At 69.1% G+C, this 56,253-nt stretch carries 50 protein-coding genes, 1 tRNA gene, 1 pseudogene and 2 riboswitches (1 of these 54 only partly in view); of the genes and pseudogenes, 32 read left to right on the top strand and 20 right to left on the bottom strand.

The features are described from left to right. A protein-coding gene (ompR, locus tag SLW56_RS19265) for a two-component system response regulator OmpR (RefSeq protein ID WP_320695324.1) crosses the window boundary here: on the bottom strand, window positions 1–463 show its 5' portion. It extends 266 nt beyond the left edge of the window; 463 of the gene's 729 nt are visible here — the first part of the coding sequence; it begins with the start codon at window positions 461–463; its stop codon lies beyond the left edge, outside the window. A gap of 178 nt (window positions 464–641) precedes the next feature. Between ompR and SLW56_RS19260 the strand changes: the two genes are divergently transcribed. The 5 genes from SLW56_RS19260 (at window position 642) to SLW56_RS19240 (ending at window position 6,392) form a co-directional block, all read left to right on the top strand. Next, window positions 642–1,169 (top strand): hypothetical protein, encoded by a 528-nt coding sequence (locus SLW56_RS19260; protein WP_284467937.1) that lies wholly within the window; start codon window positions 642–644, stop codon window positions 1,167–1,169. Between the two features lie 187 nt (window positions 1,170–1,356). After that, a riboswitch (cobalamin riboswitch) is annotated at window positions 1,357–1,576 on the top strand. Between the two features lie 180 nt (window positions 1,577–1,756). Further along, complete coding sequence (locus SLW56_RS19255) at window positions 1,757–4,171, top strand: ribonucleoside-diphosphate reductase subunit alpha (protein ID WP_284467936.1); 2,415 nt, start codon at window positions 1,757–1,759, stop codon at window positions 4,169–4,171. Window positions 4,172–4,279: 108 nt separating this feature from the next. Continuing rightward, on the top strand, window positions 4,280–5,320 hold the full coding sequence (locus tag SLW56_RS19250) for a ribonucleotide-diphosphate reductase subunit beta (RefSeq protein ID WP_010340146.1): 1,041 nt from the start codon (window positions 4,280–4,282) through the stop codon (window positions 5,318–5,320). Between the two features lie 90 nt (window positions 5,321–5,410). Then, window positions 5,411–5,971 carry a flavodoxin gene (locus SLW56_RS19245; protein ID WP_320695323.1) on the top strand — a complete coding sequence of 187 codons (561 nt, stop codon included), beginning with the start codon at window positions 5,411–5,413 and terminating at the stop codon, window positions 5,969–5,971. Window positions 5,972–6,059: 88 nt separating this feature from the next. Continuing rightward, window positions 6,060–6,392 carry a thioredoxin family protein gene (locus SLW56_RS19240; RefSeq protein WP_148827238.1) on the top strand — a complete coding sequence of 111 codons (333 nt, stop codon included), beginning with the start codon at window positions 6,060–6,062 and terminating at the stop codon, window positions 6,390–6,392. 1,121 nt (window positions 6,393–7,513) lie between these two features. On the opposite strand, the gene SLW56_RS19235 is transcribed toward SLW56_RS19240, so the two are convergent. After that, window positions 7,514–8,419, bottom strand: a complete 906-nt coding sequence (locus tag SLW56_RS19235; RefSeq protein WP_017912252.1) for a LysR family transcriptional regulator — start codon at window positions 8,417–8,419, stop codon at window positions 7,514–7,516. Window positions 8,420–8,518: 99 nt separating this feature from the next. Here SLW56_RS19235 and SLW56_RS19230 point away from each other — a divergent pair, with 99 nt between their 5' ends. After that, on the top strand, window positions 8,519–9,772 hold the full coding sequence (locus SLW56_RS19230) for an MFS transporter (protein ID WP_017908688.1): 1,254 nt from the start codon (window positions 8,519–8,521) through the stop codon (window positions 9,770–9,772). Between the two features lie 33 nt (window positions 9,773–9,805). Further along, a complete protein-coding gene (locus SLW56_RS19225; protein WP_320695322.1) occupies window positions 9,806–10,186 on the top strand; it encodes a VOC family protein in 381 nt (126 codons plus the stop codon). Between the two features lie 37 nt (window positions 10,187–10,223). Here SLW56_RS19225 and SLW56_RS19220 read toward each other — a convergent pair whose 3' ends face one another. After that, a complete protein-coding gene (locus SLW56_RS19220) occupies window positions 10,224–12,179 on the bottom strand; it encodes a S8 family peptidase (RefSeq protein ID WP_152236668.1) in 1,956 nt (651 codons plus the stop codon). A gap of 65 nt (window positions 12,180–12,244) precedes the next feature. Beyond that, entirely contained in the window at window positions 12,245–14,599 is a 2,355-nt protein-coding gene (locus tag SLW56_RS19215) for a YadA-like family protein (protein WP_267083947.1), read from the bottom strand. A 135-nt stretch (window positions 14,600–14,734) separates the two neighbouring features. Between SLW56_RS19215 and SLW56_RS19210 the strand changes: the two genes are divergently transcribed. Beyond that, window positions 14,735–16,135 (top strand): ATP-binding protein, encoded by a 1,401-nt coding sequence (locus SLW56_RS19210; protein ID WP_267117731.1) that lies wholly within the window; start codon window positions 14,735–14,737, stop codon window positions 16,133–16,135. Here SLW56_RS19210 and SLW56_RS19205 read toward each other — a convergent pair. After that, entirely contained in the window at window positions 16,116–16,856 is a 741-nt protein-coding gene (locus SLW56_RS19205) for a response regulator transcription factor (RefSeq protein ID WP_152236666.1), read from the bottom strand. The genes SLW56_RS19210 and SLW56_RS19205 overlap by 20 nt on opposite strands. Before the next feature lie 243 nt (window positions 16,857–17,099). On the opposite strand from SLW56_RS19205, the gene SLW56_RS19200 reads away from it, so the two are divergent. The 5 genes from SLW56_RS19200 (at window position 17,100) to purU (ending at window position 21,987) form a co-directional block, all read left to right on the top strand. Continuing rightward, entirely contained in the window at window positions 17,100–17,981 is an 882-nt protein-coding gene (locus SLW56_RS19200) for an NAD-dependent protein deacetylase (protein WP_267083945.1), read from the top strand. A 27-nt stretch (window positions 17,982–18,008) separates the two neighbouring features. Continuing rightward, on the top strand, window positions 18,009–19,166 hold the full coding sequence (locus SLW56_RS19195) for an NADH:flavin oxidoreductase/NADH oxidase (RefSeq protein WP_267098807.1): 1,158 nt from the start codon (window positions 18,009–18,011) through the stop codon (window positions 19,164–19,166). A gap of 57 nt (window positions 19,167–19,223) precedes the next feature. Next, the gene (locus SLW56_RS19190; protein WP_320695321.1) at window positions 19,224–20,102 is read left to right on the top strand and encodes an NAD(P)-dependent oxidoreductase; all 879 of its coding nucleotides are present in this window, start codon (window positions 19,224–19,226) and stop codon (window positions 20,100–20,102) included. Between the two features lie 121 nt (window positions 20,103–20,223). Next, on the top strand, window positions 20,224–20,664 hold the full coding sequence (locus SLW56_RS19185; RefSeq protein WP_295915121.1) for an XVIPCD domain-containing protein: 441 nt from the start codon (window positions 20,224–20,226) through the stop codon (window positions 20,662–20,664). A 471-nt stretch (window positions 20,665–21,135) separates the two neighbouring features. Continuing rightward, window positions 21,136–21,987: a formyltetrahydrofolate deformylase gene (gene purU, locus SLW56_RS19180; RefSeq protein WP_320695320.1), complete on the top strand. Its 852-nt coding sequence runs from the start codon at window positions 21,136–21,138 to the stop codon at window positions 21,985–21,987. Between the two features lie 254 nt (window positions 21,988–22,241). Here purU and SLW56_RS19175 read toward each other — a convergent pair whose 3' ends face one another. The 5 genes from SLW56_RS19175 to SLW56_RS19155 all read right to left on the bottom strand — a co-directional run bounded on the left by SLW56_RS19175 (window position 22,242) and on the right by SLW56_RS19155 (window position 29,612). After that, window positions 22,242–24,239 (bottom strand): choice-of-anchor X domain-containing protein, encoded by a 1,998-nt coding sequence (locus SLW56_RS19175; RefSeq protein WP_320695319.1) that lies wholly within the window; start codon window positions 24,237–24,239, stop codon window positions 22,242–22,244. Window positions 24,240–24,477: 238 nt separating this feature from the next. After that, window positions 24,478–26,769, bottom strand: coding sequence for a 5-methyltetrahydropteroyltriglutamate--homocysteine S-methyltransferase (gene metE, locus SLW56_RS19170; protein ID WP_267098804.1), 2,292 nt, complete (start codon window positions 26,767–26,769; stop codon window positions 24,478–24,480). A 210-nt stretch (window positions 26,770–26,979) separates the two neighbouring features. After that, window positions 26,980–27,233, bottom strand: a riboswitch (cobalamin riboswitch). A 410-nt stretch (window positions 27,234–27,643) separates the two neighbouring features. Next, window positions 27,644–28,984, bottom strand: a complete 1,341-nt coding sequence (locus SLW56_RS19165) for a hypothetical protein (RefSeq protein WP_320695318.1) — start codon at window positions 28,982–28,984, stop codon at window positions 27,644–27,646. 9 nt (window positions 28,985–28,993) lie between these two features. Then, window positions 28,994–29,281 carry an XRE family transcriptional regulator gene (locus SLW56_RS19160; protein ID WP_148827261.1) on the bottom strand — a complete coding sequence of 96 codons (288 nt, stop codon included), beginning with the start codon at window positions 29,279–29,281 and terminating at the stop codon, window positions 28,994–28,996. A 1-nt stretch (window position 29,282) separates the two neighbouring features. Then, complete coding sequence (locus SLW56_RS19155; protein WP_226978545.1) at window positions 29,283–29,612, bottom strand: type II toxin-antitoxin system RelE/ParE family toxin; 330 nt, start codon at window positions 29,610–29,612, stop codon at window positions 29,283–29,285. Window positions 29,613–29,850: 238 nt separating this feature from the next. Between SLW56_RS19155 and dusA the strand changes: the two genes are divergently transcribed. The 6 genes from dusA (at window position 29,851) to SLW56_RS19125 (ending at window position 36,921) form a co-directional block, all read left to right on the top strand. Beyond that, window positions 29,851–30,894 (top strand): tRNA dihydrouridine(20/20a) synthase DusA, encoded by a 1,044-nt coding sequence (gene dusA, locus SLW56_RS19150; RefSeq protein ID WP_267098803.1) that lies wholly within the window; start codon window positions 29,851–29,853, stop codon window positions 30,892–30,894. A 414-nt stretch (window positions 30,895–31,308) separates the two neighbouring features. Further along, entirely contained in the window at window positions 31,309–31,692 is a 384-nt protein-coding gene (locus tag SLW56_RS19145; RefSeq protein WP_039726258.1) for a hypothetical protein, read from the top strand. Window positions 31,693–31,765: 73 nt separating this feature from the next. Beyond that, window positions 31,766–32,449: a response regulator transcription factor gene (locus tag SLW56_RS19140; protein WP_003469280.1), complete on the top strand. Its 684-nt coding sequence runs from the start codon at window positions 31,766–31,768 to the stop codon at window positions 32,447–32,449. 82 nt (window positions 32,450–32,531) lie between these two features. Further along, window positions 32,532–33,902, top strand: a complete 1,371-nt coding sequence (locus tag SLW56_RS19135) for a sensor histidine kinase (protein ID WP_295915273.1) — start codon at window positions 32,532–32,534, stop codon at window positions 33,900–33,902. 215 nt (window positions 33,903–34,117) lie between these two features. Next, the gene (locus SLW56_RS19130) at window positions 34,118–35,701 is read left to right on the top strand and encodes a DUF1800 domain-containing protein (protein WP_267121541.1); all 1,584 of its coding nucleotides are present in this window, start codon (window positions 34,118–34,120) and stop codon (window positions 35,699–35,701) included. A 29-nt stretch (window positions 35,702–35,730) separates the two neighbouring features. Further along, entirely contained in the window at window positions 35,731–36,921 is a 1,191-nt protein-coding gene (locus SLW56_RS19125; RefSeq protein WP_295964519.1) for a DUF1501 domain-containing protein, read from the top strand. A gap of 181 nt (window positions 36,922–37,102) precedes the next feature. Here the strand turns inward: SLW56_RS19125 and SLW56_RS19120 are convergent, their stop codons facing one another. Both SLW56_RS19120 and SLW56_RS19115 read right to left on the bottom strand, forming a co-directional pair. Next, the gene (locus tag SLW56_RS19120) at window positions 37,103–37,891 is read right to left on the bottom strand and encodes a M90 family metallopeptidase (protein ID WP_320695317.1); all 789 of its coding nucleotides are present in this window, start codon (window positions 37,889–37,891) and stop codon (window positions 37,103–37,105) included. Further along, window positions 37,858–38,142, bottom strand: a complete 285-nt coding sequence (locus SLW56_RS19115; protein WP_017917075.1) for a hypothetical protein — start codon at window positions 38,140–38,142, stop codon at window positions 37,858–37,860. Before SLW56_RS19115 ends, SLW56_RS19120 begins: the two co-directional genes overlap by 34 nt. Window positions 38,143–38,297: 155 nt before the next feature. Here SLW56_RS19115 and birA point away from each other — a divergent pair, with 155 nt between their 5' ends. The 4 genes from birA (at window position 38,298) to SLW56_RS19095 (ending at window position 41,158) form a co-directional block, all read left to right on the top strand. Continuing rightward, a complete protein-coding gene (gene birA / locus SLW56_RS19110; protein WP_267094224.1) occupies window positions 38,298–39,263 on the top strand; it encodes a bifunctional biotin--[acetyl-CoA-carboxylase] ligase/biotin operon repressor BirA in 966 nt (321 codons plus the stop codon). Further along, window positions 39,260–40,009: a type III pantothenate kinase gene (locus tag SLW56_RS19105; protein WP_295964522.1), complete on the top strand. Its 750-nt coding sequence runs from the start codon at window positions 39,260–39,262 to the stop codon at window positions 40,007–40,009. Before birA ends, SLW56_RS19105 begins: the two co-directional genes overlap by 4 nt. Before the next feature lie 122 nt (window positions 40,010–40,131). Further along, a complete protein-coding gene (locus tag SLW56_RS19100) occupies window positions 40,132–40,980 on the top strand; it encodes an SPOR domain-containing protein (protein WP_295964524.1) in 849 nt (282 codons plus the stop codon). Window positions 40,981–41,082: 102 nt separating this feature from the next. Further along, window positions 41,083–41,158: transfer RNA gene (locus SLW56_RS19095), tRNA-Thr, on the top strand. 234 nt (window positions 41,159–41,392) lie between these two features. On the opposite strand, the gene SLW56_RS19090 is transcribed toward SLW56_RS19095, so the two are convergent. Beyond that, on the bottom strand, window positions 41,393–41,842 hold the full coding sequence (locus tag SLW56_RS19090) for a hypothetical protein (RefSeq protein ID WP_267118058.1): 450 nt from the start codon (window positions 41,840–41,842) through the stop codon (window positions 41,393–41,395). 47 nt (window positions 41,843–41,889) lie between these two features. Here SLW56_RS19090 and rocF point away from each other — a divergent pair, with 47 nt between their 5' ends. The 4 genes from rocF (at window position 41,890) to SLW56_RS19070 (ending at window position 43,701) form a co-directional block, all read left to right on the top strand. Further along, window positions 41,890–42,813 (top strand): arginase, encoded by a 924-nt coding sequence (rocF, locus tag SLW56_RS19085; protein ID WP_026144365.1) that lies wholly within the window; start codon window positions 41,890–41,892, stop codon window positions 42,811–42,813. Between the two features lie 142 nt (window positions 42,814–42,955). Further along, entirely contained in the window at window positions 42,956–43,108 is a 153-nt protein-coding gene (locus tag SLW56_RS19080; RefSeq protein WP_017908941.1) for an entericidin A/B family lipoprotein, read from the top strand. Window positions 43,109–43,163: 55 nt separating this feature from the next. Further along, a complete protein-coding gene (locus tag SLW56_RS19075) occupies window positions 43,164–43,298 on the top strand; it encodes an entericidin A/B family lipoprotein (RefSeq protein WP_160966335.1) in 135 nt (44 codons plus the stop codon). Between the two features lie 187 nt (window positions 43,299–43,485). Then, window positions 43,486–43,701 carry a CsbD family protein gene (locus SLW56_RS19070; protein ID WP_043093613.1) on the top strand — a complete coding sequence of 72 codons (216 nt, stop codon included), beginning with the start codon at window positions 43,486–43,488 and terminating at the stop codon, window positions 43,699–43,701. Between the two features lie 70 nt (window positions 43,702–43,771). Here SLW56_RS19070 and SLW56_RS19065 read toward each other — a convergent pair whose 3' ends face one another. Beyond that, on the bottom strand, window positions 43,772–44,668 hold the full coding sequence (locus SLW56_RS19065; protein ID WP_320695316.1) for a hypothetical protein: 897 nt from the start codon (window positions 44,666–44,668) through the stop codon (window positions 43,772–43,774). A gap of 156 nt (window positions 44,669–44,824) precedes the next feature. On the opposite strand from SLW56_RS19065, the gene SLW56_RS19060 reads away from it, so the two are divergent. The 3 genes and pseudogenes from SLW56_RS19060 to SLW56_RS19050 form a co-directional block, all read left to right on the top strand. Then, window positions 44,825–46,117 carry a tryptophan--tRNA ligase gene (locus tag SLW56_RS19060; protein ID WP_320695315.1) on the top strand — a complete coding sequence of 431 codons (1,293 nt, stop codon included), beginning with the start codon at window positions 44,825–44,827 and terminating at the stop codon, window positions 46,115–46,117. 426 nt (window positions 46,118–46,543) lie between these two features. Continuing rightward, complete coding sequence (locus SLW56_RS19055) at window positions 46,544–47,476, top strand: MBL fold metallo-hydrolase (protein ID WP_320695314.1); 933 nt, start codon at window positions 46,544–46,546, stop codon at window positions 47,474–47,476. 107 nt (window positions 47,477–47,583) lie between these two features. Continuing rightward, a pseudogene (locus SLW56_RS19050) lies at window positions 47,584–47,694 on the top strand (peptidase); the annotation flags it as partial. Between the two features lie 381 nt (window positions 47,695–48,075). On the opposite strand, the gene SLW56_RS19045 reads toward SLW56_RS19050, so the two are convergent. Together SLW56_RS19045 and SLW56_RS19040 are read right to left on the bottom strand one after the other, a co-directional pair. Continuing rightward, complete coding sequence (locus SLW56_RS19045) at window positions 48,076–48,657, bottom strand: hypothetical protein (protein WP_267083914.1); 582 nt, start codon at window positions 48,655–48,657, stop codon at window positions 48,076–48,078. Window positions 48,658–49,130: 473 nt separating this feature from the next. Continuing rightward, window positions 49,131–49,544, bottom strand: a complete 414-nt coding sequence (locus SLW56_RS19040; RefSeq protein ID WP_267101014.1) for a Rap1a/Tai family immunity protein — start codon at window positions 49,542–49,544, stop codon at window positions 49,131–49,133. A gap of 122 nt (window positions 49,545–49,666) precedes the next feature. On the opposite strand from SLW56_RS19040, the gene yedA reads away from it, so the two are divergent. Together yedA and rarD are read left to right on the top strand one after the other, a co-directional pair. Further along, complete coding sequence (yedA, locus tag SLW56_RS19035; RefSeq protein ID WP_148829938.1) at window positions 49,667–50,563, top strand: drug/metabolite exporter YedA; 897 nt, start codon at window positions 49,667–49,669, stop codon at window positions 50,561–50,563. Next, window positions 50,560–51,477: an EamA family transporter RarD gene (rarD, locus tag SLW56_RS19030; RefSeq protein WP_152236646.1), complete on the top strand. Its 918-nt coding sequence runs from the start codon at window positions 50,560–50,562 to the stop codon at window positions 51,475–51,477. The genes yedA and rarD overlap by 4 nt, the downstream gene beginning before the upstream one ends. Window positions 51,478–51,552: 75 nt before the next feature. Here the strand turns inward: rarD and SLW56_RS19025 are convergent, their stop codons facing one another. From SLW56_RS19025 to SLW56_RS19010, 4 genes are all read right to left on the bottom strand, one after another. Continuing rightward, the gene (locus SLW56_RS19025; RefSeq protein ID WP_267093061.1) at window positions 51,553–52,695 is read right to left on the bottom strand and encodes an alpha/beta hydrolase; all 1,143 of its coding nucleotides are present in this window, start codon (window positions 52,693–52,695) and stop codon (window positions 51,553–51,555) included. A gap of 150 nt (window positions 52,696–52,845) precedes the next feature. Beyond that, window positions 52,846–54,156 (bottom strand): ABC transporter permease, encoded by a 1,311-nt coding sequence (locus SLW56_RS19020; RefSeq protein ID WP_267082222.1) that lies wholly within the window; start codon window positions 54,154–54,156, stop codon window positions 52,846–52,848. A 64-nt stretch (window positions 54,157–54,220) separates the two neighbouring features. Continuing rightward, window positions 54,221–55,378, bottom strand: a complete 1,158-nt coding sequence (locus tag SLW56_RS19015; protein ID WP_152246529.1) for an FtsX-like permease family protein — start codon at window positions 55,376–55,378, stop codon at window positions 54,221–54,223. Window positions 55,379–55,391: 13 nt separating this feature from the next. After that, window positions 55,392–56,081, bottom strand: a complete 690-nt coding sequence (locus SLW56_RS19010; protein ID WP_017908954.1) for an ABC transporter ATP-binding protein — start codon at window positions 56,079–56,081, stop codon at window positions 55,392–55,394. Window positions 56,082–56,253: the final 172 nt, after the last annotated feature.

Genomic DNA, 56,253 nt, shown 5'->3' with positions numbered 1-56,253 from the left:
GCTCGCGCCGCCCCAGGTGCAGGCGGAAGCGGCCGAAGCCGATCTCCCCGCCGTCCGGCTGCGGCGCGCCGGCCCCGCCCGGGCGGGTACGGCGCAGCACCGCACGGATCCGCGCCAGCAGCTCGCGCGGGTTGACCGGCTTGGGCAGGTAGTCGTCGGCGCCGATCTCCAGGCCGACGATGCGGTCGATCTCGTCGCCCTTGGCGGTCAGCATCACGATCGGGGTGTGGTCGCCCTGGCCGCGCAGGCGCCGGCAGATCTCCAGGCCGTTCTCGCCGGGCAGCATCAGGTCCAGCACCACCAGGTCGTAGTGGCCGCGCGCCAGCGCCTGCTGCAGCTGCATGCCGTCGGCCACCGCCTTGACCGCGAAGCCCTGGCTCTCCAGGTAGCGGCACAGCAGGGCGCGCAGGCGGTCGTCGTCGTCGACCAGCAGCAGGCGGGGAGCAGGCGCGGCATCGTCCATGGACGCCACTATCGGTTGCGCCGCGGCCCCGCGGCAACGGCCGCCGCGACGCAACTGTAAGCGGATGTTTCCGCCGCGGCGTTCGGCAACATTTGCTGGCCGATGCGGCGCCCGCGGCGCCGGCGCCATGGCTACGGTGACGCTCGGCAGCACGCTGCTGCCGTCACCGGAGAACGCCATGTCGCTGTCCCGTCGCATCACTCCCTTGCTGCTGGCGCTGGCCGCCGGCGTCCTGGTCGCGCCCAGTGCACCGGCACGCGAACACACCCGCACGCGCACCACCGGCGGCACCGACGGCGTCCGCCACGCCGCCGTGCAGGCCAGCGCCAGCGACGCGCACGGCAGCGTGCAGCGCGCCCGCCAATGGCAGGCCGACGGCCAGGGCAACGCCAGCGCGCGCAGCGCCGCTACCCGCACGACCGCCGCCGGCGGCAGCGCCACGCGCCAAGGCAGCGCCGAGCGCAACGCCGACGGCAGCGCCAGCCGCCAGGGCAGTGCCAGCGTCCAGCGCGCCGACGGCGCCAGCGCGAGCAGCAGTGGCAGCCTGGCCCGCGCCGCCGACGGCACGCTCAGCGGCAGCCGCCAGAGCAGCGTCGATGGCACGCAGGGCAGCTACCAGGGCAGCACCAGCGTGCAGGACGGCAGTGTCGTCCACACCGGCACCTGCACCGACGCCAGCGGCGCGGTGGTGCCGTGCCGGCCCTAAGCGAGGCGGCGGTGTCCGGGTCGTCCGGGGGCGCCAACGCCCGTGTTTGCGGCCGGCTTCACGACCCCGTCACGGCCGCGAACGGCCGCCGCGGCAGGGCCGGAATCGGCCGTCGACGGCAAACCGTTGCCAGGCTTAGGTTTTCGTAATTTCACCCATATTTAGCGTTGACGTCGCCGACCGACCCCACTATCTTGGGGTGGTCGGTTCCGGCGGCCCCAAGCCGCGGGATCAAAAGGGAAGCCGGTGCGGCGTGCCAACGCCAACTCCGGCGCTGCCCCGCAGCGGTAATTGGGAACGAACCCGTCATCCGCACTGAGGCGCCCGCCTTGGGAAGCGACGGGCTAGGAACCGGCCACGGCCGTTGCCCATCAGCCCGAAGACCTGCCGACAGCCGCGCGAAGCACACCGCGCGGCGCCGATCGCGCGCTCTCCGGGGGGAGAGGGTCGGTGCAGCGTTGACCGCCCGCAGGCCCGGTGCCTGCGCCGTTTGCAGTCTTCGCGACACCGCCTGCCCACCTGCGAACCCGGTCGGACCGCTGCCTGCGAGGGTCGGGCGGCCGCGTGCACCACGCTTGGAGACCTTCATGAGCCAGACCCACAGCCTGCCGGCCACCGCGTCCGTCGACGCCGCCGTCGACCCCACGACCGCTGCCGCCACTGCCCAGCCTGAGCCGACGGCCAGCAGCGAGCCGAGCAACGACCAGCGCGCCGTGACCTGGATCGTCAAGGACGGCGGCAACCGCCGCATGGCCTTCGACCGCTCGCGCCTGCAGCGCACCCTGGACCGGATCCACGCCGAGTTCCCGCAGCTGGATGTGAGCGACTACGAGCGCAAGGCCTTCGCCTTCATCGAGAAGAAGGAAAGCCTGTCGGCCGACGACATGGTCGACTACCTGATCCGCGAGGCCGAGTCGCGCGTGGACATCGCCACGCCGGAGTGGGAGTACTTCGCCGCGCGCCTGTACCTGGACCGCCTGTACAAGCGCGCCAGCAAGAACCGTTTCTACGATGCCGGCGAGAAGTACGGCTCCTACGTCGGCCTGCAGGAAAGCCTGGCCGACCGCGGCGTGTACTCGATCGACATCCTCAAGAACTACTCCAAGGACGAACTGGCCGAAGCCGGCCGCATGATCGATCCGGAGCGCGACAAGCTGTTCGCCTACAACGGCCTGTATCTGCTGGCCACGCGCTACCTGGCCACCGACAACTCGCGCAAGGTCTACGAACTGCCGCAGGAGCGCTGGCTGACCATCGCCCTGTACCTGATGCAGGACGAGAAGCCGCGCGAGCGCCGCATGCAGCTGGTCGGCGAGGCCTACTGGGCCCTGTCCAACCTGTACATGACCGTGGCCACGCCGACCCTGGCCAACGCCGGCAAGATCGGCGGGCAGCTGTCGAGCTGCTTCATCGACACCGTCGACGACAGCCTGCAGGGCATCTACGACTCCAACACCGACGTGGCGCGCGTGTCCAAGCACGGCGGCGGCGTCGGCGCCTACCTGGGCTACGTGCGTTCGTCCGGTTCGGCGATCCGCGGCGTGAAGAACTCCAGCGGCGGCGTGGTGCCGTGGATCAAGCAGCTCAACAACACCGCCGTGTCGGTGGACCAGCTCGGCCAGCGCAAGGGCGCCATCGCCGTGTACCTGGACATCTGGCACCGCGACATCGAGGCGTTCCTGGACCTGCGCCTGAACAACGGCGACCAGCGCCTGCGCGCGCACGACGTGTTCACCGCGGTGTGCGTGCCGGACATCTTCATGGAAGCGGTGGAGCGCCGCGGCGAGTGGTACCTGTTCGACCCGCACGAGGTGAAGGAGGTCAAGGGCTGGTACCTGCAGGACTTCTTCGACGAGAAGCGCGGCGAAGGCAGCTTCCGCGCCAAGTACGAGGAAGTGGTGGCCGACGAGCGCATCGGCCGCAAGGTGGTCAAGGCCATCGACATGTTCAAGCGGATCATGGTCAGCCAGCTGGAGACCGGCAACCCGTTCATGTTCTATCGCGACGAAGTCAATCGCATGAACCCGAACAAGCATCAGGGCATGGTGTATTCCAGCAACCTGTGCACCGAGATCCTGCAGAACATGAGCCCGACGCGAGTCATCCAGGAGATGATCAGCGGCGACCAGATCGTCACCACCAAGCAGGCCGGCGACTTCGTCGTGTGCAACCTGTCCTCGGTGAACCTGGGCCGCGCGGTCACCGCGCAGCCGGACCTGCTGTCGCCGGACATCCTGGAGCGGCTGATCCGCGTCCAGGTGCGCATGCTCGACAACGTCATCGACCTCAACGAGCTGCCGGTGCCGCAGGCCACCATCACCAACCAGAAGTACCGCGCGATCGGCCTGGGCACCTTCGGCTGGCACCACCTGCTGGCGCAGAAGGGCATCGACTGGAATTCGCCGGATGCCGAGGCGTACAGCGATTCGCTGTACGAGCGCATCAACTACCTGACCATCCAGGCGAGCCTGGCGCTGGCCAAGGAGAAGGGCGCGTACAAGGTGTTCAAGGGCAGCGACTGGCAGAACGGCGAGTACTTCACCAAGCGCGGCTACGACAGCGCCGAGTGGCAGGAACTGGCCGCGCAGGTGAGCGTGCACGGCGTGCGCAACGCCTGGATGGTGGCGGTGGCGCCGAACATGAGCACCGCGCAGATCGCCGGCTCCACCGCGTCGATCGACCCGATCTACAGCGCGTTCTACTACGAGGAGAAGAAGGACTTCCGCCGTCCGGTGGTGGCGCCGGGGCTGACCGTGGACACCTATCCGTACTACGAGAAGGGCGCCTACAAGGTCGATCAGTTCGCCAGCGTGCGCCAGAACGCGCGCCGTCAGCGCCACGTCGACCAGTCGATCAGTTTCAACTTCTATGTGCCCAGCGGCATCCGCGCCAGCACCCTGCTGGACCTGCACATGACCGCGTGGAAGGAAGGCCTGAAGACCACGTACTACGTGCGTTCCAACGACATCGACATCAGCGAGTGCGAGTGGTGCTCGAGCTGATCGCCGGCGTCTGACGCCCGCGCCGCGCGGCAGGCCGGTCCTGCCGCGCGCGTCCCGCATTCCCGCGCCGTCCGCCGGCGCCGTTCACCCGACTACCGAAGCACATCCATGGCCATCGCGCTCGACCGCATCAAGATCCTCGAACCGCTGCACCCCAACCGTTCCACCGGCATCATCAACGGCACCACCAGCGGCATCCTCAACTGGAACGACATCCCGTACCCGTCCTTCTACCGGGCGTACAAGGAGCTGTCGACCAACTTCTGGATCCCCGACGAAGTGGACATGAAGGGCGATGCCAAGCAGTACGGGGAGCTGTCGGCGCGCGAGAAGAACGCCTACGACTCGATCATCGGCCTGCTGGCCACGCTGGATTCGCCGCAGACGCGCTTCATCTACAACGTCGCCGAATACATCACCGACCCGGCCGCGCACGCCAACGCCGCGATCATCGGCCAGCAGGAAGTGATCCACAACGAGAGCTACTCGTACGTGCTGGCCTCGATCGCCGGCCTGGCCGACCAGAACCGCGTGTTCGAGATCGCGCGCACGCATCCGACCATCATCGCGCGCAACCAGCCGATCATGCAGGCCTACGACGACTTCATGCGCGAGAAGACCGCCGAGACCCTGCTGCGCTCGCTGATCCAGTCCTCGATCCTGGAAGGCATCAACTTCTATTCCGGCTTCGCGTATTTCTACAACCTGGTCCGGCAGAACCGCATGACCGGTACCGGCAAGATCATCAGCTTCATCAACCGCGACGAGCTGGCCCACACCAAGTTCATCAGCGAGCTGATCCGCGCCATCATCGGCGAGAACGCCGAGCTGCAGACCAACGAGCTGACCGACTACGTGCACCAGGCCTTCGAGCATGCGATCCGCCTGGAGACCGAGTGGTCCTCGGAAGTGCTCGACGGCATCGAGGGCATCGACGTGGACGAGATGATCCAGTACGTGAAGTACCGCGCCAACAAGATGTCCGGCATGCTCGGCATCGAGAAGCTGTACAGCGGCGCCAGCGACAACGTGATGCCGTGGATCAAGGCCTACGCCGACAACTTCACCGAGACCAAGACCGACTTCTTCGAGATGCGCAACGCCAGCTACAAGAAGACCAACTCGGACAACGGCTTCGACGATCTGTGAGGAGCCGGGATTGGGGAATCGGGATTGGGGATTGGCAAAAGCAAACCCGCCCTGACGAATCCCGAATCCCCATTCCCGAATCCCCGCCCCATGCACATCCTGCTCGCCTACGCTTCGCTCAGCGGCAACACCCGCGACGTCGCCCGCCGCGTGCATGCGCAGTGCGAGGCGGCCGGGCACGCGGTCACCTGGATCCACACCGATCTGCAGACGCTGCAGGGCGCGCTCGGCGACGCCGCGCGTGCGGCGGACTTCGACCTGCATCTGCTCGGCAGTTGGAGCGACAACGCCGGGCGCACGCCGGCGGAGATGAAGCGCTATATCGCCGAGTTGGTCGAGGCGGCCGGCAAGACGATCGAAGTGGCGGCGTTCGGCACCGGCGAGACGCAGTGGGGGCTGGAGTACTACTGCGGTGCAGTCAAGCGCATCGCGCGGTTCTTCGACAGCGCTTATCCGTTGCTGGAGATCGAGCAGATGCCGCACGGCGACCGCGACAACGCTGCGATCGACGCGTGGTGCGCGCAGGTGCTGGCGTTGCGCGCGGCGCGCTCATCGTCGACAGGCGACGTGCCGGTGGCCGCTGCCGAGCCGGCTTCCGCGGGCACGGCTGGCTTCGCTGCGAGGGTGTTGCCGTTGCATGGCAGCGGCTGACGCCGTCGTCGTTCATCCGTTTTCCTGGCATCGCCGGCGTCCCCATCGCACGCCGGGCTTCTTCCGACATCAGACAAGGTTTCGTTCCATGCTCACCACCATCACCGTTTCCAGTGCCGAACAGTTCGCCGATGCGCTCGCCGCGCATCCGCGCGTGCTGGCCGATTTCAACAAGGACAACTGCCCTGGTTGCCGCATGCTCGACAAGTCGCTGGAGCGTTTCGCCGAGGGCGAGAGCGCGCAGGGCGTGACCCTGCTCAAGGTGAAGATGGAAGACGTGGGTGAGGACTTCTTCCGTGCCCAGGGCCTGCGCCAGACCCCGACCCTGATGCTGTTCCGCCAGGGCGAGGAAGTGGCGCGGGTGCCCGGCTTCGTGCCGCCGGCCAAGATCGACGAAGCGGTGCGCACGCATCTGGGTTGAGCGCTTGCGTTCCTGGTAGGAGTGGCTTTAGCCGCGACGGGCTTCACCGAGAGAGCTTATCGCTGCCAAAGCTCACTCGAACGGTTGTGCTTGTCCGACGCGTAAATCAAGCAGCAACAGCAACAGCAAAGGCTTGCGCCTTGCGGCGAGTTACTTTGATCAGCCTTCGGCTGCTGAGAAGCGCTTCTTTGCTTGTGCAAAGAAAAGTAACCAAAAGAAGCGCTTTACCACAGCCGAAGGCTGGTCAAGCACACCCTGCCTCGCGCCCTCCGCGCTAACGCGCTCCGGGTCCGCGGATGCACCGGGGATTCGCGGAAGGGGCATCCTGCCCCTGCCGCGAACGGCGTACATCCATGTGCGCCGCCCTTCGGGTTTTTCCCCGGTCCATCCGCCGCTGCGGAAGGGAACCCAGTAAGTCAAAAGCCAACGCAACATCAAAAGCCAACGCAACATCAATAGCCAACGCAACATCAATAGCAAAAGCTATTGCGGATACAGCGCATACATACGGCATTGCAATGGTGATGCGCCTGAGCTGGGTACACGCCGGCACAGCCACCTGTACGCCACGCACAACCGCTCCTGCAGCTTCTTCGAAAACCATCGTCGTTGCGCGTCCACCACAATCAACAGCCGACATGGGCTACCACGCGAAGTGCATTCGCTGGCGGCCGCTGGAATGACGGGGGTGTGCGCTGCAGCGGCAGTCGCTTCGGTCTTTGCTGTTGCTTCGGCTTTTGACTTGCCGGGTTCCCTTCCGAAGCGGCGGCCAGCACGGGGAAAAACCCCGAAGGGGCGGCGCACAAGGACGTGCGCCGTCCGCGGCAGGGGCAGGATGCCCCTTCCGCGGATCCCCGTGCTGGACGCGGACCCGGAGCGCGAAGCGCGGAGGGCGCGTAGGCAGGGCGCGCTTTCTTTTGGTTACTTTTCTTTGCGCGAGCAAAGAAAAGTAACTCGCCGCAAGGCGAAAGCCGTTGCTATTGCTATTGCTGTTGCTGCTTGATTTACGCGTCGGACAAGCACACCCGCACGAGTGAGCTTTGGCGGCGATGAGCTCTATCGGTAAAGCCCTTCGCGGCTAAAGCCGCTCCTACATTGCCGCTAGGGGAGTGCTGCCACCACTACCCACGCCTGCCCGCCGCATGCCCCTGCGCCAACTGCCACAGGTGGCGCACGATCGGCATCGCCTGCGCGGTGGCCGGCAGCGCGGCCAAGGCCAGTCGCGCCATCGGCACGCGGCCTTCGATGTCCAGGTAGCGCACGCCGGGCAACTGCACCTGCGCGGTCGAGGCGGGGACCACCGACACGCCCAGTTCGGCGGCCACCAGGTTGACGATGGACGACATCTGCGGCGCTTCCTGTTCGATCTTCAGTTCGAAGCCGGCCTGGCGGCAGGCATCGAGGATCTCGTCGTACAGGCTGGTGCCGAAGCTGCGCGGGAACAGGATGAAGGGTTCGCCGGCCAGCGCCGACAGCGGTGCGCGGCGGCGCTTGGCCAGACGGTGCGCGGCCGGCACCGCGATCTTCATCGGTTCGTCGGGCAGCTTGAGCAACTGCAGTTCCGAGGGCGTGGCCACGCTGTAGCGGATGAAGGCCGCATCCAGCCGTCCCTGCAGCAGTGCGGCGAGCAGGCCGGCGGTGTTGGTCTCTTCCAGCGCCAGTGTCACCGCCGGCCAGCCGCGGCGGAAGCCGCGCACCAGGGTCGGCACGATCGGGTTGAACGCGGCCGAGGCGGTGAAGCCGAGCCGCAGCACGCCGCTCTCGCCGCGTGCGGCGCGGCGCGCGGCATCGCCGGCGCGCTCCAGGTCGGCGAGCACGCGCCGGGCTTCGGTGCGGAAGGCGCGGCCGGCATCGGTGAGTTCGGCGCCGCGCGGCGTGCGCACGAACAACGGCGTGCCCAGTTCCTCCTCCAGTGCGCGGATCTGCTGGCTCAGCGGCGGTTGCTGGATGCCCAACTGCGCGGCGGCGCGGGTGAAGTGCCCGGCCTCGGCCACGGCCAGGAAGTAGCGCAGGTGGCGCAGTTCCATGTCATATCCAGAACATATGGAGAGTGGGGATATCATATATTGGACGCCGGGTGGCGGCAGGCGAATACTGGCCATCCGTCTCCCGCCGCGACCCACACCGTGAACGCCTCCAGCCAATGCCCGCCGGTGCACGCCGTGGACGATGCGCCGCTGTTGCGCATCCGCCTGGCGCTGTTCCTGGCCGGCTTCGCCACCTTCTCGCTGCTGTACAGCGTGCAGCCGCTGCTGCCCGAGTTCGCCCGCGAGTTCGGGCTCAGCGCGGCGGCCAGCTCGTTGCCGCTGTCGCTGGCCACCGGCGGCCTGGCGATCGCGATCTTCTGCGCCGGCGCAGTGTCGGAGACGCTGGGCCGGCGCGGGCTGATGTTCGTGTCGATCGCACTGGCCGCGCTGCTCAACCTGCTGGCGTCGTGCCTGCCGCACTGGGGATCCCTGGTGGTGGTGCGCGCGCTGTCGGGCATCGCCTTGGGCGGCGTGCCGGCGGTGGCGATGGTGTACCTGGCCGAGGAACTGCCGGCGAGCCGGCTCGGCGCGGCCACCGGGCTGTATGTGGCCGGCAATGCGTTCGGCGGCATGGTCGGCCGCATCGGCATGAGCATGCTCACCGACCACTTCGACTGGCGCGTTGCGCTGGCCACGCTGAGCACGGTGGATCTGCTGGCCGCGGTCGGCTTCGTGTGGCTGCTGCCGCCGTCGCGGCACTTCGTGCGCCGCCAGGGAGTGAATCTGCGCTTCCACCTGCGCGCCTGGGGCGGGCATCTGCGCGATCGCCACCTGCCGTGGCTGTTCGCGATCCCGTTCCTGGCGATGGGCGTGTTCGTCAGCGTCTACAACTACGCCGGCTTCCGCCTGGGCGGGCCGGAGTTCGGGCTGAGCCAGAGCCAGCTCGGCATGATCTTCAGCGCCTACGTGTTCGGCATCGTGTCGTCCTCGGTGGCCGGCGCGGCGTCGGACCGGTTCGGCCGCGGCCCGGTGGTGCTGGCCGGCATCGCCACCGCGGCGCTCGGCGTGGCGCTGACCCTGGCGCATGCGCTGGTGCCGGTCATCGCCGGCATCGTGCTGCTGACCATCGGCTTCTTCGTCGCGCATTCGGCGGCCAGCGCCTGGGTCGGGCGCCTGGGCGGGCAGTTCAAGGGCCATGCCGCCTCGCTGTACCTGCTGGCGTACTACGCCGGCGCCAGCGTGATCGGCTCGCTCAGCGGTGCGGCGTGGCAGCACGGCGGCTGGAGCGCACTGGTCGCGTGTTGCCTGGTGTTGCTGGGCATCGGCCTGGTCGCCGCGCAGGTGCTGCGCCGCGGCGCCGACGACAGCCGCCCCTACGGCCGCTTCGGGCCGCATCCGCCGCGCGGCGAGTGAACCGCGCTGCCGTCATCCAACGATGGTTCCGCAATGCAGATCGACCATCTCGACCATCTGGTCCTCACCGTCGCCGACATCGACGCCACCTGCGCGTTCTATGCGCGGGTGTTGGGCATGCGCGTGGTGACCTTCGGCGAAGGCCGCAAGGCGCTGGCGTTCGGCGCGCAGAAGATCAACCTGCATCGGCATGGCCGCGCGTTCGACCCGAAGGCGGGGGTGCCGACGCCGGGCTCGGCCGATCTGTGCTTTCTCACCGCCACGCCGCTGGCGCAGGTGGCCGAGGAACTGCGCGCTGCCGCCGTGCCGATCGAGGACGGGCCGGTGCAACGCACCGGCGCCCGCGGACCGATCCTGTCGCTGTACTTCCGCGATCCGGACGGCAACCTGATCGAGGTCGCCAACCCGTCGTGAACAGGGGCGCCGCCGCGGCAGCGCCCGTGGCGTTCGGTCACTCCGTGTAGCTCACCGACAGGGTCACGTTGGCGTAGCCGCCGCTGCCGCCGACCAGGCGGAAGAAGTAGCTGCCGGTCGCCGGCAGCGCCATCTGCACGTTCTGCGTGGTGCCGTTGCGCACCGAGCTGTAGTCGGCATCGCTGCCGTCGGCGCTGGGTGCGCGCACCGCACGTACGTACAGCCGGAGCTGGCCGCTACCGCCCAAGGTGCGCAGTTGCAGGTTGCGTGCGTTGGCCGGGACATCCAGGCGGTACAGCGGCCCCTGGCCCGTAGCGGCGGACAGCCGGCTCTGCGTGCCGCGCGCGATGGTCGTGGCGGTGGCTTCCTCGCCGCCGCCGCTGGCGCCTGCAGCGCGCGCGACCGCCTTGCCGGCATTGAGGATGCCGGCGCCGATGCGCAGCGTCGGCTTCACCGGGAACACGTTGGAGGTCTGGGTCAGGATGTCGCGCATCTGCGCGGTCGTCGGCACCGGCCGGCCGGCGTTGATCGCCGCGCTGATCGCCAGGGCGACCACGCCGGCCACGTGCGGAGAGGCCATGGACGTGCCCGCGTAGCCGGCGTAGGCCGGCTGGTCCGGACCATGGGTGCCGTTGTTGAGGGTGGACCAGACCAGGCCGGTGCGCACCGATCCCGCACCGCTGGATGCATCGTTGGCGTACACGCCGCCGCCGGGCGCGGACAGGGTGATGGTATTGCCGAAGTTGGAATAGTAGGCGCGACCGCCGGTGATGCCGGTGGCGGCGACGTTGATGACGCCCGGGCAACTGGCCGGCGAATAGCCCCCGGCGTCGGCGTTGTCGTTGCCTGCGGCCACCACCACCACGCTGCCGCGCGCGATGGCGCTGGCGATGGCATTGGCGGTGACCGAATCCTGCGCGCAGGCGCCGCCGCCGCCCAGGCTCATGTTGATCACCTCGGCGGGGTTGGCATTGTCGGGCACGCCGTCGACGTGGCCGCCCGAGGCCCACACGATGGCATCGGCGATATCGGCGGTGGTGCCGCCGCAATGGCCGAGCGCGCGGATCGGCAGGATCTTCGCGTCCGGCGCGATCCCGGCCATGCCGATGCCGTTGTTGGTGCGCATGGCGATGGTGCCGGCGACGTGGGTGCCGTGCCAGGAACTGTCGGTCTGTTCCTGCGGTTGCGCACAGCCGCCGTTGGCGACCAGGTACTTGTCGTCGGTGGTCCAGTCGCCGGTGTCCCAGCCGCCCGCGACGCGTCCGTTGCTGGCGCGGCCGGACATCAGCGCATCGCTGATGAAGTCGTAGCCGGCGCTGGCCAGCGAGGTGTCAAGGTCCGGATGCGCGGTGATGCCGGTATCGATCACCGCCACCACCACGCCCTGGCCGGTGCCGTACTGCCAGGCCGGCAACAGATCGATGCCGCCACGGTTGGGATAGCCGGTGGTCTCCGGCGCCAACGTTTCCAGGTGGCCATCGGGCGTGCGCAGGTGCCACTGCACGGCGTAGCCGGGATCGTTCGGTGCGCTTGCCGCGCTGGCCGTGGCCTGCGCGGCGCTGCGTACCGGCTTGAGCACCAGGTTGGGCTCCACGTGCGCGATTGCGGGGTCGGCCTTCAGGCTGGCGATCAGCGTCTGCAACTGCGATGGCGTCAGCGCGCGGCTGGGCCGCACCAGGTCGGCGCCGATGGCGAGGCGACGCACCCGGTTCAAGGCCGGGGCGGTCTGCCGGTAGGTGCTGGTCCAGGTGCTGGCGGTGCTGCGCGCGGCCATGATCTGGTTCAGCGTGGCGCTGGCGGCGCGCGTGTCGCGGACGGCGCTGCTGCCGTCGCGATAGGTCACGATCAGGCCGTCGTAGACGGTGGATTGCCCGGGCGCGGCCTGGGCCAGGACCGAGAAGCGCGGGGCGGTCTGCGCCTGCGCGGTGCCGGCGAGGGCCAGGCCCAGCGACAGGGCGAGCAGGTTGCGGGAAAGCGGGATGGCATGGGTCATGGCGGTGTCTCTGCGAAGATCGACGAAGGCGTGGAAATCAAGGAAGGGCGGCACCTACGGTCGTGTCACCAGCTGAAGCCGGCACCGGCGGACACGCTCTTCTCGCTGCCGGAGAAGGCGCCGCCGAGCGAGACGCTGGCGCGGTTGCCGATCGCGCGCTGGTAGCCCACCGCCAGCGCGCTTTCGCCGCCCTGCGAGCCGACGCCGACGCCGATGCGGTTGGCCCCGGCCAGGCCGGAGGTGTTCACCGCCATGCCGGCATAGGCGGCGCTGACCGCGCCCATCCGGTCGATGCGCCGGTCCAGGTGCTGGAAGCGCTGGTCGGTGTCGGTGCGCAGCTTGGTCAGGTTGTCGTCCCAGCCGGCCATGCGGCTGTCGGTGTAGGCGTTGGCGCTGCTAAGCGTGGCGCTGTCGCCGGCCTGCATCTGCGCGACGTTGACCGCATCGGTGGCCGCGCTGCCGGCGGCGACGTTGCTGATCTGGCGTTCGTTGCCGGCGCTGCCGACCGAGACGGTATTGGCGCGCGTGGCGGAGGAGCCGCGGCCGATCGCCACGGCATTGTTCGCCGAGACCGACGCGCCCTGGCCGACGGAGGTGCCGGAGGCGGCCGTGACCGTGGCGCTTTCGCCGACCGCCACCGCGTTGGTGGCATTGGCGCTGATGCTGGCGTTGGCGCCGACCGCGGTACTGCCGTCGGCGTTGACCTGCGCGTTGCCGCCCAGCGCCGTGTCGTTGGGGCCGTAGGCCAGCGCGTTGGAGCCGATTGCCGTGCCGTTCTGGCCGTTGGCGGTGGCCTGCGCGCCCACTGCCACGGCATTGGTGCCGGCGCCGACGCTGGGGCCGCCAGTGCCGCCGCCGCCCACCGCCACGCCGCCGGCGCCACTGCCGACCCGGGTGTCCAGCGCCGACAGTGCGCCATCCAGCGCCGACAGCGCCGAGCCGACCGTGCCGTAGCTGCGGCCCTGGATCAGGTAGCTGCCGCCGCTGAAGCTGCCATCGCCGCCGACCGCGCTGCCGGCGCCGAGCGCGCTGGCGATGCTGCGCAACTGCAGCACGTTGACCGCGTCGGTGTCGGCGGTGCCCGCGGCGATGTAGGTGAGCTGGCGCAGCGCACCGTCGTTGCCGAAGGCGACCGCATTGTCGCGGTCGGCCATCGAACCGGCGCCGATGGCCACGCTGTTGGCGCCGGTGGCGGCGCTGTTGTAGCCCAGCGCGACGCTGCCCGCGGTCAGTGCGGAGGCGCCGCTGCCGAGCGCGGTGGCGCCGGCGGCATTGGCGCTGGCGATGGCGCCGAAGGCGCTGGCGTCCTGCCCGTCGGCGAAGGAGCTGGCGCCCACCGCCAGCGCATTGGTGCTGGTCGCCAGCGCGGAGGCGCCCAGCGCCATGCTGTAGTCCGCGTCGGCATGGCTGTCGAAGCCCAGCGCGGTGCCGTAGTCGGACAGCGCCCAGGCGCCGGCGCCGATGGTGACCGCGCCCAGTCCGTTGGATTGCGCCGGCACGCCCGCATTGCTGGCGCCGATCGCCACGCTTTGCTGGCCGGCCGCCGAGGCGCTGTCGCCGATCGCGATGCCGCCGTCGCCGCTGGCGGTGGCGGTGTAGCCCATCGCCACGCCGAAGAAGCCGGAGGCGACGCTGTAGCCGCCGTTGGCGACGGCGCCGGTGCCGCTGGCATTGGCGGCATAGCCGAACGCGCTGGCCTGCTCGGCGCTGGCGCTGGACGAGGAGCCGCTGGCGGTGGCGTACTTGGCGCTGGCCGATGCGGTGGCACCCACTGCGGTGGCGCCGGAGCCACTGGCGCTGGTGTTCCAGCCCAGCGCGCTGGCACTGTCAGCGGTTGCGGTGGCGGCCGTGCCCAGGGCCAGGGAACCGAAGCCGGTACTCTGCGCGCCGGCCGAGTCGCCGTAGGTGCTGCCGAAGAAGCTGCCGCCGATCGCGATCGCCGAGGTGCCGCTGGCGACCGCGCCGTCGCCCATGGCGATGGCGGCGCTGTCGGAGGCGACGGTGTGGTGGCCGATCGCGATGGCGAAGGCGCCGGAGGCGTCTGCGCGTGCGCCCATCGCCACCGCGCGCAGGCCGGCGGCGCTGGCGTAGTCGCTGCCGTCGTTCAAGCCTTCGGCCAGGAAGTAGTGGGTGGTGTTCTGGGTGCCGGGCTGCACGTCCTGGGTGGTGGCGTCCTGCGGCGCCGCGTCGGCGTCGGCGCTGTCCGTCTCGGTGGGGGTGGCGTCGCCCTGCGGCGCCTGCGAGGGCGGCTGGGTCGCCGCGGTCGGTGCCGTGGCAGTGACCGCGAAAGCGCTCGAGGGCAGGCTCAGCGCGAGCAGCAACGCGGCGGTCAACAGACCGTCAGAGGCCTGCGGCAGGATGGACGAGGACGACGACAGCGGGCGCATGGCGGCGCGCAGGGCATTGGGCAGAAGAGGCATGGTCGATTCCGGGCTGGGGCCGGGAGCGTCGTCCCGACAACGAGTCAGGCCCGATTAAGGCCGCAAGCCCAGCCCCCTTCAATGCACGCAAATTCACGTCTCCCTCACGGTAGACTCACCGTCATGGGAGCCTGGGTGAGATGGGGTGCGCACTCTGCGCCGGTCGCGCTTGCCGCGCGGCTGTGGCGGCGCCTCTCGCTGTGGCTGCGCCGGGTGCCGATCGCCGATCCGCTCGACCGGCGCAACGCGCCCGCGCTGCAGGTGCTGTTCGTGTTCCTGGGCAGCGAGATCCCGCTCAACAAGCTCTACCACCTGCTGACCGCACCGCGCATCGAGATGAGCACGATGCAGCTGGCGGTCGATGTGGGCACCGATGCGGCGATCGCCGCCGCGGCCTGGGCCGCGGTCTGGATGATCCGCCGCGGCTTGCTGAAACAGGCCACGGCCATGTTCATCGCGGTGGTGCTGTGCTCGGCGGTCGCCGCCAACCTGGCGTTCGGCTACCAGCTGCAGGCCTTCGATCCGTATCCGATGATGATGCTGACCCTGGCCGCGCTGGTGATCGGACGTCGTGCGCTGTGGCTGGTGTACCTGTGCATTCCGCTGATCTTCTGGCTGGGCATGGAAAGCCCCTGGGGCCAGGACCCGCGCGGCACCCGCAGCCCGTTCCAGAACCTGCCCTCGCTGGCGCTGAGCTACCTGATGATCACCCTGGTGCTGGATCGCACCGTCGCCGCGCTGCGCGAGAGCCTGTGGCGCGCGCGGCGCAGCGCCGCGCGCCTGCGCGTGGAGATGCGCGAGCGCACCCTGGCGCAGCAACGCCTGCTGCACCTGCAGAAGATCGAGCTGGTGGAACAGTTGGCCAGCGGCGTATCGCACGACTTCAACAACATCCTCAGCGCGATCCTCGGCTACACCGAGCAACGCCATTGCGTGCACGAACTGGACTATCACCCGCCGCGCGATGCGCTGGTGCTGGCCGATGCACTGGAAGGCGTGGCCCTGGCCGCGCATCGCGGCGTGGCGGTCAGCCGCAAGCTGCTCAGCTTCAGTCGCCGCGAGGCGAGCGTGCCCGAGCGCTTCGATGCCGGCGAAGCGCTGCGCAGCCTGCAGCCGATGCTGCGACAACTGTTCGGTGCCGCGGTACAGGTGCGTCTGGATCTGGCCACCGAAGCGGCGCCGGTGTTCCTGGATCGCAGCCGCTTCGATCTGGCGCTGCTCAACTTCGCCGCCAACGCGCGCGATGCGATGCCCGGCGGCGGCTGCTTTTCGCTGCAACTGCGCCGCGATGGCGAGGCCGTCGCCATCGCCATCGCCGATACCGGCGTGGGCATGAGCGAGGCCGTGCAACGGCAGATCTTCGAGCCGTTCTTCACCACCAAGCCGGCCGGGCAGGGCACCGGGCTGGGCCTGGCGGTGGCGTTCGAGATGGCGCAACAGGCGCATGGCAGCCTGCAGGTGCGCAGCGCGCCCGGCGCCGGCACCTGCTTCGTGCTGCGCCTGCCGCTGGCCGGGCTCAGCGCTCCTGCGGCATGAGCAGATAGCCTTCGCCGCGCACCGCGCGCAATGGCAGCGCGCTGCCGGTGCGCTCCTGCACTTTCTGCCGCAGCCGATGCAACAACGCGTCCAGCCGGTGCGGATCGATCTCCAGCCCGGCATTGCCGCCGAGCATGCCGACCAACGCATCGCGGCTGACCAGGCGCCCGCGCGCCTGCCACAGGCTCTGCAGCACCTTGCGTTCGGACGCGGTCAACGGCACCGCCTGCCCGTCCGGCGCGAACAGGCACCAGCCGTCGTCCTGCAGTTGCCATTCCTCGCTGGCCGGCGCGCTCGGCCGCAGCATGCGCCGGGCCACGCTGAACAAGGTGGCGGCGAGGATCTCGATCTGCACCGGCTTGATCAGGTACGCATCCGCACCCTGGACCAGCCCGCGCACCAGATCCGGCTGCTCGCCGCGGCCGCTGAGGATGACGATGCCCATGCCGGGGCGGCGTTCCTGCAGTTGCTGGGTCAGGGTGAAGCCATCGCTGTCGGGCAAGCCGATGTCGAGCACGATCAGATCGAAACGCTGCGCCTCCAGCGCCGCCCACAGCGCCTGCGCGGTGCGCAGCGGCGTGACCTCGAAGCCGTGCCGCTGCAGGCCCGGCAGCAACACGCGGTCGCGCAGCACATCGTCGTCCTCCAGCAACGCCACCCGCAGTGGGGCGTTGGCGGCAGCGGCGAGCGGGGACGGGGTGGGATCGGAAACGCGGCTCACGAGACGGAATCGGCGAAGGGATGGCATTCCTCACGGAGGCGGCGTGCGGCCAGCAGGGTGCAGTGAACGCCGAGCATCCTGCCGCGCCCTGGACAGTAGCCAGTTTCCAGCGGGCTTTCAATGCGCGCGGCAACGCTTCAGCGGCCGTGGCGGCCAGGGCTTGCGTTGCTGCCGCCCACCCCCTAGATAGGAAGCCGACACGCCATCGTCGCGTGCGCCTCCACCACCTCCGGGACCTTCACGATGTCGCAGTTGCTGCAGGATCACGCCGCGTCCGCACCGCCGGCGGCGTCCGCGCTGGAAGCGTTCGTCGACCGCCATCGGCGCCTGTTCGTGCTGACCGGTGCCGGCTGCAGTACCGATTCGGGCATTCCCGACTACCGTGATGCCGCCGGCGACTGGAAGCGTGCGCAGCCGGTGACCTACCAGGCCTTCATGGGCGAACTGGCGACGCGGCAGCGCTACTGGGCGCGCAGCCTGCTCGGCTGGCCGCGCTTCGGCCATGCGCGGCCCAATGCCACCCATGCCGCGCTGACGCAGCTGGAAGCGCGCGGCCAGGTCGAACTGCTGCTGACCCAGAACGTGGACGGCCTGCACCAGGCCGCCGGCAGCCGCGCCACCATCGACCTGCACGGGCGTCTGGACGTGGTGCGCTGCATGGGCTGCGAGCGGCGCATGCCGCGCGAGGCGTTCCAGCAGCACCTGCTGCAGCACAATCCGCAGTGGGCGACGTTGCAGGCAGCGCCGGCGCCCGACGGCGATGCCGACCTGGAGGGCGAGGATTTCGCCAGTTTCGTGGTGCCGGCCTGCACGCACTGCGGCGGCGTGCTGAAGCCGGATGTGGTGTTCTTCGGCGAGAACGTGCCGCGCGAGCGCGTTGCCAGTGCCTTCGCGCATCTGCAGCGCGCCGACGCGGTGCTGGTGGTGGGCTCGTCGCTGATGGTCTATTCCGGCTTTCGCTTCGTGCAGGCCGCGGCCAAGGCCGGGCTGCCGATCGCCGCGGTCAACCTGGGCCGCACCCGCGGCGACGATCTGCTGAGCATGAAAGTGGAGCAGTCGTGCGCGCAGGCGCTGTCCTTCCTGCTGCCGGCGGCGGCGCGCGTTCCGAATCCCGGCACGAACTGATCCATCGGCAGTGGTTGATCGCGCTGCATGGTAGGAGTGCAATGGTCGCTTGCCGCGCCGCGCGCGGCGTCTCCATGGATCCGCATCGTGAGTCACTTGTTCTCGCCCCTCGCGCTGGGGCCGCTGTCGTTGTCCAACCGCATCGTGATCGCGCCGATGTGCCAGTACTCGGCCGAGGACGGTCGTGCCAGCGACTGGCATGTGCAGCATCTGGGCCAACTGGCGCAGTCCGGCGCCGGGCTGCTGATCCTGGAGGCGACCGCGGTGGAGCCGCGTGGGCGCATCAGCTACGCCGATCTGGGCCTGTGGGACGACGCCACCGAGGCGGCGCTGGACACGGTGTTGCGTTCGGTGCGGCGTTGGTCGCCGATGCCGCTGGGCATCCAGCTCGCGCATGCCGGGCGCAAGGCGTCCACGCACAAGCCCTGGGACGGCGGCGGCGCGATCGCGCCCGAGCAGCCGAACGGCTGGCAGACGGTGGCGCCGTCGGCGCAGGCATTCGCCGACGACGGCCCGTCGCCGCAGGCGCTGGACCTGGCCGGCATCGACGCCATCGCCGAGGCGTTCGTGGCGTCGGCGCGGCGCGCCGAGCGACTCGGCTTCGAGCTGATCGAATTGCATGCCGCACACGGCTACCTGCTGCACCAGTTCCTGTCGCCGCTGAGCAACCAGCGCACCGATGCCTACGGTGGCAGCCTGGAGAACCGCATGCGCCTGCTGCTGCGCGTGCATGCAGCGGTACGCGCCGCGGTGGCGCCGAGCATCGCGGTGGGCGTGCGCATCTCCGCCACCGACTGGGTGGACGGCGGCTGGGATCTGGCGCAGAGCGAGGCGCTGGCGCAGGCATTGCAGGCGCAGGGCTGCGATTATCTGCACGTATCCAGCGGCGGGCTGGACCGGCGTCAGCGCATTCCGGTGGCGCCCGGCTACCAGGTGCCGCTGGCCGAGGCGCTGCACCGCGCGGTGCGCATGCCGGTGATCGCAGTGGGCCTGATCACCGAGCCGCAGCAGGCCGAGGCCATCCTCGCCGAGGACCGTGCCGATGCCATCGCGCTGGCCCGCGGCATCCTCTACGATCCGCGCTGGCCGTGGCACGCGGCCGCCGCGCTGGGCGCGCGGGTACGCCCTTCGCCGCAATACCTGCGTTGCGAGCCGCATGCGGCGCGCGGCGTGTTCGACGCCTGACCGGCGCGCCGCGCGCCTGGTGGCGTCCTCCATTTCGATTCCTTCAGGGAGCCTGCAATGACGACGATTGGATTTCTCGGCCTGGGCACGATGGGCCAGCCGATCGCGCTCAACCTGCTGCGCGCCGGCCATGCGTTGACGGTCTGGAACCGCAGCGCCGCGGCGGCGCAGCCCCTGCTCAAGGCCGGCGCGCAGCAGGCCGCGCAACCGGCCGATGCGGTGCGCGGGCCGGTGCTGTTCTCGATGCTGGCCGACGACACCGCGGTGCGCGAAACCCTGCTCGATCGCGGCGCGCTGGACGCGCTCACCGCCGGCAGCGTGCACGTCAACATGGCCACGATCTCGGTGACGCTGGCGCGCGAACTGCACGCGTTGCATGCCGAGCGCGGCGTCGCCTACTTGGCGATGCCGGTGCTGGGGCGGGCGGAGGTGGCCGCGGCCGGCCAGCTCAACCTGCTCGCCGCCGGCGACGCCGCGGCGCTGGCACGGGTGCAGCCCTTGCTCGACGTCATCGGACGCAAGACCTGGTACTTCGGCACCGCACCGGAACAGGCCAACGCGGTCAAGCTCGCCGCCAACCTGTGCCTGGCCAGCGCCATCGGCACCATGGCCGAGGCGTCGGCGCTGGTGCGCGGGCACGGCGTGGAAGCGGCCGATTTCCTCGACATGCTCACCAGCACCGTGTTCGCCGCACCGGCCTACCAGACCTACGGCGGCATGATCGCCGAACAGCGCTACAGCCCGGCCGGCTTCAAGGCCACGCTGGGCCTGAAGGACGTGCGCCTGGCCCTGAACGCCGGCGAGACCCGGCACGTGCCGATGCCGCTGGCGGCGGTGCTGCGCGATGCCTTCATCGAGGCGATCGCGCACGGCGACGGCGACCTCGACTGGGCGGCGCTGGCCAAGGTCGCCGCGCGCCGCGCCGGCCAGGCCTGAAGCGCCGACGGCTCTTCAGCGGACCTTGGCGGCGCATGCCGCACACTGCGCACCCGCTTGAGCCTGGCGCGCGCTTGCCGCTAAGGTGCGGCGATTTGCTGGCGCATCACAGGAGGATGCCATGAATCCGAATTCGTCCGATCCCGGCGACAGAGCCCCGATCCAGCCGCCGCGCGCGGTCGTGCGCGAGCCCGTGCCCGGGCCCGATCACCCGGAGCATCCGGACCATCTCCTGTACGCGCAGATCCGCGAGGGCGTGCACGCGCTGGACGCCGCCTGTGGGCGCGCGCCGGACGCGATCAGCGAGCGCATGGTGGCGCGGCTGCTGCCGCTGGCCAAGGAATACGGTTTCGACCAGGTCGACCACGTGGTGCTCAGCCGCGAGATCGGCGACGTGGAGGATGGCGAGAACGTGTTCCTGGTGCGCGGCGACCTGGACGATCCGGCGCACCTGCGCGCGCACATCACCACCCACGAAGCGGTCGGCATGTCGGTGGAGGACTCGCTGGCGCGTCTGGAAAAGGTCAACCGCCGCCTGGCGCTGCGCCTGCGCCCGGAGTGAGCGCAGGCGAGTGAGCAGCGTCATGGGTGCGACGTCAGCTGCGACCGGATTTCAGGATAAGGATGCCTAAGCCCCTCTCCCCCCGGGAGAGGGGTCGGGGTGAGGGTACGGGGCGCGCAGCGCACGCGGAGTTCAAGTTGCACGAAGCTTCGCCCGTACCCTCATCCGCCCCTTCGGGGCACCTTCTCCCGGAGGGAGAAGGAAAAGCCGGCTGCGGCTGGATGGCGTGGCCTCTTCTCACCGTCCTGGTTGAGGCCGCGCCCACACTGCAGCACTGGCACGGTCAGGGACTGCACTGTGGGAGGGACTTCAGTCCCGACGTCGTGCAAGATCGGATGCACAGCGGACTTCGTCCGCCGTCGCTGCATGACAGTTGCCTCACCACGTTCCAGAGGCGGACTGTCCCGATTCCCGATTCCCGATTCCCGAATCCCGAATCCCGAATCCCCGCCTTTCCCCTATCATCGACAGATGCGCCACGACTACATCCTGACCCTGTCCTGCCCGGACCGTACCGGCATCGTCTTCCGCGTCAGCGGCCTGCTGTTCGAGCACGGCTGCAACATCCTCGATGCGCAGCAGTTCGGCGACGAGGAAAGCGGCCGCTTCTTCCTGCGCGTGCACTTCGACGTGCCTGCCGACGGCGTCGTCGCCGCGGTGAAGCTGCAATTGGAGCCGCTGGCCGCCGACTACGCGATGGACTGGCAACTGCACGACGCGCGCCGCCGCGCGCGCCTGTTGGTGCTGGTCAGCAAGCAGGGCCACTGCCTCAACGATCTGCTGTTCCGCGCGCACAGCCGGCAGTTGCGGGTGGACATCGCCGCGGTGGCCTCCAACCATCCCGACTTCGCCGCGCTGGCCGGGTCCTACGGCGTGCCGTTCCACCACCTGCCGGTGAGTGCCGCCAACCGCGCCGAACAGGAGGCGCAGCTGCTGGCGCTGGTCGAACGCGAACGCATCGATCTGGTGGTGCTGGCCCGCTACATGCAGATCCTGTCGCCGACGCTGTGCGCGGCGCTTGCCGGACGCGCGATCAACATCCACCACAGCTTCCTGCCCAGCTTCAAGGGGGCGCAGCCGTACCACCAGGCGCACGCACGCGGGGTCAAGATCATCGGTGCCACCGCGCACTACGTCACCGGCGATCTGGACGAAGGCCCGATCATCGAGCAGGACGTGGCCCGCGTGGACCACGCCATGACCCCGCGCGAACTGGTGCGCCTGGGCAGCGACACCGAGTCGCAGGTGCTGGCCCGCGCCGTGCGCCGCCACGTCGAGCATCGCATCCTGCTCAACGGGCATCGCACGGTGGTATTTCGCTGAGGCGGGGAGTGGAGATTCGGGAATCGGGAATGGGGAGCAGCAACAGCAACAGCGGCTAAGCACCCGCTTGCCCTAATCCATGGTCGCGGCGCCGACCGTCTGCATCGACGATCATCGCCGCTCTCCAGTCACTGCACCGTGGCATTTCCGATGAAGCGGGGAATGGGGCCGGGAATAGGGAAGGGCACCATCAGCAGCCGCAGCGCGGCGTTCGCTCTGCCGATTCCCCATTCCCGATTCCCCATTCCCAGCCCTCAACGCGCCGCGTTGGCGTTCATCGTCGCGTTGCGGCTGGCGTCCAGGTACTGCGCCGGATCGCGCATGCCGGTGGTGTGGCACTGGCCGGTGGTGTGGCCGCGGTTGACGCCGCCGGGCAGCTGGCCGTTGACCTGCTCCACGGTGCCGTCCTCCGGGTCGCTCAGCACCAGGTCCGAGGCCGCGTTGCAGTAGTCGTTGGTGTACCAGTTGGTCTTGGCGAAGGAGGTGGTGTAGTAGTTCACCAGCGCCCGCGCCGAGTTGGGGATGCCGGCCAGCCAGGCCTTGGCGCCGTCGTAGGTCAGGTCGTTGTTGGTGCCGCAGCCCACACCGAACCACGAGCCCACCGTGGCCAGGATGCCGGCCAGGTTGGTGCCCTGGTAGGGCGTGCCCACCGACTGCATCACCCGCCCGCCGCTGGCGTTGTCCAGGCCGCTCCAGTAGTACACGTACAGGTGCAACGCGGCCATGCCGCCCTGGCTGTGCGCCACCGTGCCGAACGAGTTCCACTGGCTGCCGAACTGCGCCAGGCGCTGCGCGAACTGATCGTTGCTGCGGTTCTGGTTGACGTCCAGGAACGCGGAGGCATTGGTGAACTGCGCCACCGGCCACACCCCGCCCGAGCAATAGCCGTGCACCAGCACCAGGCGCTTGCCGGTGGCCTGTGCCTGCATGTCGGTGGCGGCGGTGCTCAGCTGTGCCGGGCGCTCGCCCATGCGCATGCTCTCGTCGATCGCGCCGGTGCTGCGCGCCACGCTGCTGCGGCGCAGCGCCGGCAGGGTCAGCGGCAGCGTCGCGCGCGTGGCCAGCGGCACGAAGTTGTCCGGATCCTCAACGCGCAGGTTGCGCAGGGTGAACGGTGCACGCGCGCCGGCGCGGACGATCCAGCGTTCGTCCACGCTCAGCGGCAGGCGTCCGTCCTGCGGTGCGAGCATGCCGCCGAGCCAGGCCACCGGCACCGCGCTGCCGTCGCGGCCGGTGCCCCACAGCTCGCCGAGCACGCGGTAATGCGTCGGCGCCTGGCCGCCGCCGATGCGCACCGGGATCGGCAGGATCAGGCGGGTGCCGGGCTGGGCGCTGGCGGCGACCGCGTCGGCGTTGATGCGCAAGGTGGTGTCCAGCACCGGCAGCACGTGCTCGCTGGTGCGCACGAAGGCCTGGCCGCCGGCGTCGTGGCCGTGCACCACGACCTGTGCGATGTAGGTGCCGGTGGCCGTCGCCGGGAAGTCGCCGGCATACACGCCATCGCCCGCGGCGCCGTCGCCGTGGCGGCCGTCGTCGGCCATCGGCCATTGGCTGACGGAACCGTCCGGCGCGATCACGCGCAGCTGTGCGGTGTCGATGCGGCCGCTGCCGGCGCTGCGCGCCAGCGATACGCCGCCCTGCGCATCGATGCCGCCGAGCAGCGCGGTCAGGCCGATGCGCTGGCCGCGCTGCAGTTGCGCGCGGTCGCTGGGATAGGAAGCCAGTTGCGTGCGCGGGTCGCCTTCCATCAGCACATAGCCGCGCTGCGCCGTGTTGCTGCCATCGGCCTGCAGGGTCAGGGTCCAGTCGCCGTTGGCGGCGCTGTCCACGTGGTACTCGCGGGCCGGCAGCGCGGCGCCGCCGGCGCCCAGTTGGGTGGCCTTGGCGCTGGGCGCGAGCATCGGCGTGGCGGCGGCGGTGCCCATGCGTGCGCTGGCCGTGGCCGGTGCGCTCAGGCGCGGTTGCCAATCGTGTTCGCCGGACAGCACCACGAAGCGCAGCTTGCCGTTCTCCACCGGCAGGGTGGTCTGCCACTGCGCCGGGCCACTGCTGCGAGCGGCGGAGAACTCCACCGGCAGCAACGCGCTCTTGGACAGGATCGCCGCTTCCGCCGGGGCGGGCGCGCGCATCTGCGCGAACTCCTCCGGCGGTCCGGCCAGTTGTTTGGGAATCAGTTCGGCCGCGTGCAGCGCGGCGGCGGGGACGACGAGACACAGGACGCAGACGGCGGACAGGTTCGACAGCTTCGGCATGACGCGCTCTCCCTGGCGGTGCTGAGAAGCAGACGCACATGCCGGAGCCGCGACGCACCGCGCCGCCGGCAGCACGTCGGCGAGGACGCAGCGCCCCCTCGCCACGCGTTCGCCTGTGGTTATAGCCAGCGCACATTGCCGGACAAAGACGCAATGCAGCAATGCACGCCGAACTGGGATACCGGACATGCCGCAACCATCGCGATGCCCGGCGCACGTGGCGCCGGGCATCGCCAGGTCACGCCGCCTGCGCGTGCTGGCTGCGCAACTGCTGCGCCGCCGCCACCATCGCCTGCAGCGCGTTGCGGGTTTCCGCCCAGCCTCGGGTCTTCAGCCCGCAATCCGGATTGACCCACAGTTGCTGCGGATCCAGCACCGCACGCGCCTTCTCCAGCAACGCCACCATCTCCTGCGTGCTCGGTACGCGTGGCGAGTGGATGTCGTACACGCCCGGCCCGATCGCGTTCGGGTAGCGGAAGCGCACGAAGGCATCGAGCAGTTCCATGCGCGAGCGTGAGGTCTCGATCGAGATCACGTCCGCGTCCATCGCCGCCACCGCCTCGATGATGTCGTTGAACTCCGAGTAGCACATGTGGGTGTGGATCTGCGTGGCGTCGCGCACCCCGGCCGCAGCGATGCGGAAACACTGCACCGCCCAGTCCAGGTACGCCTGCCAGTCGGCACGACGCAGCGGCAGGCCTTCGCGGATCGCCGGCTCGTCGATCTGGATCACGCCGATGCCGGCCGCCTCCAGGTCGCGCACCTCGTCGCGCAGTGCCAGCGCGATCTGCCGGCAGGTCTGCGCGCGCTCCTGGTCGTCGCGCACGAACGACCACTGCAGCACCGTCACCGGCCCGGTCAGCATGCCCTTCATCGGCCGCTCGGTCAGCGACTGCGCGTAGGTGGTCCAGCGCAGCGTCATCGGCGCCGGGCGCTGCACGTCGCCGTAGATGATCGGCGGCTTCACGCAGCGCGAGCCATAGCTCTGCACCCAGCCATGACGGGTGAAGGCGAAGCCGTCCAGCTGCTCGCCGAAGTATTCGACCATGTCGTTGCGCTCGAACTCGCCGTGCACCAGCACATCCAGGCCCAGTTGCTCCTGCGCACGCACGCAGCGTTCGGTCTCGGCGGACAGGAACGCGTCGTACGCGGCATCGTCGAGCTTGCCGGCCTTGTGCTGCGCACGCGCCTGCCGCACCTGCTCGGTCTGCGGGAACGAGCCGATGGTGGTGGTCGGATAGAGCGGCAGCCGCAGCGCCGCCTGCTGCGCCTGCCGGCGCTGCGCATACGGCGATTGCCGACGGCCGGCGTCGTCGGTCAGCGCGTCCACCCGCCGCGTCACCTCGGCGCGGTGCACGCGGGTCGAAGCGCGACGGCTGGCCAGCGCATCGCGCGCCGCATCCAGCGCGGCCTGCGCCTGCGGCTGGTCGTCCAGCGCATCGGCCAGGGTGCGCAGTTCCTGCAGTTTCTGCCTGGCGAAGGCCAGCCAGCCGACCAGTTCGCGGTCCAGCTTGGTCTCCTGCTGCAGATCCACCGGCACGTGCAGCAGCGAGCACGATGGCGCCAGCCACAACCGCTCGCGGCCGACATGGCCGGCGGCGTAGCGTGCCAGGGTCAGCGCGTTGTCCAGCGGCGTGCGCCACACGTTGCGGCCGTTGACCAGGCCGGCCGAGAGCACGCGTCCGGCCGGCAAGGCCTGCAGCACCGCGTCCAGTTGCGCCACGCCGCGCACCAGGTCCACGTGGATGCCGTCCACCGGCAGCGCCATCGCCAGCTCGAGGTTGTCGCCCAACTCGCCGAAGTAGCTGGTCAGCAGCAGCTTCGGCCGCGGCGCCTGCGAAAGGACATCATAGGCGCGGCGATAGGCGGCGCGTGCGGCCTCGTCCAGGTCCAGCACCAGCGCCGGTTCGTCGAGTTGCACCCAGCCGGCGCCGGCCGCATGCAGGCGTTGCAGCAGTTCGGCGTACACCGGCAGCAGGCTGTCCAGCAGCGCCCAGCGGTCGCTGCCGTCCACGGTCTTGGACAGCGCCAGGAAGGTCACCGGCCCGATCAGCACCGGCCGGGTCTGGATGCCCTGCGCCTTGGCTTCCAGGAACTCCACCACCGGCTTGTCGCCGCGCAGGCGGAAGTGCTGGCGCCGCGCCAGCTCCGGCACCAGGTAGTGGTAGTTGGTGTCGAACCACTTGGTCATTTCCAGCGCGTGCAGGTCCAGGCCGTGTTCCTGCGTGCCGCGGGCCATCGCGAAGTAGCCGGCCAGCGGGTCGGCATCGGCCAGCGCGCGGTAGCGTTGCGGGATCGCATCGAACAGGAACGCGGTGTCGAGCATCGCGTCGTACAGGCTGAAGTCGTTGCTGGGCGGCACGTCCACCCCGGCCTCGCGTTGCAGTTGCCAGTGGCGCAGGCGCAGCTCGCGTGCGGTGTCCTGCAGTTGCGCGCCGTCGATGTCGCGGCGCCAGTAGCGTTCCAGCGCCTGCTTGAGCTCGCGCCGCGCACCGATGCGCGGGAAGCCCAGGTTGGTCACGATCGTCATGTTGCGTTTCCTCATTGCGTTCAAGGGCATTGAGGAACGAAGGAACCGCGCGCCGCGCGTCCCGTTCGCACGGACCGCCCGCCACGCCAGCGACCTTCGCCCCCGCGGGCGAACCGGTACCGCGCGGGCAGGCGGACGGCGCGGCGCGGCGCAAGGCCGGGTCGCGGTCCGGCCGCCTCCCCGCGGAGGCGCCAGGTCGAATCGGAGGACGCACGGTCCTCCGGCCGGGGCCGGTATTCGGGCTGATGGACACGCGTACCGTGCCGGCTGCGCACCTACTGTCCGTCGCTTCCCAGGCCGGCATGCGCCGGCCCAGTGCCATTGACGGAGGTCGTTTCCATTCACCGCTGCGGGGCAGCTCCGGAATGGGCAGGCGCTTGCGGCGCCGGCCGTCACCGGATTCCCGTTTAAATTCATCCCTTCATCCGAATGAAGCGATGAATACCTTCGGCGAGCGCACGATAGGCTGGAAGCGGCGGGCGGTCAAGCGTCGGTGCCACGTGATGCGTTGGGTTTCACATCATGGATGAGTCGTTGCCCTGATCGCAGGCATCGCCAGATACGCATACGCCTGATTACGGCGTAACGGGGTAGTGCAGCAGTCCAGATCCCACTCTCATCCAGCCTAGGAAATCGTCATGCCGATCTGTGCACACAACAGCGCGCCAGGCCAATGTTGCGCGCGAATGTTTCCCGGACGAAAGTCACTCGCTGTCCTCAATACGCTGCGACCGCACTCCAGACCGACAGCGTCTTTGCAACGCGGGCATGCTGCTCGCAACCTCGTGGGCTCCGAGCAACTCCGCCTGTCTGTTGTCCGGATGAAGGGAAAAATTCGCGTTGTAACCGTTGTGGTTAAGTTTTAGGAAGTTGCCTATGCAGTGACTTTGCCTAACTCGCGTTTGATGTAAGCCTCGCTCAGCCTGTGCGTGAGCTCGATCAGATTGATGATGCGACCTTCTTGGTCTTCATCCGACCAAGGAAGAACCATGTCGCCATGCATCGAGGAATTGCGGATGCGACTCCATGCATCGACTTGGTCAGAAGTAACAATTCCTTGTTCAACCAGCGATTTCAGAACTTTGGCGATGCCCTTTTTCTTGAATCCATTGAGGTAGTCCAGGACTCTGCTGCGAAGGTTGCTATCGCCTTTCCAGTCCTTGACAACCTGCTTCAGGCTATCGACTTCGCTGGTTGCCCAGTCGGCCTTCCACTCTGTCTCAGAGAACATCGCTTTTGCGATGCCTTCGACCGTGCTGGCCAACGTCATGCAAAGGACCCAGTTGGAGCCCCCGCTTGCTTGGACGATCTCCCAGTAGTATTGAGTCAGTGGATGCGCCTCGAAGTTTGGGTGACCATCGGCGTCTCGAGCTGTGGCAACTATCGTCAGGATGTCGCAGTACAGGTTCCAAAAGCGCTCGTCGGCTCCAAGCGGATCTTCGCGCAAGATGCTGGCAGTCAGCGTGGTTGCTGGTTTCCACGGTGATGGGCGGAACCTGATAAAGGCCCTGCCGTCGCCGAAATTCCGGGCACATAGGCTCGGCACGACAATTTCACCAAGCAGTAGATTCAGGGGTTCGCTGAGCCAGTTTTCCAGATGCGGATGTGGGAAATTTTGGGTGGTATTCGCCACGGCCCAGACATGTTCGTGCTCAGGTGAAAGGAAGAACTCAATCTCTGCATCCAGCACATTGATGGTTTTAGTGCCTGAGCTTCGTGCCCAAAAGACCTGCTTGTCGCCCCGAAGCACGGTCTTGACCATGTTCATGGGTATCGGTAGCCGCAAAGATCGATCAAATACCAGCTCAACACCGCTCTTCTTGGCGACCCCGAACCCTGTGGAGTCTGTGTGAAGGCTGTGTATGGGGCCGGATAGCTGCCAGATATTTGCTGCCTCTTCGCCCAAAGTCAGCTTAGTCCACCCTCCCGACCACTCTGTTCCATCGTATGCAGTCGCATTGATCCTGAATTGGTGCCGGATGTCATGCGGATACTTCTGGGCTAGGACTATCCTTTTAAAGGCATCGGATCCGTCACGTGGAGTGCCGTGCATGACAAAGCGGATACGCTTGTCCTGGCCGACCTTGATGTGCCCTGGTCCAGTAAAGACGGGTGGCTCGTGATCACGTCCTAGGATCTCCATGCGCGGGCATTCGATCATGACCGAACCCTTCAGTAGGCGATCGACCCATCTGGAGAGGGTGCGCACTGTCATTGGTGTCGATCAGGCAGCGTCAAGCTCGACGTGGACTTGCCGGCCCAGGGAAGCAGCGATGTTCACCAAGGCGTCGAGCGAGAATCGAGAGATGCGACCACGCAACAGGTCATTGATGCGTGGCTGAGTGATGCCGCATCTTTCAGCCGCAGCAGCCTGGGTCCAACCGTTTTCCTGGATCAGGGAGGCGATCTTCCTCATCAGCTCGGCGCGGACCTTGAGGTTGGCCGCCTCTTGGGCGGTGTCGGCAAGCGCATCCCAGACACTGGCGAATCGTTCGGTCTTGTTTTTGTTCATGTCACTTCCTGTCCAGCAGGGCGAAGCGTTGCTTTGCAAGGTCGATGTCCTGCTTCGATGTAGCCTGCGTCTTCTTCTGGAACGCATGAAGCACGTAGATCGCATCGGCCAACCTGGCCGTGTAGATGACGCGGTAGGCGCCGTTGTTGTCCCGTATCCGAATTTCCTCAACGCCTTGGCCGATCGTCGGCATGGGCTTGAAGTCGTCGGGCTGCAGTCCGTGCTGCACGCGATCCAACTGATATCCGGCCTCTCGCTTCGCGTCATCTGGAAAATCCCGCAGATTGCGCAGGGAGTCTCCAAGGAATTCGATCGGTTTGATGGGCATGATTATATCCGTATCGATATAAACAGCAAGTGCGTCCGGAAGAGCCCTGGTCGGGCTTTCCCCGACTTGCCTAGTCTTGATAGGTGTATCACTTCCCGCGCCGATGGACGCGGATCTGAGCCGTGTACCCTAGCGCTACGTCCTCGCGGAGACGACCGGCGATGATTTATGTGGCCCGAGCGACATGGCCAACTGACACGCAGCGTAGTAGCGAGGCCCGAGAACTCGAAGTCGACCGATCATGAGCGGAACTGAAGATCACGAAAAACAAGGCAAGCCATTGGGCCTGCGAAAAAAATTTCGCTATGCGGCCTCGCTGCGCCTGTCCGTCGCCCCGATGATGGACTGGACCGACCGCCATTGCCGCGTGTTCCACCGGTTGCTGGCGCCGTCGGCGCGGCTGTACACCGAGATGGTGCACGCCAACGCGGTGGTGCTGGGCGATCGCGCGCGGCTGCTGGATTTCGATGCGTCCGAGCATCCGCTGGCGCTGCAGCTCGGCGGCAGCGAGCCGGCGCTGCTGGCGCAAGCGGCGCGGATCGGCCAGGACTGGGGCTACGACGAGATCAACCTCAATTGCGGCTGTCCGTCCGACCGGGTGCAGGCCGGGCGTTTCGGCGCCTGCCTGATGCGCGAGCCGGCGCTGGTCGCCGACTGCGTGGCGGCGATGGTCGCGGCAGTGGACATCCCGGTGACGGTGAAGTGCCGGCTGGGCGTGGACCAGGACGACGACTACGCGGTGTTCCTGGCCTTCGTCGACCAGGTCGCCGCGGCCGGTTGCGGGCTGTTCGTGGTGCACGCGCGCAATGCCTGGCTGCAGGGCCTGTCGCCGAAGGAGAACCGCGAGGTGCCGCCGCTGCGCTACGACTGGGCGCACCGGCTCAAGCGCGAGCGGCCGCAGTTGCAGGTCGTGCTCAACGGCGGTCTGGCCGCGGTGGAGACGGCACAGGCGCAGTTGCAGGCGGTGGATGGGGTGATGCTGGGCCGCGCCGCCTACCACGATCCCTACGTCCTGCACCGGCTGGACGCGGCCCTGACCGGCGCCGCACTGCGCCCGCGTGCCGAGTTGCTGCGCGCGCTGCGCCCCTACGTCGAGGCGCGTCTGGCCGAGGGCCTGGCGCTCAAGCACATCACCCGGCACCTGCTCGGTCTGTTCCACGGCCAGCCCGGTGGCCGCGCCTTCCGCCAAGTGCTCAGCGAAGGTGCGCACCGGCCGGGCGCGGACTGGGCGCTGCTGGAGCGGGCGCTGGCGGTCACCGACGGGGCGGCACGCGCGGCGGCGTGATCCGACGGGCGCCGCCGCGTGGTGCGGGGCACCGTTCGCATCGATGACCTGATCGCTCTCATCGCCAAGCGGTCGCCGACCCATGCGGCGTCTCAATCGACGACTGCCACGCCGCCGTCTTCTGTGCGTCGTTCAGGGATTCCGTTCAGGTTTCTGGGGCTAATCTCTGGTCCTGCGGAGACGCCGCGAAGCACCTGCCGAAGGGCCTCTCCAGACCCCTGGCGCGGCCCTTGCATCGGCCTTCGGCAGGTTCATTTGACTGAATGCTACCGGGGGCGTCTGGAAAAGTTCAGACCGGATTCACCCCGAAAAATCAAGAATTTGCCTCGATTTCTCGAGGTCGTCTTCGTTCCCGCGAGGTGTCGCGCTTCACAAGTTTTGAACGTTTCCGATCAGTCCGTTAGGATGCCCGTCGTGACTTCTTCCGCTTCCCGCCACTACCGCTTTGCCGCTGTCTTCGCACTCGCGCTGGCGTCGGTCGCGGCTGGGCACGGCCGTGCGCAGCAGCCGCCCATGCCGGGTGTGATGGCGCCGCCGGAGCGCGATGCGGGGCGCAATCGGGACTATGGCGGCAGTTCGCTGTCCGACGCGGTGCGCCGGGTGCAGCGCTCCACCGGCGGGCAGATTCTCGGCGCCGAGCGCGTGCCGTTCGATGGCCGCGACATCAACCGCGTCAAGTACATGGACGGCCGTGGGCGGGTACGCTACATGGACGATCCGCAACCTGGCCGTGCGGCGCCGCCGCGGGCGCCGCGGTCGGGCGAGCCTCCCGAGCCACCACGCGACGATCACCCGTGAGTCCGGATAGTTCGGTTCAGGTTCCACACACCGCCCCGGCCACCGGCCACCTGTAAGTTACTAGGGAGAGTTCATGCGTATCCTTCTGGTCGAAGACGAAGCTCCGCTGCGAGAGACCCTGGCCGCTCGCCTGAAGCGCGAAGGCTTTGCGGTGGATGCGGCGCAGGACGGCGAGGAAGGCCTGTACATGGGCCGCGAAGTGCCCTTCGACGTGGGCATCATCGATCTGGGCCTGCCGAAGATGTCGGGCATGGAGCTGATCAAGGCGCTGCGCGACGAAGGCAAGAAGTTTCCGGTGCTGATCCTCACCGCGCGTTCCAGCTGGCAGGACAAGGTCGAAGGCCTCAAGCAGGGCGCCGACGACTACCTGGTCAAGCCGTTCCACGTCGAAGAGCTGCTGGCGCGCGTCAATGCGCTGCTGCGCCGCGCCGCCGGCTGGAGCAAGCCGACCCTGGAATGCGGTCCGGTTGCGCTGGACCTGGCGGCACAGACCGTCAGCGTCAGTGGCAGCAACGTCGACCTGACCAGCTACGAATACAAGGTGCTCGAGTACCTGATGATGCATGCCGGCGAACTGGTCTCCAAGGCCGACCTGACCGAGCACATCTATCAGCAGGATTTCGATCGTGATTCCAATGTGCTGGAAGTCTTCATCGGCCGCCTGCGCAAGAAGCTGGACCCGGACGGCGAGTTGAAGCCGATCGAGACCGTGCGCGGCCGCGGCTACCGGTTCGCGATTCCGCGTACCGAAGGCTGATCGCAGGCGCCGGCGAGCACACCGAGGAAGCGACCGCGTGGCGGCACGACCCAGGTGGTACAAGCGCTGGCGCCCGCGTTCGCTGCAGGCGCGCCAGTTGCTCGCCGCCAGCCTCAGCCTGCTGGCGTTCCTTGCCGCTGCAGGCTACGCGCTGGACCAGGCGTTCGCCGATACCGCGCTGAGCAACCTGCGCGAGCGCCTGAAGAGCTACGCCACGGCGTACGCCAACAACATCGACGTCGCCCGCGACGGTTCGCTGTACATCAACAACGACAAGTCGTCGCCGGACCCGCATTTCGACCGGCCCGGCAGCGGCCTGTACGCGCAGATCGAGTTGCCCAACGAGCGCTGGATCTCGATGTCCAGTGAGGGGCCGCTGCCGCCCAAGGGCGGCATGCTCGAACCGCGTCAGGAAACCTTCGACGGACCCTGGCCGATGACCCAGATCGACGGCAGCGAAGGCGAGGTCTACCGCTACGGCATCGGCCTGGCCTACGTGCGCCACGACAAGGAAACCCCGGTCACCATCTACATCATGGAGGACACCCGCGCGCTGGGCGCGCAGCTGCGCGTGTTCCGCGGCCGGGTGTGGTTCAACCTCGGCGGCGCCGGCCTGATCCTGCTGGTGCTGCAGGCCTTCATCCTGCAATGGAGCCTGCGCCCGCTGCGCCGGGTGATCAACGAACTGACCAAGGTGCAGCGCGGCGAAGCGATGCGCATGGGCGATCGCCATCCGCGCGAACTGGAACCGCTGACCGACAGCATCAACGCCTTCATCGAGAGCGAGCGCGAGAACCTGGACCGTCAGCGCAACACCCTGGCCGACCTGGCGCACAGCCTGAAGACGCCGCTGGCGGTATTGCGCACCCAGCTCGACAGCGGCGCGCAGGGGCCGGAGCTGCGCGAAGAGTTGGACGTGCAGCTACGGCGCATGAACAACCTGGTGTCCTACCAGCTGGCGCGCGCCGCCTCCAGCGGCCACAAGCTGTTCGCCGCGCCATTGCCGATCGAACCCAATGCCGAGGAGATCGTGCGCGGCCTGGAGAAGGTCTATGCCGCCAAGGGCGTGCTGTGCGAGTTCGATATCGAGCCGAGCGCGCGCTTCCACGGCGAGCCCGGCGACCTGCAGGAACTGCTCGGCAATCTGCTCGAGAACGCCTTCAAGTGGGCGCGCCGGCGGGTGCTGCTGAGCGTGCGCCCGGAGCCGGCCTCCGGCAGCCGCCGCGCCGGCCTGATCATCGCGGTGGAGGACGACGGCCCCGGCATCGCGCCGGAAGAGGTCGCCCACATCCTGCAGCGCGGCGTGCGTGGCGACGAGCGCGTGCATGGCCACGGCATCGGCCTGGCGATCGTGCAGGACCTGGTCAAGGGCTACCGCGGCGAGCTGCAGGTCAGCCGCTCCGAGGAACTGGGCGGGGCGCGCTTCCTGGTCACCCTGCCGCCGGGGTTGTAAGCCCAACAACACGCTCCTGTGCTGGTCTGGGACCGGTATCCCGCTGCGCAGCGACTGCCCGCGCCAATCGAGTCGCCGCCCGCGCCGCTGCAGTGCAGCAGCAGGTGAATCCCGTGCAAATGACCGGGAGGTTTCCGACAGAGGCTTAACGCGACCGGCGCGCAGCTGGCGATACTGCGCCGGTCTTCACGCCGCTTTTCGTCCAGGAGCCCCGCATGTCCGCATCCCGGCATCGTCCTGCAGCAACGCGTCTGCGCGTGCGCGGCCGGCGCGCGCTGCGCAATACCCAGCGATTGCTGCTGTCGTTGCTGCTGGTGCTGTTCACCGTCGGCGCCATCGCTGCCACCGACAAGGTGCTCAAGCGCGACGATGCGCGCTGGCTGCAGTCGATGACCACCGGCCTGGACAGCGCCAGCGTGGCGCAGTTCGAGCGCGATGGCCGCAAGCGCTTCCTGCGCGAGCAATTGCAGGCCGACGGTGGCGATGCCGCCCTGCCGGCGCCGGTGCGCGCGCAACTGGACGGCTACGCCGCGCTGCACACGCCGGTCCAGGAACTGCTCAAGCAGCAGGCCGCCGCACAGCAGGCGATCAAGGCGATGCCGGATGGCGATGCCAAGGTCGCGGCGAAGAAGGCCGCGCAGCAGCGCGGCGATCTGCTGCTGAACCAGGCACGCCAGGCGCAGCTGCTGCGTTCCATCTACGCGCCGGATCAGCTGCGCGAGCAGATGGTGTGGTTCTGGCTCAACCATTTCAGCGTGTTCGCCGACAAGGGTCGCCTGCACTGGACCGTGGCCGACTACGCCGACAACGCGATCCGCCCGCACGCGCTGGGCAAGTTCTCCGACCTGGTGATGGCGACGCTGGAGAGTCCGGCGATGCTGGAGTACCTGGACAACGCGCAGAACGCCAAGGGCAAGGTCAACGAGAACTACGCGCGCGAGTTGATGGAGTTGCATACCCTCGGCGTCGATGCCGGCTACACGCAGAAGGACGTGCAGCAACTGGCGCTGATCCTCACCGGCGTCGGCATCGCGCCGGTCGACCGCGACGGCCCGCCGAAGCTGCCGCCGGCGCTGCAGGCGCAGTATGTGCGCCGTGGCGCGTTCGAGTTCAATCCGGCGCGGCACGAACCCGGCGACAAGACTCTACTCGGCCAGCGCATCGCCGGCGGCGGCTTCGACGAGGTCGAGCGCGCTGTGCAACTGATCGTGCGCCAGCCGGCATGCGCGCATTTCATCTCGCGGCAGTTGGCCGAGTACTTCGTCGCCGACGATCCGCCGCCGGCGCTGGTGGAGAAGATGGCGCGCACGTTCCAGCGCAGCGACGGCGACATCGCGGCGGTGCTGCAGGTGATGTTCACCGCACCGGAGATGGCGGCCGGCGCGCCGCACAAGTTCAAGGATCCCTATCGGTTCCTGGTCTCGGCGCTGCGCCTGGCCTACGACGGGCAGACCATCGTCAATCCGCAGCCGTTGCTGGGTTGGTTGAACCAGATGGGCGAGCCGAGTTTCGGACGCATCACCCCCGATGGCTGGTCGCTGCAGTCCAGTGCCTGGAACAGCTCCGGGCAGATGGCGCAACGCTTCGAGATCGCGCGCGCGATCGGCAACGGCAACACCCAGCTGTTCACCGTCGATGGGCAACAGCGCGGTGGTTTTCCGCAACTGAGCACGCCGCTGTACTACCACGCGATCGAGCCGCAACTAAGCGATGCCACACGCCAGGCGCTGGCGCAGGCGCGCTCGCAGCAGGAGTGGAACGGCTACCTGCTGGCGTCCCCCGATTTCAATTACCGCTGACTGCGGCCTTCGCCGCCCGGAGTTCCGTCATGCACCGTCGCCGCTTCCTGCTCGCGTCCGCCGCCGCTGCGGCCAGCCTGCCGTTCGCCGGGCGCCTGTTCGCCGCACCGGCGCCGTCGCCGCGCCTGTTGGTGGTGTTCCTGCGCGGCGGCTACGACTGCAACAACCTGCTGGTGCCGTACGCGAGCGATTTCTACTACGCCTCGCGGCCGAGCCTGGCCATCGCCAGGCCGGATCCGGCCAATCCCAACAGCGCCATCGCGCTGGACACGCAGTGGGGCCTGAACCCAAGGCTGCGCGACACGCTGATGCCGCTGTGGACCGACAAGCAGCTGGCCTTTGTGCCCTTCGCCGGCACCGACGACCTGTCGCGCAGCCACTTCGAGACCCAGGACAGCATCGAGGCCGGGCAGCCGGCCGGGCAGCGCAGCGACTACCGCACCGGCTTCCTGGCGCGGCTGTCGCAGGTGGCGACCGGCACGCCGTCGATCGCCTTCACCGATTCGCTGCCGCTGAGCTTTCAGGGCGGTGGCGACATCCCCAATCTCTCGCTTAAGCGCAATCCGACCCCGGCGTTCGACCAGCGCCAGGCCGATATCCTCGCCGGCATGTACCACGGCACCCAGTTGGCCAGTGCCGCGCACGACGGCCTGGCGCTGCGCCAGCAGGTCTCGCAGGCCCTGCGCGACGAGATGCAGCAGGCCAACCGCGGCGCCGCCAGCGCGCGCACCTTCGCCGACGAAACCCGCCGCATCGCCACGCTGATGCGCGAGCGCTACCGGCTCGGCTTCGTTGACGTCGGCGGCTGGGACACGCACGTCAACCAGGGCAGCACCGACGGCGCGCTGGCCAACAACCTGGCCAACCTGTCCGAGGGGCTGTCGGCCTATGCCGAGGCGCTGGGACCGGAGTGGCGCAATACGGTGGTGGTGGTGCTGTCCGAGTTCGGCCGCACCTTCCGCGAGAATGGCGACAAGGGCACCGACCACGGCCACGGCACCACGTACTGGGTGCTGGGCGGCGGGGTCAACGGCGGCCGCATCGCCGGCGAGCAGGTGGCGGTGAGCAAGGACAAGCTGTTCCAGGACCGCGACTACCCGGTGCTGACCAACTACCGCGACATGTTCGCCGGCCTGCTCGGCCGCATGTGGAGCCTGTCGCCGACGCAACTGCAGAAGGTGTTTCCGCAGGCGCATGCGCGGGATTTGAAGTTGGTGTGATGCGTTTTCCGCGATGGAGGGATTCGGGAAATGTCCTGTAGGGGCGGCTTCAGCCGCGACGGGTGCACTGTGGGAGGGACTTCAGTCCCGACGCGTGACGCGCTCGACTCCCCGTAACGCATGCGTTGTCGCGTTCATCGCGGCGACGTCTTGAAGCGATGCCTCAAGACGCGATGGCCGCTCAGTCCGCGGCAAACGGAGAGCGACCATAGAACCGCGCCAGATGCGCCGCCACTTCCGGCATCTCGCGTTGCAGCCGCTCTGGCGCGGAAAAGTGATATTCGCTGACCACCGCGAAGAACTCTTCCGGCGCTTCGGCGGCGTAGGCGTCGATCTCGCTGGCGCGGCCGCGGTCCACGCGCGCGCAGAAGGTATCGTAGCTGCGCTGGAAATCGGCGGCCCATTGCCGCTGCCAGGCGCGCGGCAGCAGCGGCGTGCCGTCCAGGGCGCCATCGAGCACGTCGAGCTTGTGCGCCATTTCGTGCACCGCCACGCAGTAGCCGGCACGTGGATCGTCCAGGTCGGCCTGCACGTCGGCCCAGGACAGGATCAACGGGCCGCTGTCCCAGGATTCGCCGATCAGTTCGTCTTCCCACTCGTGCAGCACGCCGGCCGCGTCGACATGGCTGCGCTGCACGCGGAACGCGTCCGGGTAGACCAGCAATTGCGACCAGCCGCGCATGCCCTCGCTGCCGTACTCCAGCAGCGGCAGACAGCACAGTGCGGCGAGCAGGCCGCACTGCCGGGCATCCAACTGCAGGCCGCCCAGCGGCGAGATGGTCTTGCGATGCAGGAATTCGCTGGCCAGCGTACGCAGGCGCTGTTCGCGCGGCGCATCCAGGGCGGCGACCCAGGCGCAGTCGCGGCGCACGGCCTGCCAGGTAGGGTCATCGATGGCGGCGGGTTTCGACCACCGCCCGCGCAGCCAGCGTGGAATCAGCGGAACATCCCCGGCAGGAAGCTGTGCCACTTCGGCATGCGCATGCGCGGCACCAGGTCGCTGTCGCTGCCGCCGCCCGTGGTGGTCGAAGCCGGCTTGCCGGTGGAGGCGGGCGCATGCAGCGCCGCGGGCGGGCGCGTCGGCGTGCTGTCGGCATCGGCCGCGTCGCCGTAGGTGCAGTCGGTGTGCGGCTTCTCCGCCAGCACGTTGGACGCGTGGGCGGCGGCGAGTGGCAGCAGCAACAGGAGCAGGCAGGGCAGGGAACGGCGCATCGTCGGCATCCAGGGCGAGCGGCGGTGAATCCCGATTCTAACGCGGTTTTCACCCAATGCAGGGCCCCGGCCCTGGGCGCCCGGGGGGCGTTGCCGCATACTTTTCGGTTCACGAGGGCGCGCCACTGCACGCCCAGGGGCGGAACGAGGCGATGGAACCGGCGTTGGACGAGCGCGAACTGTTGGCCAGGCTCAGCAAGGGGCCCCTGTCCGGCGATGCCCTGGCGCGCGCCTGCGGGCTGACCCGGGCGGCGGTGTGGAAGCGCATTCAGGCGCTGCGCGCGGCCGGGGTGGAGATCGAGGGCCGGGCCGGCGAAGGCTATGGCCTGGCACGGCCGCTGGAACTGCTCGACGCCGCGGCGATCCGGGCCGGACTGAGCGGGCCGGCGGGCGCCGAGCTGGCCGGGCTGGAGATCGCCTGGAGCCTGGTCTCCAGCAATACCACCCTGCTGCAGCGGCCGGCGCCGGCGCAGGGCAGCGAAGTCCTGATGGCCGAGCGCCAGACCGGCGGCCGTGGCCGCCGTGGCCGGGTCTGGGCGTCGCCGCTGGCGGCGCATCTGTATCTGTCGGTGGCGCGCAGCTTCCAGGGCGGGCTGGGCCGGCTGGGCGGCTTGAGCCTGGCGGCCGGCGTGGCCGTGGCCGAAGCCCTGCGTGCGGCCGGATTCGCCACGGTCGGGCTGAAGTGGCCGAACGACCTGCTGGCCGACGGGCGCAAGCTGGGCGGTCTGCTGGTGGAAGGCGGTGGCGAGTTCGCCGGGCCGGCGCGGGCGGTGATCGGCCTGGGCCTGAACGTGGCGATGCCGGCGGCCGCTGCCGCGGACATCGACCAGCCGTGGACCGACCTGACGCGGCTGGCCGGCGGCGCGGTGTCGCGCAACGCGATCGCCGCGGCGGTGCTGTCGCAGCTGCTGCCGGCGCTGGCGCTGTTCGATGCGGAGGGACTGGCGCCGTTCCTGCCGCGCTACGCCGCGCTGGATCTGCTGGCCGGACGCGCCGTGCGCATCGACGATGGCGGCCAGGTGCGCGAAGGCACGGCCCTGGGGCTGGCCGAGGACGGCGCGCTGCGGGTGGCCTTCGCCGACGGCGAGCAGCCGGTGCACGCGGGCGACGTCAGCGTGAGGCCGGCATGAGCGACTGGCTGTTCGACCTGGGCAACTCGCGCTTCAAGTTCGCCGCGCTGGAACACGGGCAGGTGGGCGCGGTGCAGGCCTGGCCGCATGGTGCCGAGGCGATGGACGCGGCGGCGGTCGCGGCGCTGCCGCAGGGTGGCACCGCCTACGTTGCCAGCGTCGCCGCGCCGGCCCTGACCGCCACCGTGCTGGAGGCGCTGCGCAGCCGTTTCGCGCAGGTGCAGGTGGCGCGCACCGAGGCTGCCTGTGCCGGGGTGCAGATCGCGTACGCGCGACCGCAGGCCTTCGGCGTGGACCGGTTCCTGGCCCTGCTCGCCGCGCATGGCGGCGGCGATGTGTTGGTGGTGGGCGTGGGAACGGCGCTGACCGTGGACCTGCTCGATCGCGACGGCCTGCACCACGGCGGCCGCATCGCGCCGTCGCCGACCGTGATGCGCCAGGCGCTACAGCAGAAGGCGGCGCAGCTGCCGGCCGAGGGCGGCGACTACCACGAGTTCGCCGCCGACACCGCCGACGCCCTGGCCTCCGGCTGCGACGGCGCGGCAGTGGCGCTGATCGAGCGCAGCCTGCAGCAGGGCGAGGCCTTGCTCGGACGTCGACCGCGGCTGCTGCTGCACGGCGGTGGGGTGCCGCCGCTGTTGCACGCGCTGCCGCCGGCCGAGCAGCGCCCCGCCTTGGTCCTGGACGGACTGGCGCTGTGGGCGCAGGCGCACGCCGTGGCCGGTGCCGGTGCCGGTGCCGCCTGAGCCGGCCGGCGCAGGCGGCCGCGATGCGGCGCGGCGAAGGCGGACGTTGCGCCGAAGTCGCAACGTCCCACGCAAACGCCACTGTCTCTCCCAACGTGCATCGCACGCTCTAGAATCCGGCCATGCTCGTTCGCGCCCTGCTCGTCGTCCTGACCATCCTCAACCTCGGCGTCGCGGTGTGGTGGGCGATGCAGCCGCCGACGCCGCCCCCGGTGCCGATGCCGGCCGTGCCGGCCGGGGTGGCGACGCTGCAACTGGTCAATGAAGCGCCGGCGCCGGCTGCTGCGCCAACTCCGCCGGCGTCTGCGCCTGTCGCCGCGCCAGCCGATGCGCAAGCGGACACCGCCGTCGCCGCCGATATTGTCGGAGCGGTTCCGGCGCAGGCTGACGCGCCGGTGGCTCCGACCACAGCTGCACCCTCCAATGCGCCCGCGCCGCCCGCTGCCGTGCCTGCGCCCGCTCCAACCCAGGCCCAGGTCGAGCCTGCGGCGAAGCCCCCTGCCGACGCGGCGGTGTGCCTGAGCGTGGGGCCTTACCCGGATCGCGATGCCGCCCAGGCGGCCGTCGCCGCGCTGGCCCCGGGCGCGCCGCGTCCACGCCTGCGCGAGGCCGCCGACAGCGATGCCACCAGCTTCCGCGTGATCCTGCCGACCATCGGCGGCGAGGACGGCCTCAGGCAGGCCACCGAGCGCATCGTCGCCGCCGGCATCCGCGACTATTACCCGTTGCGCCAGGGCGATGCCGGCAATGCCATCGCCCTGGGCCAGTACCGCAGCCGCGAGGGGGCCGAGCGCCGCCGCCAGGAACTGGCCCGTGCCGGCTTCAACGCCGACCTGATCCCCAGCGGCGGCAGCGGCCAGTCGCGCTGGTGGCTGGACCTGCGCGCCGACTCCGCGGCGCAGGCCGCGACCCTGCGCCGCCAACTCGGCGCCGCGCGCCAGCGCACCGTGGACTGCGGCACGCTGCGCTAGAATGCCGTACCTGCCCGTGCACGGCGCCGCGCCGTAGGGCGTGTCGAGGCCCGCGCCAGCAGGTAGACTGCCCCGGGCCCGCCCGCGGGCGTCGTCCACCTTGCCGCTTTAGCTCAGTCGGTAGAGCAACTGTCTTGTAAACAGTAGGTCATCCGTTCGATTCGGATAAGCGGCACCATCTTCGATCCGCCGGCATCCGCAGATGTCCGCGCTGCGCCATCAATCCGCTGAAACAGCGGGTTTTTGCTTTCTGTCGCGTGCCCTCACGAACATCCGGTCGAGCAGGGAGCAACTGCGCGTCACGCGAGCAGGGTGTGGCGTGGCGGATGGCAAGCACGCAGCAGCACAACCGCGAGGCAACAGCCGCTCAACCGAAGCGCGGTTGGATCGCCGCGTGTTGTCGCGAGCTGCGCTACGGGCTTCGCGGCATGAGCAAGAACTGCGCGCGCGCGGAAAGCGGACAACCCTGCTGCTGCAAGAAGGCGATGGCCTCTCTGGTGCGCCGGAGCAGCCCGGTGTTCGCGATGAAGGTCGTCTTCGCTCCCTGGAAGGCCAGCACGACGTTCTCGGTTCCCCATGCCTTCCGATAGTCCACGCTGGCGATCTCGCTGTACGGACGGGTGCGCGTGCGAAGCACGCGGTACTCCACGTGGTCCGCGTGCAGGATCAGCATGGGGTTGAGGCTGTTGTGCGCCCACGCGAACCAGGGAAGGAACGTGAGCCCGGCGAACGCGGCCTCCAGGGTCACGGTCAACGGTTTTTCCAAGGCGATCTCCAGAAACGGCGGAGCAGCGTAGCCAGGCGCTGCCATCGACGTCCAACCGCGCGCCTCCGCCTGCTGCGCCGCGGCGAGTCGTGACATGCCGGTCCCGCTAGACTGGGCCACTTTTTTGGCTGGAGCGTATGCGCATGAAGTCGTCCTTTCTGCCGGTGTCCCTGATCGGCGTTCCCACCGATATCGGGGCCGGCCACCGCGGTGCGCGCATGGGGCCGGAGGCACTGCGCATCGCCGGCCTGCACGAGGCGCTGGCCAATCGTGGCGTGGAGGTGCGCGACATCGGCAACATCGATGGCCCGCGCAATCCCTGGCAGGCGCCGGTCGACGGCTACCGCCACCTGGACGAGGTGGTGGCCTGGAACCGCGCGCTGATGGAGGCCAGCTACGCCGAGCTGCGCGCCGGGCGCATGCCGATCGTGCTCGGCGGCGACCATTGCCTGGGCATCGGTTCGATCACCGCGGTGGCGCGTTACTGCCGCGAGCAGGGCCGCAAGCTGCGCGTGCTGTGGCTGGACGCGCACTCGGACTTCAACACCAGCGAGGTCACGCCGTCGGGCAACGTGCATGGCATGCCGGTGGCCTGCCTGTGCGGGCTGGGCCCGCAGGCGCTGACCGAGCTCGGCGGCAGCGCGCCGGCGCTGCGCCCGGAGCAGGTGCGGCAGATCGGCATCCGCTCGGTCGACCCGGACGAGAAGCGGCTGATCAAGCAGCATCGTGTGGACGTGTACGACATGCGCTACATCGACGAGATGGGCATGAAGCGGACCATGGAGGCGGCGCTGGACGGGCTCGACGCCGACACCCATCTGCACGTCAGCTTCGACGTGGACTTCCTCGACCCCAGCATCGCCCCGGGTGTCGGCACCACCGTGCCTGGCGGCCCCAACTACCGCGAGGCGCAGCTGGTGATGGAGATGATCGCCGACAGCGGGCGCATGGCCTCGCTGGACATCGTGGAGCTGAATCCGGTGCTGGACCACCGCAACCTGACCGCGGAGCTGGCCGTGGACCTGGTGGAGAGCCTGTTCGGCAAATCGACCCTGATGCGGGACTGAGCGACGCGGGCTTACCCTGAATGGGTCGCCGGTTCATTCACGTGAAATCCACAGTCGTGACGGCAGATTCACCCCCAGACGGTAGCGCGGCGACGCCTATCGCCGCCCACCCCGACCACCTGCGATTGCCGAGGACGACCCGATGAAGCGACTGACCACCCTGTTGATGCTGACCCTGTTTTGCGCTGGTGTGCTGACCGGCTGCAACACCGTTGCCGGCGCCGGCAAGGACATGCAGAAGGCGGGCGAGAAGGTGGAAGACACCGCCAAGGATTGCAGCGCGGGCAAGTGCTGAGTTTCGCGCGGCCTGCGTGCCGCGTCCCATGACCAAGTAAGCAAGGAGTGAACCTATGAAGCGTACGTTTGCGTGGATGCTGCTGGCGATGTTCTCTGTGGGCCTGCTGGCCGGTTGCAACACCGTTGCCGGTGCCGGCAAGGACGTGCAGAAGGCGGGCGAGAAGGTCGAAGACGCTGCCAAGAACTGAGCCTCGTCTCGGTGACCAGAAACGGGTCGGCTTGCCGGCCCGTTTTTTTTTTGCGCGGCTGCCGACCACCGCGTAACGGTTCACGATGCTCATGCATCGCTGACGCTGCGTTGATCGGTTCGCGACGCAGGCCGCGCAATGCTGCGCGGGCGGCGTAAGGCGCCGCTTACACATCACGAGAGATGCCATGAACAAAGACATCATTGCCGGCAAGTGGACCCAGCTCAAGGGCAAGATCAAGGCGCAGTGGGGCGACCTCACCGACGACGACTTCGACGTCGCCGAAGGCAACACCCAGTACCTGGCCGGCAAGCTGCAGGAGCGCTACGGCTGGGCGCGCGATCGCGCCGAGAAGGAAGTGCACGCGTTCCGCGACGGCCTGGGCAAGGAATACCACGACTGAGGCGCACACCGCCGCAGCGTCGTCGACACGGGCCGCATTGCGGCCCGTGCTTTTTGGGTGCGCGGGAAGTTCAGCGCTCCGGCGGATCGGGCACGTAGTCGCCGGGAAACGCACTTGGCGCAACCGCCATGCGACGCGGAAGTAGGTCGCGCGGCAGCACGCCGCGTGCGATCAGCCGTGGGCGGCTGTCGTAGCGCAGCTCGGTCCGTTGCATCGGCACGTCGCTGGCGCGCTCGAACTCGGTGACGCGCGAGGGCGACCACTCGCGCGCGCCGTGGCCGGTGCCCAGGCGCTGCTGCACGCGGGCAGCGGAGGTGCCTTCGCGTGCATACGCGCGTGCGTCCGCGGACGGTGCCGCCGCGAGGGGCGCGGCCGCACTGCGTTGCGGGGCGGCCGCTGCCGGTGCAGGCAGCGCGTCCGGCGCCGGGACGCCGGGCGTTGCCGCGCGCGCGGCTGCGTTGGAAGCTCTCTCGGCGTCGACGCCTGCGTCCCCCGGGACGGTATCGGGCCATGCCCGCGCTTCGTCGAACACCGCCATGCCGATCACGCCGACGTTGCGCGGACGTCCGGTGCGTGCCGCATAGCTGTCCTCCAGGTCGGTGAACACGAACTGCGCCACGTCCTCGGACGATTTGCGCCACCCGGCGATCTCGGTTTGTTGCCACGGCGCCAGCACATAGCCGCGCTGGTCGCTGGCCGCGGTCTGGCCACTGACCGCGTTGACGCCGTCCACCGACAGCACCACCAGCACCCGTGCCCCGGTCAGGTTGGTCAGGCGCAGCGCGTAGCGGTGGCCGGGCGTGGCGGCGATCCAGCGCTCGCCGCGCCAGGCATGCGCGGGCAGCGGATCGTCGCCGGCATCGCGATCGATCACCTGCAGCTGCACCGCCGGCGCCGAGCTCGGTGGCGACGGCCATGGACGAAAGCCGCACAGCCCGCCGATGCACAGCAGCGCGAAGGCGAGCACGGCGAGGGAACGGGAACGGCGGGGCAGGGAAGGAGCAGGAACGTGCATCGCGGCGACTCCAGGACGGGGACGCCGGATTGAACGCACCACGCGCCGGAACGGGGTTGTCGCGCAGCGGGTAAACTCGCCGGGTTTCCCCCTGACCGTCCATTCCGCATGACCACCCGCGTTCTCACCGGCATCACCACCTCCGGCACGCCGCACCTCGGCAACTACGTCGGCGCCATCCGCCCCGCGCTGCAGGCCAGCCGGCGTCCCGGCATCGAGAGCTTCTTCTTCCTGGCCGATCTGCACAGCCTGATCAAGGCGCAGGACCCGGCGCGGACCCAGCGCTCGACCCTTGAGATCGCGGCGACCTGGCTGGCGGCGGGCCTGGATCCGGCGCAGGTGTGGTTCTACCGCCAGTCGGACGTGCCGGAGACCAACGAGCTGACCTGGTTTCTGACCTGCGTCGCCGGCAAGGGCATCCTCAACCGCGCGCACGCCTACAAGGCCGCGGTGGACAAGAACCGCGCCGACGGCGAGGACGACGATGCCGGGGTCACCGCCGGTTTGTTCATGTATCCGGTGCTGATGGCCGCCGACATCCTGCTGTTCAAGGCGCAGCAGGTGCCGGTGGGCCGCGACCAGATCCAGCACATCGAGATGGCGCGCGATTTCGCGCAGCGCTTCAATCACGTCTACGGCCGCGAGCACTTCGTGCTGCCCGATGCGCTGATCGACGAGCAGGTGGCGACGCTGCCCGGGCTGGACGGGCGCAAGATGAGCAAGAGCTACGACAACACCATTCCGCTGTTCGCCCCGCGCGAGGAGCTGAAGAAGCGGGTGTTCGCCATCGTCACCGATTCGCGCGCGCCGGGCGAGCCGAAGGAGATCGAGGGCTCTGCGCTGTTCCAGCTGTACCAGGCCTTCGCCAGCGCCGAGGAGACGGCCGCGTTCGCGCAGGCGTTCGCCGCCGGCATCGGCTGGGGCGAGGCCAAGCAGCAGCTGTTCGAGCGCATCGATGCCGAGATCGCGCCGATGCGCGTGCGCTACGAAGCGCTGATGGCGCGTCCGCAGGACATCGAGGCGATCCTGCGCGACAACGCGCAGCGCCTGCGCGAACGCTATGCGATCCCGTTCCTGGCCGAGTTGCGGCACGCGGTGGGCCTGCGCGACCTGTCGGCGCAGGCCGATGGCGCCACCGCAGCGGCGGCGGCCAAGCAGGCGCTGCCGAGCTTCAAGCAGTACCGCGAGGCCGACGGCCAGTTCTACTTCAAGCTGCTCGATGGCGAGGGCGTGCTGCTGTTGCAGAGCGGCGGCTTCGCCTCGCCGCGCGACGCCGGGCAGACCATCGCCGCGCTCAAGCAGGCCGCACAGGCCGAGGCGCTGCAGGCGGCGCCGGTGACCCTGGAAGCAGCGGCCGAGACGGTGCTGGCGGCGCTGGCGCGGCTGCGCGAGGCGGGCTGAGCGCTCGCGCGGCGGTCCATCGTAGAAGCGGCTTCAGCCGCGACAGGCATTCCTAGGAATGCTTGTCGCCTAGGAATGCCTGTCGCGGCTGAAGCGGCTCGGACAGGGCGGCACTAGCCTTGTCGGAGCATTGCATTGTGGGAGGGACTTCAGTCCCGACGACGGAGGGTGTCAGGCGGCGTTCGGCTTCGCTTGTCGCGGCTGCATGACGGTCGACTCCTACAGACAAGAGACGCGTTCCATCGCGACATCCGAAGCGCGTGTGTTTGCCGGCCGCATGCAGTCGGGACTGAAGTCCCTCCCGCAATGGGCTGTCGGGTCTCCGGCGTTTCCGTTATTCGTCCTCATCCGGCCCTTGCCGCACGGCACTGGCAGCATCCTCCATACCGCCTAGAATGGAGTCTCGCCCAGCCACGCTTCTGCGCCATGCCACGCGATCCCAGCATCCATCTCGTCGATACCGGCTTCCAGCGCGCGCAGTTCGATGCCGCTTACCTGATCGTGGAGAACGGGCGCGGCGCCTTCGTCGACTGCGGCACCAGCCATGCCGTGCCGCTGCTGCTGGACGCCCTGGCGCAGGCCGGTCTGGCGCCGGCCGACGTGGACTGGCTGATCCTCACCCACGTGCACCTGGACCATGCCGGCGGTGCGGGTGCGCTGCTGCAGCATCTGCCGAACGCACGCCTGCTTGTGCATCCGCGCGGTGCGCCGCACATGATCGATCCGGCGCGGCTGATCGCCGGCGCCACCGCGGTGTACGGCGAGGCGGAGATGGCGCGCAGCTACGGCAGCATCGTGCCGGTACCGGCGGAGCGCGTGGTGGTGGCCGAGGACGGCCATCGCCTGTTGCTGGCCGGGCGCGAGCTGTTGTGCATCGACACGCCCGGGCACGCCCGCCATCACCTGTGCATGTGGGACGCACGCAGCCGCAGCTGGTTCAGTGGCGACACCTTCGGCCTGTCCTACCGCGAACTGGACAGCACGCGCGGTGCGTTCGCGATCCCGACCTCGTCGCCGGTGCAGTTCGAGCCGGAAGCGATGCAGGCCTCGATCCAGCGCATGCTCGGCTACGCGCCGCAGACGCTGTATCTCACCCACTACGGTCCGGTGGAGGGCGCCGAGACGCTGGCGGCGGAACTGCTGGAGCAACTGGAGGCGATGGTGGCGATCGCGCGCGGCTGCGACGGCCGTTCCGACCGCCATCGCTGCCTGGTCGCGGCGCTGACCGCGCTGTATCTGGAGCGGGCGCGGCTGCATGGCTGTCCGCTGGACGATGCCGGTGTGGAGCGTGTGCTGCACATGGACATCGAACTCAATGCGCAGGGCCTGGCCTGCTGGCTGGATCGTCCCGCGCGCTGAACGGCGGCCGGTTTCGCGCACGCGAATGCGTCGCCGCGCTGTCTCCACACGACGCCATTCTCTACACTGTGCGGCCCGCTTGTTGCCAGGTCGTGACCGTGAACCCGATGCGCATGTTGCTGCTGTCCGCCTCCCTGTTCATGGGAGGTGCGGCACAGGCGGCCAACGATGCGCTGGCCGGCGATGCGGGCGGCGACGCCGATGCCTTGGAGCGGCATGCCTTGCCGGCGAACAGCGATCCGGCCGAGGCCTGTGGTCCGGCGATGCCGGGCTGAGCGACGCCGGTCGAGCGACATACGAGTGCCGTCACAGCACGTTGGCTGGGCGGTGCCGGAGCCGTTGGCCATGGCCGGCGATACGTGCGTTGCGCTGGGGATGCGGTAGAAGGAGATCTTCGCGGGTGGCGCAAGGCCACGCGTAGGAGCAGCTTCAGCCGCGACGGGGCGTGACCGGCAATGCCTGTCGCGGTTGAAGCCGCTCTTGCGAGAGATCAGCGCGGTGTTCGGCAAGGCTGCGAAAAGCGCGCGCTAGAAGTGGCCTGAAGCCGTTTCTACCGTGCCAGGTGCGTGCGGGTGCCGCAAGCGACCATGCCGCACTGCTCAGGCAGTGGTGTCGATCAACCCGCCGACGATGCCCTGGTTGAGCAGGTCGCCGGTGACCGTGCCGCTGAGGCTGGGATCGGACTGCAGCAGCGACGACAGCTGCGGGGTCAGGCCCTGGCTGCTGAAGACGCCGGAGGCGTTGTACAGGCCCGGGGTCGACGGCGGCGCGGTGATGGTGCCGAGCAGGCCCTGGTCGTATGTCTGCGTGGCCTGATCGAGGGTGGGGTAGGGCGCGGTGCCGGTCGAGGTCGACGCGCCGGCGGTCGAGGTGGAAGTGCCGGCAGACGAGGCCACATCGCTCGGGCCGGCGCTGACGATGCTGTTGAACAGCCCGGCCGCGTTGTAGGTCAGGCCCGTGTCGGCCGGGGTGGTTCCCGCGAGGCCGCCGAGGCTGAAGATCACCGAGGCCTCGCCGGACAATTCCACCGCCTGCTGCACCGCGGCCGGATCGTTGCTGGCCACGATCGGGTTGCCAGCTTGAGCCGAACCGCTGGAGGCACTCGCTGCGGAAAAGCCATAGGGCGACGTGCCATAAGGCGTGACGGTGCCGAGCGGCGACAGTGCGGTATCGATGGCCATGGCAGTGCACAGCGAGCAGGTGTGTGTGCGTACAGATACGCCCGTGCGGCTGAACCGTCTCTTAGGTTTTTCGGGGGCTGCGGAGCGCCGGAGCGGGCTGCAGTTGCGCTGTCATGGACGTCGGCTGATCGGTGGAAACTTCAGGGGTCAGAACTGCATGGAGCAGCACACTCCTCGCGCGAGGCCGATCTCGTTTCTTCGGCCAGAGCGCGGCGCGGGTCGGCCATGCGCAGTGGCGGCAGCTGACGCGACCTGGTTGAGATCCTTCATCTGCTGCGCGCTGCTGGTCTGGCTGTTGGCGCGCCCACGCGGACCTGCAGCGCCGCGGCCTGGTGATCACGGTGGAGCGCCGGGCGCCGCTGGCGGTGGCTGCGGTGCTGGTGTGGATGCCCGTGCGGCACCCGACGCATCGTCGCGCCAGCGGCTCATCACTGCCTCGTCGCGCCGACGCGACCTCGAGGCAGTCGGCGCTTTCAGCGCGATGGGCGGCGTGGCTTGGCGGGTTTGCAGGGATACCGTTTGGCCAGGGCCTGCGCGACCAGGTCGCTGGCGCGCTCGTCCAGGCGCGCGTCGGGCAGCGCGACGAGATCGGCGACCAGGGCCTGCACATCCGGTGGACCGGACTGGCCGGCCGGTCGGCACCATTGCGCGCCCTCGCTGCCGGCCGCGATGCCGAGCATGTAGGCGGCCGCCGTGCGCGAGGACACCATGACCCGCAGTTCCTGCGGTTGCTGCGGACCCAGGTCGTCTGCCAGCGAGCCGTCCAGCGGGGCTTCCAGCAACTGATGTCCGTTCAAGTCCCAGGGTCCGGCAGGCGGGCGTGCCGCGCTGTTGCTGCCCAGCGCCGCCAGCAGGGGCAGCGCGAGCCAGGTGCGGTGTGATGTCATCCACGACTCCTTTCTAGACGAGTGGTCTGCACGCCGCGGCGGTGCGGCACGCGCGGATGAAGCGGCTTGCGCACAGACCAGGTGCTCTAGAATAGCGCCCCCGCTGTCTCTGGCGCCGTCCGATGCCTTCTGCTCCTGTCGCCGCTGCGCCTGCGCGCGGCGGCTTCGTCGTTCTCGCCCTGTTCCTGGTCTATGTCGTCTGGGGCTCGACCTATCTGGCGATCCGCTTCGCCTTGGAAGGCGGCGCGCCGCCGTTGAGCGTGGTCTCCGGCACGCGCTTCGTGATCGCCGGCAGCGTGCTGTACGCGGTGCTGCGCTGGCGCGGGGTGCCCGCGCCCACGCGCGCGCAGTGGCGGCCGCTGGCCATGCTCGGCGCGCTCATGCTGGTCTGCGGCAACGGCCTGGTGGTGCTGGCCGAGCGTCAGGTGTCCTCGGGGCTGGCGGCGGTGGCGGTGGCCTCGGTGCCGCTGTGGATGGCGCTGTTCGGCACGCTGCGCGGCCATCACGCCAGCCGCGGCGAATGGCTGGGGATCGTGGTCGGCTTCGCCGGCGTGGTGTGGCTCAACGCCGGCAGTAGTCTCAATGCCAGCCCGCTGGGCCTGGTGCTGCTGTTGATCGCGCCGGTCGGCTGGGCGTTCGGCTCGGTGTGGTCGCGCGGGCGCGATCTGCCGATGCCGTTCATGGCCGCCGCCGGGCAGATGCTGTGCGGCGGGGTGATGCTGGTGGCGATCGGCCTGCTCAGCGGTGAACGCCTGCACACGCTGCCGAGTACGCAGGGGATGCTGGCGGTGGCCTACCTGTGCGTGTTCGGCTCGATCGTCGCCTTCACCGCCTACGTGTGGCTGCTGCAGAACGTACGCCCGGCGCTGGCCGGCAGCTATGCCTACGTCAATCCGGTGATCGCGGTGGCGCTGGGCAGTTGGCTCGGCAGCGAACGCTTCAGCGCCAGCGATTTCGGTGCGATGGCGGTGATCCTGGCCGGCGTGGTGGTGATCACCGTGGCGAGGACCCGCCGATGACCGCGGTCGCCGCGCAGGAGGCCCGGCGCGGCCTGTGGATCACCGCGGCGACCTTCGCGCTGTGGGGCGTGGTGCCGGTGTACTGGCACCTGCTGCAGGCGGTGCCGTCGCCGCACATCATCGCCCACCGCATCGTCTGGAGCACGCTGCTGGTGGTGGCCTGGCTGGTGTACAGCGCACGCCTGCAGTGGTGGCGGCGCATCGCCGCGCAGCCGCGCGCGCTGGCCACGCTGGCGCTGAGCAGCCTGGCGATCGCCTTCAACTGGGGCCTGTACATCTGGGCGGTCAATGCCGGCCATGTGATCGAGACCAGCCTGGGCTACTTCATCAATCCGCTGGTCAACGTGCTGCTCGGGGTGCTGGTGCTGCGCGAGCGGCTGCGTCCGCTGCAATGGCTGGCGGTGGCCTGCGCGGCGCTCGGCGTGGCCTGGCTGACGGTCGACGCCGGCACGCTGCCGTGGATCGCGCTGGGCCTGGCCGGCTCGTTCGGGCTGTACGGCCTGTTGCGCAAGCTGGTGCAGGTGGATGCGGTGGCAGGGCTTGGCGTGGAAAGCCTGTACCTGTTCCTGCCGGCGCTGGGCTTCGTGCTGTGGGGCGAGGCCGGCCACGGCGGCGGCTTCGTCGGCGGCTGGGGCTGGCGCAACGACCTGCTGCTGGCATTCGGCGGCGTGGTGACCGCGGTGCCGCTGATCGGTTTCGCCTACGGCGTGCGACGTATCCCGCTGTCGCTGGTGGGGCTGCTGCAGTACATCGCACCGAGCCTGCAACTGCTGCTGGGCGTGTGGTTCTTTCGCGAGCCGTTCGACGCGGGCAAGGCGATCGGCTTTGCCGCCATTTGGATCGGGTTGCTGTTGTTCGCCGGCGAGAGTCTGTGGCGGTCGGGCGTGTGGCGGCGAGCGGGGAGTCGGGATTAGGGATTCGGGATTGGCAAAAGCAGCAACACAGCCCGCTGTTACGAATCCCCAATCCCGAATCCCCAATCCCGCCGCTCAGCCGCGGCTATCGCTCGCCGCCGGCCCACCCGTCAGCTGCAGCTCGGGGTCCGCACGCGGCGGCAGCGGCTGCGGGCAGCGGCCGCCGTGGCTCGGCGACTGCAAGTCGGCGAACCAGTCCTCCACGGTCGGCGCCAGCAGATCCAGCCGCATCGGCAGGCTCAGGTGGTTCTCGCCGGGCATCTCCAGGTAGTGCGCGCGCGGGGCGTCCAGCGCCAGCAGGCGGCCGTGCGCCACCGGGATGTGCTGGTCGGCGCTGCCGTGTAGCAGCAGCACGCAGGCCGGCGCGGCGCGCGCGGCGGCGGTGACGTCGACCTGGTCCAGGTTGAGCGCCAGGCGCTGATTGGCGTTGGCGATCACCGCATCCAGGTTCTGCCCGCCGTAGCGCCAGCGCGCCAGGTCCATCGCCGCGCTGGCCATCCAGCCGCGCGGGCGGCTGGCGAGCATGTGCGGGATCATGTCGCGGATGCCGCGGCCGGCGTTGGCGAAGGATTCCATCGCGACCACGCCGTCGACCTGATCGCCGAGCTTCTGCGCGGCGAACAGCGCGGTGGCCGCGCCGTAGGACACGCCGAACAGGTACACCGGACCCTGCACCTCGCCGCTGGCGCGCAGGGCGCGGATCACCGCGACCACGTCGTCGGACTCGCGGGTGCCGTAGCCGGCCGGGCCGCCGCCGGAGCGGCCGTGGTTGCGCAGGTCGATGCTGATGCTGCGGTAGCCGGCCTGGGCCAGGTCCAGCGACCACGGCAGCAGCGAGTCGCCGTCCATCATCCAGCCGTGCAGCAGCACCACGGTGCCGCGCGGGGCCATGTGCGAGGCGGGCGCCGGGGTGCCCACGTCCATGGCGAAGTCGGCATGCTCGTGGCCGCTGGCGTCGCGGCCGGCATGCTCGTAGCGGTAGCGCATGTGGTAGTCGCCCGGGTCGATGGCGCGCCAGAAGATCGGGATGCCGCCCGGCACCACCACGTGGCCGCTGCGGTTGGGCAGGGTCGCCAGCAGGCTCTGGATGCGCTCCTCGTCCATCAACGGCGACACGCCGCCCGGCGCGACCAGGCGGTCGCTGAGCGAGGTGGAGGAGCAGGCGCTCAGCCACAGGCTGGCGCAGAGGACGAGCAGCAGGCGCAGGCGCGAGGACATGGGCGTGGCGGCGTGGAACCAAATGGCCGCGCAGGCTAGCGCCTCGGCGGCGGCCGTTCTACCGCGTTTCGATGACGGAACGATGACGCGTCAGCCGCCATTGGGCCGGGCCGGGACAGCGGTCCCGGCCCGGCGCGTTCAGCCCTGGCACTACAGCGCGCGCAGGGCGGTGGTGATCGGCAGCCGCGCCGCGCGCAGCGCCGGGAACAGGCCGCCGACCAGGCCGATGCCCAGCGCCCACTTCAGCCCGGTCCACAGCAGCGGCGGGGACACCTTGAACTGGAATACCACCTGGCTGAAGTTGCTGCCCAGGGTGGAGACGCTGTAGCCGTTGAAGATCGCCCAGGCGATCAGCCCGCCCAGCACGCCGCCGAGCAGCGCCAGCAGCATGGTCTCCAGCATCACCGCCACCACCACCGGCAGCCCGCGGAAGCCCAGCGCGCGCATGGTGGCGATCTCGCGGGCGCGGGTGGCGACCGCCGCGTACATGGTGTTGAGCGCGCCGAACACCGCGCCGATCGCCATGATGGTGCCGATGAAGGTGCCCAGGACCTCCAGCACCTTGCTGAGGTTGCCGCCCTGCTTGCGGTAGTACTCGCGGGTGGTGAACACGTCCAGCTTCAGCCGCGGGTCGGCGTCCATCGCCGCCTTGAACTGGCGGAAGCCGTCCTGGCCCTGGGTGCGCACGCTGATCGACTGGTAGGCGCTGCGGTTGTAGGTGGTGGCCAGGGTCTGGGTGTCGGTCCACAGCTCCGAGTCGTGCGCGTCGCCGCTGGCGAACACGCCGACCACGGTCCAGGCCTGGTTGCCCAGGGTCAGGGTCTGGCCGAGCTGCAGGCCGCGGAACTGCGATTGCGCGCCCTTGCCGACCACGATCTCGCGCAGGCCCGGTTGGAAGCGACGGCCCTGCAGGAGCTTGACCTTGTCGTGCACCGCCCAGCCCTGCTCGCCGACGCCGCGGAACTGCGCGTTGACGTCGGTGCCGTCGGACTTGGACTGCAGGTTCACCACCTGCGACAGTTCCGGCGAGACCAGCGGGCGGTTGTCGGCGCCGCGCGCCACGCCGGCCAGGCTGGCGATCAAGGGCACCTGGTCGCGGGTGATGACCGAGTTGGTCTCGGCCTGCGAGCCGCCGCGCAGGACGATGGCGGTAGTGTCGTCGCCGGTGCTGTCCAGGGTGGCCTGGAAGCCCTGGCCCATCGCCAGCATCGCCACCAGCACGCCGACCACGCCGGCGATGCCGACCACGATCACCGAACTGGCGCCCCAGCGCTGCGGCAGGCTGGCGATGCCGATGCGCGCGGCGGCGAGCGACAGCCGGCCGCTGCGGGTGACCAGCAGCAGCACGGCGAGCACCGCCACCAGCGCCAGCACCAGGAACCAGGGCAGGGCGATCCAGATTCCCAGGCCGAGCGCCAGCGCCGCGATCGCCAGGACATTCCATAACCATTGCATCTTCATTGCGTTGTTCCTCGGGTCTGCGTCGCCGTCCGTGGCATCGCTGTGCTGGAGAGAAGGGGCGGGCTCAGCGCCCGGCCAGGGCGTCGACGATCTTCAGCCGCTGCGCGCGCAGCGCCGGCAGCAGGCCGACCACCACGCCGATGACCAGCATCAGCGCCGCTCCGATCAGCCAGGTCTGCAGCGGCACCGCGTGCACCGGCAGCGCGCCGCGGCTGGCGCTGGCCAGCACCGGGATCGCCGCCGCCGCCAGCGCCATGCCGAGCAGGCCGCCGAGCACGATCAGCAGCACCGACTCGACGATCACCAGGGTCAGCACGGTGCGGTCCTGGAAGCCCAGGGTCTTGAGCGTCGCTAGTTCCGGGATGCGTTCGCGCACCGCCTGCGCCATGGTGTTGCCGGTCAGCAGCACCAGGGTGAAGAACACCGCGCCCATGATCGAGGTGACGATCAGGCCGATGTCGGCGAACTGCTTGACGAAGGCCTGCTGGAATGCCGACTCGGTCTGCGACTTGGTCTCGTGGTCGGAGTTGGCCGACAGCGCATCGATCGCCTGCGCCACGCGCGAGGCGTGCTCGGGGTTGTCCAGCCGCACCGTGTACCAGCTGACCCGGCCCTTGATGTAGTCGTTGCTCTCGTCGAAGTACTTCCAGTTCATCATCAACTGGTTCTCCGCCTGCACGTTGGCGCGGTCCTTGGCGCGGAAGATCGCCTTCAGTTCCAGCGGCCAGTCGTTGCTGCCGCCGCGCGGGAAGATGGTGGCCTGCAGCGGGATCACGTCGCCGACCTTCCAGCCGTTCTTCTTCGCCAGCGCCTCGCCCACCGCCGCACCGGTGCGGGTGTCGCGGAACGCCTTGAGCTGCTCCGGCGGCATCTCGTACTCGCTGTACACGTCGAAGAAGTTCGGCGCCACCGAGAAGTTGGGGAAGAAGTCCTTGGGATCCTTGTAGATGCCGCCGAACCACATCGCATAGGTCACGTCGCGCACGCCCGGCACGCTGCGGATCTGCGCTTCCAGGCGCACCGGCAGCGACTGGGTGATCGACAGGCGCGAGGCCACCACCAGGCGGTTGACCCCTTCCACCGAGCCGCCGGCGGTGAACGCGACGCGCACCGAGTCGAGCAGGCCGAACAGCAGGAACGCGACGATCACCGAGAACAGGGTCAGCACTGTCCGCGTCTTGCTGCGGAACAGTTGCGCCCAGATCAACGAAAAATACTTCATGGCATCGCCTCGCTCAGTGCGCGGCCGGCGCGTCGGCCAGCTCGCCCTTGTCCAGGTGCACGGTGTGGGTGGCGTACTCGGCGGCCTTGGGATCGTGGGTGACCATGACGATGGTCTTGCCGTGGCTGCGGTTGAGTTCCTGCAGCAGGCCCAGCACGTCCTCGGCCGAGCGCCGGTCGAGGTCGCCGGTGGGTTCGTCGCAGATCAGGAAGGTGGGGTCGGAGACGATGGCGCGGGCGATGGCCACGCGCTGCTGCTGGCCGCCGGACAGTTCGCTGGGCTTGTGGTTGCGGCGCTCGGCCAGGCCGACCAGGGTCAGCGCGATCTCGGCATTGCGCTTGCGCTGGGCGGCGCTGAGCGAGGTCAGCAGCAGCGGCAGTTCGACGTTCTTCTGCGCGGTGAGCATCGGCATCAGGTTGTAGAACTGGAACACGAAGCCGACGTGGTGGCTGCGCCAGGTGGCGAGCTGGCCGCCGCTCATGCGGTCGATGCGCTGGCCTTCGATCTCGATCTCGCCGCCGCTGGGCGAATCCAGCCCGCCGATCAGGTTGAGCAGGGTGGTCTTGCCGGAGCCGGACGGACCCATCAGGGCGACGAAGTCGCCACGGGCGATATCCAGGTCGATGCCGTGCAGGACCTGGACTTTCTCGGGGCCGCGCTGGTAGGTCTTGGTGACGTTGCGCAGGGTGACGAGGGTGGACATGGTGGTGTTCCTGGCGGTGGGCGAGGTGGAGGCGATGCGGTCGCCGATGGCGGCGATGTAGTTACCGTTGCTTTTGCTTTTGATTTTTCTGTTGCTGTTGCAAGTGCAGCTGCAGCGGTTGTTGCTTTTGCTGTTGCTTCTGCCGTTGCGGTTGTTCTTGCTTTTGACTTGC

Origin of the sequence: Xanthomonas sp. LF07-6, assembly GCF_034105445.1 — a bacterium.
GTDB lineage: Bacteria > Pseudomonadota > Gammaproteobacteria > Xanthomonadales > Xanthomonadaceae > Xanthomonas_A > Xanthomonas_A sontii.
Note: the sequence above shows the minus strand (reverse complement) of the source record. Positions and strands in the feature narration are given on the sequence as shown.

Excerpts from the sequence above, each read along its gene's own strand:
- SLW56_RS19260 (WP_284467937.1), top strand. The coding sequence starts at position 642 with ATGTCGCTGTCCCGTCGCATCACTCCCTTGCTGCTGGCGCTGGCCGCC.
- SLW56_RS19255 (WP_284467936.1), top strand. The coding sequence starts at position 1,757 with ATGAGCCAGACCCACAGCCTGCCGGCCACCGCGTCCGTCGACGCCGCC.
- SLW56_RS19250 (WP_010340146.1), top strand. The coding sequence starts at position 4,280 with ATGGCCATCGCGCTCGACCGCATCAAGATCCTCGAACCGCTGCACCCC.
- SLW56_RS19245 (WP_320695323.1), top strand. The coding sequence starts at position 5,411 with ATGCACATCCTGCTCGCCTACGCTTCGCTCAGCGGCAACACCCGCGAC.
- SLW56_RS19240 (WP_148827238.1), top strand. The coding sequence starts at position 6,060 with ATGCTCACCACCATCACCGTTTCCAGTGCCGAACAGTTCGCCGATGCG.
- SLW56_RS19235 (WP_017912252.1), bottom strand. The coding sequence starts at position 8,419 with ATGGAACTGCGCCACCTGCGCTACTTCCTGGCCGTGGCCGAGGCCGGG.
- SLW56_RS19225 (WP_320695322.1), top strand. The coding sequence starts at position 9,806 with ATGCAGATCGACCATCTCGACCATCTGGTCCTCACCGTCGCCGACATC.
- SLW56_RS19220 (WP_152236668.1), bottom strand. The coding sequence starts at position 12,179 with ATGACCCATGCCATCCCGCTTTCCCGCAACCTGCTCGCCCTGTCGCTG.
- SLW56_RS19215 (WP_267083947.1), bottom strand. The coding sequence starts at position 14,599 with ATGCCTCTTCTGCCCAATGCCCTGCGCGCCGCCATGCGCCCGCTGTCG.
- SLW56_RS19200 (WP_267083945.1), top strand. The coding sequence starts at position 17,100 with ATGTCGCAGTTGCTGCAGGATCACGCCGCGTCCGCACCGCCGGCGGCG.
- SLW56_RS19195 (WP_267098807.1), top strand. The coding sequence starts at position 18,009 with ATGGTAGGAGTGCAATGGTCGCTTGCCGCGCCGCGCGCGGCGTCTCCA.
- SLW56_RS19190 (WP_320695321.1), top strand. The coding sequence starts at position 19,224 with ATGACGACGATTGGATTTCTCGGCCTGGGCACGATGGGCCAGCCGATC.
- SLW56_RS19185 (WP_295915121.1), top strand. The coding sequence starts at position 20,224 with ATGAATCCGAATTCGTCCGATCCCGGCGACAGAGCCCCGATCCAGCCG.
- purU (WP_320695320.1), top strand. The coding sequence starts at position 21,136 with ATGCGCCACGACTACATCCTGACCCTGTCCTGCCCGGACCGTACCGGC.
- SLW56_RS19175 (WP_320695319.1), bottom strand. The coding sequence starts at position 24,239 with ATGCCGAAGCTGTCGAACCTGTCCGCCGTCTGCGTCCTGTGTCTCGTC.
- metE (WP_267098804.1), bottom strand. The coding sequence starts at position 26,769 with ATGACGATCGTGACCAACCTGGGCTTCCCGCGCATCGGTGCGCGGCGC.
- SLW56_RS19165 (WP_320695318.1), bottom strand. The coding sequence starts at position 28,984 with ATGACAGTGCGCACCCTCTCCAGATGGGTCGATCGCCTACTGAAGGGT.
- SLW56_RS19160 (WP_148827261.1), bottom strand. The coding sequence starts at position 29,281 with ATGAACAAAAACAAGACCGAACGATTCGCCAGTGTCTGGGATGCGCTT.
- dusA (WP_267098803.1), top strand. The coding sequence starts at position 29,851 with ATGAGCGGAACTGAAGATCACGAAAAACAAGGCAAGCCATTGGGCCTG.
- SLW56_RS19140 (WP_003469280.1), top strand. The coding sequence starts at position 31,766 with ATGCGTATCCTTCTGGTCGAAGACGAAGCTCCGCTGCGAGAGACCCTG.
- SLW56_RS19130 (WP_267121541.1), top strand. The coding sequence starts at position 34,118 with ATGTCCGCATCCCGGCATCGTCCTGCAGCAACGCGTCTGCGCGTGCGC.
- SLW56_RS19125 (WP_295964519.1), top strand. The coding sequence starts at position 35,731 with ATGCACCGTCGCCGCTTCCTGCTCGCGTCCGCCGCCGCTGCGGCCAGC.
- SLW56_RS19115 (WP_017917075.1), bottom strand. The coding sequence starts at position 38,142 with ATGCCGACGATGCGCCGTTCCCTGCCCTGCCTGCTCCTGTTGCTGCTG.
- SLW56_RS19105 (WP_295964522.1), top strand. The coding sequence starts at position 39,260 with ATGAGCGACTGGCTGTTCGACCTGGGCAACTCGCGCTTCAAGTTCGCC.
- SLW56_RS19100 (WP_295964524.1), top strand. The coding sequence starts at position 40,132 with ATGCTCGTTCGCGCCCTGCTCGTCGTCCTGACCATCCTCAACCTCGGC.
- SLW56_RS19090 (WP_267118058.1), bottom strand. The coding sequence starts at position 41,842 with ATGTCACGACTCGCCGCGGCGCAGCAGGCGGAGGCGCGCGGTTGGACG.
- rocF (WP_026144365.1), top strand. The coding sequence starts at position 41,890 with ATGAAGTCGTCCTTTCTGCCGGTGTCCCTGATCGGCGTTCCCACCGAT.
- SLW56_RS19080 (WP_017908941.1), top strand. The coding sequence starts at position 42,956 with ATGAAGCGACTGACCACCCTGTTGATGCTGACCCTGTTTTGCGCTGGT.
- SLW56_RS19075 (WP_160966335.1), top strand. The coding sequence starts at position 43,164 with ATGAAGCGTACGTTTGCGTGGATGCTGCTGGCGATGTTCTCTGTGGGC.
- SLW56_RS19070 (WP_043093613.1), top strand. The coding sequence starts at position 43,486 with ATGAACAAAGACATCATTGCCGGCAAGTGGACCCAGCTCAAGGGCAAG.
- SLW56_RS19060 (WP_320695315.1), top strand. The coding sequence starts at position 44,825 with ATGACCACCCGCGTTCTCACCGGCATCACCACCTCCGGCACGCCGCAC.
- SLW56_RS19055 (WP_320695314.1), top strand. The coding sequence starts at position 46,544 with ATGCCACGCGATCCCAGCATCCATCTCGTCGATACCGGCTTCCAGCGC.
- SLW56_RS19045 (WP_267083914.1), bottom strand. The coding sequence starts at position 48,657 with ATGGCCATCGATACCGCACTGTCGCCGCTCGGCACCGTCACGCCTTAT.
- SLW56_RS19040 (WP_267101014.1), bottom strand. The coding sequence starts at position 49,544 with ATGACATCACACCGCACCTGGCTCGCGCTGCCCCTGCTGGCGGCGCTG.
- yedA (WP_148829938.1), top strand. The coding sequence starts at position 49,667 with ATGCCTTCTGCTCCTGTCGCCGCTGCGCCTGCGCGCGGCGGCTTCGTC.
- rarD (WP_152236646.1), top strand. The coding sequence starts at position 50,560 with ATGACCGCGGTCGCCGCGCAGGAGGCCCGGCGCGGCCTGTGGATCACC.
- SLW56_RS19025 (WP_267093061.1), bottom strand. The coding sequence starts at position 52,695 with ATGTCCTCGCGCCTGCGCCTGCTGCTCGTCCTCTGCGCCAGCCTGTGG.
- SLW56_RS19020 (WP_267082222.1), bottom strand. The coding sequence starts at position 54,156 with ATGAAGATGCAATGGTTATGGAATGTCCTGGCGATCGCGGCGCTGGCG.
- SLW56_RS19015 (WP_152246529.1), bottom strand. The coding sequence starts at position 55,378 with ATGAAGTATTTTTCGTTGATCTGGGCGCAACTGTTCCGCAGCAAGACG.
- SLW56_RS19010 (WP_017908954.1), bottom strand. The coding sequence starts at position 56,081 with ATGTCCACCCTCGTCACCCTGCGCAACGTCACCAAGACCTACCAGCGC.